General features: G+C 69.1%; 48 protein-coding genes (1 of these 48 running past the window's edge). 17 read left to right on the top strand and 31 right to left on the bottom strand.

Annotated features, from left to right (window positions below):
* Positions 1-89 precede the first annotated feature (89 nt).
* The 9 genes from EV648_RS37530 to EV648_RS37570 form a co-directional block, all read right to left on the bottom strand.
* On the bottom strand, positions 90-2,093 hold the full coding sequence (locus EV648_RS37530) for a hypothetical protein (RefSeq protein ID WP_132300437.1): 2,004 nt from the start codon (positions 2,091-2,093) through the stop codon (positions 90-92).
* Positions 2,090-3,148, bottom strand: a complete 1,059-nt coding sequence (locus EV648_RS37535) for a glycosidase (protein ID WP_241996003.1) — start codon at positions 3,146-3,148, stop codon at positions 2,090-2,092. The genes EV648_RS37530 and EV648_RS37535 overlap by 4 nt, the downstream gene beginning before the upstream one ends.
* A gap of 46 nt (positions 3,149-3,194) precedes the next feature.
* Entirely contained in the window at positions 3,195-4,019 is an 825-nt protein-coding gene (locus EV648_RS37540; protein ID WP_132300439.1) for a carbohydrate ABC transporter permease, read from the bottom strand.
* The gene (locus EV648_RS37545) at positions 4,016-4,966 is read right to left on the bottom strand and encodes a carbohydrate ABC transporter permease (protein WP_132300441.1); all 951 of its coding nucleotides are present in this window, start codon (positions 4,964-4,966) and stop codon (positions 4,016-4,018) included. The genes EV648_RS37540 and EV648_RS37545 overlap by 4 nt, the downstream gene beginning before the upstream one ends.
* Complete coding sequence (locus tag EV648_RS37550) at positions 4,963-6,264, bottom strand: extracellular solute-binding protein (RefSeq protein WP_132300443.1); 1,302 nt, start codon at positions 6,262-6,264, stop codon at positions 4,963-4,965. Before EV648_RS37550 ends, EV648_RS37545 begins: the two co-directional genes overlap by 4 nt.
* Entirely contained in the window at positions 6,261-7,307 is a 1,047-nt protein-coding gene (locus EV648_RS37555; protein ID WP_132300445.1) for a LacI family DNA-binding transcriptional regulator, read from the bottom strand. Before EV648_RS37555 ends, EV648_RS37550 begins: the two co-directional genes overlap by 4 nt.
* A gap of 371 nt (positions 7,308-7,678) precedes the next feature.
* Complete coding sequence (secA, locus tag EV648_RS37560) at positions 7,679-10,597, bottom strand: preprotein translocase subunit SecA (RefSeq protein WP_132300447.1); 2,919 nt, start codon at positions 10,595-10,597, stop codon at positions 7,679-7,681.
* Between the two features lie 194 nt (positions 10,598-10,791).
* Positions 10,792-12,003 (bottom strand): winged helix-turn-helix domain-containing protein, encoded by a 1,212-nt coding sequence (locus tag EV648_RS37565; protein ID WP_132300449.1) that lies wholly within the window; start codon positions 12,001-12,003, stop codon positions 10,792-10,794.
* A 56-nt stretch (positions 12,004-12,059) separates the two neighbouring features.
* Entirely contained in the window at positions 12,060-13,619 is a 1,560-nt protein-coding gene (locus EV648_RS37570; RefSeq protein WP_132300451.1) for a BTAD domain-containing putative transcriptional regulator, read from the bottom strand.
* Between the two features lie 202 nt (positions 13,620-13,821).
* Here EV648_RS37570 and EV648_RS37575 point away from each other — a divergent pair, with 202 nt between their 5' ends.
* The 3 genes from EV648_RS37575 (at position 13,822) to EV648_RS44850 (ending at position 15,561) form a co-directional block, all read left to right on the top strand.
* Positions 13,822-14,604 carry a hypothetical protein gene (locus EV648_RS37575; protein ID WP_132300453.1) on the top strand — a complete coding sequence of 261 codons (783 nt, stop codon included), beginning with the start codon at positions 13,822-13,824 and terminating at the stop codon, positions 14,602-14,604.
* Between the two features lie 151 nt (positions 14,605-14,755).
* Positions 14,756-15,445 (top strand): trypsin-like serine protease, encoded by a 690-nt coding sequence (locus EV648_RS37580; protein ID WP_255512887.1) that lies wholly within the window; start codon positions 14,756-14,758, stop codon positions 15,443-15,445.
* Positions 15,446-15,477: 32 nt separating this feature from the next.
* Entirely contained in the window at positions 15,478-15,561 is an 84-nt protein-coding gene (locus EV648_RS44850) for a hypothetical protein (protein WP_255512891.1), read from the top strand.
* Between the two features lie 78 nt (positions 15,562-15,639).
* Here the strand turns inward: EV648_RS44850 and hpf are convergent, their stop codons facing one another.
* The 5 genes from hpf to mtrA all read right to left on the bottom strand — a co-directional run bounded on the left by hpf (position 15,640) and on the right by mtrA (position 21,411).
* Complete coding sequence (gene hpf / locus EV648_RS37585; RefSeq protein ID WP_199235042.1) at positions 15,640-16,266, bottom strand: ribosome hibernation-promoting factor, HPF/YfiA family; 627 nt, start codon at positions 16,264-16,266, stop codon at positions 15,640-15,642.
* A 215-nt stretch (positions 16,267-16,481) separates the two neighbouring features.
* Positions 16,482-17,171, bottom strand: a complete 690-nt coding sequence (locus EV648_RS37590; RefSeq protein WP_241996004.1) for a ComF family protein — start codon at positions 17,169-17,171, stop codon at positions 16,482-16,484.
* A 72-nt stretch (positions 17,172-17,243) separates the two neighbouring features.
* Positions 17,244-19,013, bottom strand: coding sequence for an LpqB family beta-propeller domain-containing protein (locus EV648_RS37595; RefSeq protein ID WP_132300457.1), 1,770 nt, complete (start codon positions 19,011-19,013; stop codon positions 17,244-17,246).
* Positions 19,010-20,626, bottom strand: coding sequence for an MtrAB system histidine kinase MtrB (gene mtrB, locus EV648_RS37600; RefSeq protein WP_241996005.1), 1,617 nt, complete (start codon positions 20,624-20,626; stop codon positions 19,010-19,012). Before mtrB ends, EV648_RS37595 begins: the two co-directional genes overlap by 4 nt.
* A 107-nt stretch (positions 20,627-20,733) precedes the next feature.
* Entirely contained in the window at positions 20,734-21,411 is a 678-nt protein-coding gene (gene mtrA / locus EV648_RS37605; protein ID WP_026163715.1) for an MtrAB system response regulator MtrA, read from the bottom strand.
* Positions 21,412-21,642: 231 nt separating this feature from the next.
* On the opposite strand from mtrA, the gene EV648_RS37610 reads away from it, so the two are divergent.
* The 5 genes from EV648_RS37610 to EV648_RS37630 are packed head-to-tail and all read left to right on the top strand — an operon-like array spanning position 21,643 to position 26,822.
* Positions 21,643-22,770 (top strand): hypothetical protein, encoded by a 1,128-nt coding sequence (locus tag EV648_RS37610; protein ID WP_241996006.1) that lies wholly within the window; start codon positions 21,643-21,645, stop codon positions 22,768-22,770.
* A gap of 8 nt (positions 22,771-22,778) precedes the next feature.
* A complete protein-coding gene (locus EV648_RS37615) occupies positions 22,779-23,414 on the top strand; it encodes a DUF4129 domain-containing protein (protein WP_132300461.1) in 636 nt (211 codons plus the stop codon).
* A complete protein-coding gene (locus tag EV648_RS37620) occupies positions 23,411-24,559 on the top strand; it encodes a DUF4350 domain-containing protein (protein ID WP_132300463.1) in 1,149 nt (382 codons plus the stop codon). Before EV648_RS37615 ends, EV648_RS37620 begins: the two co-directional genes overlap by 4 nt.
* Positions 24,556-25,530, top strand: coding sequence for a MoxR family ATPase (locus EV648_RS37625; RefSeq protein ID WP_132300465.1), 975 nt, complete (start codon positions 24,556-24,558; stop codon positions 25,528-25,530). The genes EV648_RS37620 and EV648_RS37625 overlap by 4 nt, the downstream gene beginning before the upstream one ends.
* Complete coding sequence (locus EV648_RS37630; RefSeq protein ID WP_132300467.1) at positions 25,530-26,822, top strand: DUF58 domain-containing protein; 1,293 nt, start codon at positions 25,530-25,532, stop codon at positions 26,820-26,822. The genes EV648_RS37625 and EV648_RS37630 overlap by 1 nt, the downstream gene beginning before the upstream one ends.
* A 22-nt stretch (positions 26,823-26,844) precedes the next feature.
* On the opposite strand, the gene EV648_RS37635 is transcribed toward EV648_RS37630, so the two are convergent.
* Genes EV648_RS37635 through EV648_RS37650 form a run of 4 tightly spaced genes read right to left on the bottom strand, consistent with a single transcriptional unit; the run spans position 26,845 to position 32,022 of the window.
* Entirely contained in the window at positions 26,845-27,666 is an 822-nt protein-coding gene (locus EV648_RS37635) for a VOC family protein (protein ID WP_132300469.1), read from the bottom strand.
* Positions 27,663-27,998, bottom strand: a complete 336-nt coding sequence (locus tag EV648_RS37640) for a helix-turn-helix transcriptional regulator (RefSeq protein WP_132300471.1) — start codon at positions 27,996-27,998, stop codon at positions 27,663-27,665. Before EV648_RS37640 ends, EV648_RS37635 begins: the two co-directional genes overlap by 4 nt.
* Positions 27,999-28,048: 50 nt before the next feature.
* Positions 28,049-30,262: a S8 family serine peptidase gene (locus EV648_RS37645; RefSeq protein ID WP_132300473.1), complete on the bottom strand. Its 2,214-nt coding sequence runs from the start codon at positions 30,260-30,262 to the stop codon at positions 28,049-28,051.
* Positions 30,259-32,022, bottom strand: coding sequence for a copper resistance protein CopC (locus tag EV648_RS37650; RefSeq protein ID WP_132300475.1), 1,764 nt, complete (start codon positions 32,020-32,022; stop codon positions 30,259-30,261). The genes EV648_RS37645 and EV648_RS37650 overlap by 4 nt, the downstream gene beginning before the upstream one ends.
* 266 nt (positions 32,023-32,288) lie before the next feature.
* Here EV648_RS37650 and EV648_RS37655 point away from each other — a divergent pair, with 266 nt between their 5' ends.
* The 5 genes from EV648_RS37655 to EV648_RS37675 are packed head-to-tail and all read left to right on the top strand — an operon-like array spanning position 32,289 to position 42,367.
* Positions 32,289-37,538, top strand: a complete 5,250-nt coding sequence (locus EV648_RS37655) for a hypothetical protein (RefSeq protein WP_158294178.1) — start codon at positions 32,289-32,291, stop codon at positions 37,536-37,538.
* Positions 37,539-37,595: 57 nt separating this feature from the next.
* Positions 37,596-38,867 carry a multicopper oxidase domain-containing protein gene (locus tag EV648_RS37660; protein ID WP_132300478.1) on the top strand — a complete coding sequence of 424 codons (1,272 nt, stop codon included), beginning with the start codon at positions 37,596-37,598 and terminating at the stop codon, positions 38,865-38,867.
* A gap of 13 nt (positions 38,868-38,880) precedes the next feature.
* Complete coding sequence (locus tag EV648_RS37665; protein ID WP_158294179.1) at positions 38,881-40,881, top strand: multicopper oxidase domain-containing protein; 2,001 nt, start codon at positions 38,881-38,883, stop codon at positions 40,879-40,881.
* A gap of 29 nt (positions 40,882-40,910) precedes the next feature.
* Positions 40,911-41,885: a multicopper oxidase domain-containing protein gene (locus EV648_RS37670; protein WP_158294180.1), complete on the top strand. Its 975-nt coding sequence runs from the start codon at positions 40,911-40,913 to the stop codon at positions 41,883-41,885.
* A complete protein-coding gene (locus EV648_RS37675) occupies positions 41,882-42,367 on the top strand; it encodes a hypothetical protein (protein WP_132300484.1) in 486 nt (161 codons plus the stop codon). Before EV648_RS37670 ends, EV648_RS37675 begins: the two co-directional genes overlap by 4 nt.
* A gap of 63 nt (positions 42,368-42,430) precedes the next feature.
* On the opposite strand, the gene EV648_RS37680 is transcribed toward EV648_RS37675, so the two are convergent.
* Positions 42,431-43,531, bottom strand: coding sequence for a HAMP domain-containing sensor histidine kinase (locus EV648_RS37680; RefSeq protein WP_132300486.1), 1,101 nt, complete (start codon positions 43,529-43,531; stop codon positions 42,431-42,433).
* Positions 43,503-44,168, bottom strand: a complete 666-nt coding sequence (locus EV648_RS37685) for a response regulator transcription factor (RefSeq protein WP_158294181.1) — start codon at positions 44,166-44,168, stop codon at positions 43,503-43,505. The genes EV648_RS37680 and EV648_RS37685 overlap by 29 nt, the downstream gene beginning before the upstream one ends.
* A gap of 334 nt (positions 44,169-44,502) precedes the next feature.
* Here EV648_RS37685 and EV648_RS43500 point away from each other — a divergent pair, with 334 nt between their 5' ends.
* On the top strand, positions 44,503-45,021 hold the full coding sequence (locus EV648_RS43500; protein WP_206751957.1) for a hypothetical protein: 519 nt from the start codon (positions 44,503-44,505) through the stop codon (positions 45,019-45,021).
* A gap of 78 nt (positions 45,022-45,099) precedes the next feature.
* Here EV648_RS43500 and EV648_RS37695 read toward each other — a convergent pair whose 3' ends face one another.
* A complete protein-coding gene (locus EV648_RS37695; RefSeq protein ID WP_241996007.1) occupies positions 45,100-45,252 on the bottom strand; it encodes a hypothetical protein in 153 nt (50 codons plus the stop codon).
* 217 nt (positions 45,253-45,469) lie between these two features.
* Here EV648_RS37695 and EV648_RS37705 point away from each other — a divergent pair, with 217 nt between their 5' ends.
* A complete protein-coding gene (locus EV648_RS37705; RefSeq protein ID WP_132300490.1) occupies positions 45,470-46,819 on the top strand; it encodes an ABC transporter permease in 1,350 nt (449 codons plus the stop codon).
* Positions 46,820-46,842: 23 nt separating this feature from the next.
* On the opposite strand, the gene EV648_RS37710 is transcribed toward EV648_RS37705, so the two are convergent.
* The gene (locus tag EV648_RS37710) at positions 46,843-47,610 is read right to left on the bottom strand and encodes a DUF1206 domain-containing protein (protein WP_132300492.1); all 768 of its coding nucleotides are present in this window, start codon (positions 47,608-47,610) and stop codon (positions 46,843-46,845) included.
* A gap of 31 nt (positions 47,611-47,641) precedes the next feature.
* On the bottom strand, positions 47,642-48,640 hold the full coding sequence (locus tag EV648_RS37715; RefSeq protein ID WP_132300494.1) for a stage II sporulation protein M: 999 nt from the start codon (positions 48,638-48,640) through the stop codon (positions 47,642-47,644).
* Positions 48,641-48,721: 81 nt separating this feature from the next.
* Between EV648_RS37715 and EV648_RS37720 the strand changes: the two genes are divergently transcribed.
* The gene (locus EV648_RS37720; protein WP_241996008.1) at positions 48,722-49,684 is read left to right on the top strand and encodes an RDD family protein; all 963 of its coding nucleotides are present in this window, start codon (positions 48,722-48,724) and stop codon (positions 49,682-49,684) included.
* An 88-nt stretch (positions 49,685-49,772) separates the two neighbouring features.
* Here EV648_RS37720 and ahcY read toward each other — a convergent pair whose 3' ends face one another.
* Entirely contained in the window at positions 49,773-51,209 is a 1,437-nt protein-coding gene (gene ahcY / locus EV648_RS37725; protein ID WP_132300496.1) for an adenosylhomocysteinase, read from the bottom strand.
* 118 nt (positions 51,210-51,327) lie between these two features.
* On the opposite strand from ahcY, the gene EV648_RS37730 reads away from it, so the two are divergent.
* Positions 51,328-51,696, top strand: a complete 369-nt coding sequence (locus EV648_RS37730) for a MerR family transcriptional regulator (RefSeq protein WP_132300498.1) — start codon at positions 51,328-51,330, stop codon at positions 51,694-51,696.
* Positions 51,697-51,711: 15 nt separating this feature from the next.
* Here the strand turns inward: EV648_RS37730 and EV648_RS37735 are convergent, their stop codons facing one another.
* The 7 genes in view from EV648_RS37735 to EV648_RS37765 are tightly spaced (at most 37 nt apart) and all read right to left on the bottom strand, a layout consistent with a single transcriptional unit that may run on beyond the window.
* Complete coding sequence (locus tag EV648_RS37735) at positions 51,712-52,671, bottom strand: cation diffusion facilitator family transporter (RefSeq protein WP_132300500.1); 960 nt, start codon at positions 52,669-52,671, stop codon at positions 51,712-51,714.
* A 32-nt stretch (positions 52,672-52,703) separates the two neighbouring features.
* Positions 52,704-53,876, bottom strand: coding sequence for a mannose-6-phosphate isomerase, class I (manA, locus tag EV648_RS37740; RefSeq protein ID WP_132300502.1), 1,173 nt, complete (start codon positions 53,874-53,876; stop codon positions 52,704-52,706).
* On the bottom strand, positions 53,870-54,949 hold the full coding sequence (locus EV648_RS37745; RefSeq protein ID WP_132300504.1) for an SIS domain-containing protein: 1,080 nt from the start codon (positions 54,947-54,949) through the stop codon (positions 53,870-53,872). Before EV648_RS37745 ends, manA begins: the two co-directional genes overlap by 7 nt.
* Positions 54,946-55,143, bottom strand: a complete 198-nt coding sequence (locus EV648_RS37750) for a Trm112 family protein (protein WP_132187628.1) — start codon at positions 55,141-55,143, stop codon at positions 54,946-54,948. Before EV648_RS37750 ends, EV648_RS37745 begins: the two co-directional genes overlap by 4 nt.
* Before the next feature lie 25 nt (positions 55,144-55,168).
* Entirely contained in the window at positions 55,169-56,545 is a 1,377-nt protein-coding gene (locus EV648_RS37755; protein ID WP_132300506.1) for a phosphomannomutase/phosphoglucomutase, read from the bottom strand.
* 37 nt (positions 56,546-56,582) lie between these two features.
* The gene (locus EV648_RS37760) at positions 56,583-57,326 is read right to left on the bottom strand and encodes a ThuA domain-containing protein (protein ID WP_132300508.1); all 744 of its coding nucleotides are present in this window, start codon (positions 57,324-57,326) and stop codon (positions 56,583-56,585) included.
* A protein-coding gene (locus EV648_RS37765; protein ID WP_132300510.1) for a Gfo/Idh/MocA family protein crosses the window boundary here: on the bottom strand, positions 57,319-57,671 show its final stretch. The gene runs 736 nt beyond the window's last position; the window shows 353 of its 1,089 coding nt (coding positions 737-1,089); its start codon lies beyond the right edge, outside the window; its stop codon occupies positions 57,319-57,321. Before EV648_RS37765 ends, EV648_RS37760 begins: the two co-directional genes overlap by 8 nt.

A 57,671-nucleotide genomic window follows, 5' to 3' on the forward strand; every position in this document is an offset into this window, starting at 1 on the left:
CCAACGCCGCATCCTCGACCTACTCGCCATCGAACTCCCCTGGCCAGAACACGACGAGCAGTAGACACATCAAACTGCGGAAAATGCGTCTAGATGATGACGGTGAAGCCGCCGGGCAAGACAGGAGCCTTGACGGTTGAAGCATGCGTCGTGGTGCGGGAGCGGAGCTTGCCATTGCGGTCGTAGGTGGAAACGACGTGCCGGTTGGCGGTGCCCACCTCGACCTGGTGGGTTCGAGGATGGGAATCGACGCTGGCCAGCAGAGTTGCCGTGGCCAGACGCAGCGTGGAGATCAGCGGCAGCAGAAGCACTGCATCGACACGGTTAGGCCCACCGCTCGACACAGCGTTGAGCTGAGTGGCACCGCTGGGGAGCGACCCCGACAGCGTGACGGGCAGCAGAGCACCCGGAGCAGCCGAGATCCCTTGAGGACCACCGGCGCCGTGGTCGATCGAGCCCAAGGACCGGGCCGAGGACCACTGCGTGCGGCCAGCCTGACGATCAGCGACCAGATCGACGATCGGAGCGACCAACCGAGCCTGGTCGGACGCCGCAACCGTCAACGAGAGGCGACCGCCGGCCGGCAGAGCGACGTAAGACCCGTTGCTCCATTGGGATTCCCCAGTCCAGGCGGACGGCGGCGTGACCACCGCGGCTCCACCGGAGAGGGTGGCGGACTCGGCTTCGACCACCTGGAGGCCAGACGTCGCCCGCGGGCCCGCGCCAAGAGCCCGGGCCAGTCGAGCCAGCTCCGGCGAACGGTCGAGGGCCAGCATCGAGAGAAGCCCGTGGATGGTGGACTCGGCGCCGGAGTTGCGGTTGATGACGCCGTCGCCGGAGATGCCGTCGAAAGTACGACCAGTCGCCGGATCGTAGGTGGCCTCCCCTGCGCGGTTGGCGCCGAAGTACCAGGCTGCGACGAAGGCAGCCACCTGCCGCAGACCGGGACGTTCACCTGCAGCTGCGACGGCCAGGAGACCCTGCAGCCGGGCGTCCACGCCGTACGCGATCTGGGTGCGGTCGATCGGTGCCGGGAGCCAGCCGTTGTCGGGACCACCTGCAGTCATGAGCAGTGGGGTGAACCCGGCGGTGTCCCCGATGGCAGGCTCCAGCAGCCGCGACGAGCGCAGTACGGAGGAAGCAGCGGCGAGGGCCGACGGCATCTGGGCGCCCCACGCGTGCCAGACCGAGATCGACTCGCCCCAAGGAAGCAGCGCACGGAACGGCCACGTATTGCTGTCCCCTGCGCCCATGGCAGCCACGCCCTCGGCGAACTGCGTCAAGGCCCGTCGAGCGCGGGCAGACCCACCTGCTCGCACGTAGGCCGCCAATCCCAGCACAGCTTCAGACGTGGCGTCTGCACCGTTCACGATGAGCCAAGCCGGCACGCGGCGACCGTCGACGATGTTCCAGTCGCCGTAGCGCACCAGAACCTGCCGCTCCAACGCAGCGATCGCCAACTCGAGCCGAGCACGCAGGAAGGCAGCAAACCCCGGATCAACCGTCCGGAAGACCGCATAGCCCTCCCCGAGCGCCCAGACAGTCCGAGCCAGCCAGTACGCCGGTCCGGAGTCCGACGGGTCCGGGAGTTCGACCGGCTCGGCGCTGGGGTTCAACGTGCCGTCCGGCTGCATCCAGAGCACTACGTTGCCGGCGAACTGGCCTGTAGCCGTCTGCAGATACGTCAACCCACGCAGCAACCCGTACGCCGTGTCCCGGCTGTGCCGGTCGCCACGGAGCTTGTAGTGCCGCAGATAGACCACAGCAGCCCGGGCGATGTCGTCCGCGTTGAACGCACCCTGACCCCAGGTGTTCGTGGCCGGGTCGTACGCACCACCACCGACCCGGGCGTAGGACCCGTCAGCCCGGCGGTCGGCGTACGTCCACAACACACCGATCGGACCCGACCCGTACGTCGAGTGCCCTGCCTGGGCAGGCGGTGAGACCTCGGCACCCAGAAAGTCGATGTGCGCCAGATTCGTCAAAGCCGAAGCAGCACCCGCAGAAGCCGAAGCTGAAGCAGGCAGCGTGACACCAGTCGAGGCGGCGACAGCCAGCGCGCCACCGAGGACCGTCCGGCGAGAGGCGATCATTGCAGCCGGTCCAAGCGAGCGACGCCGATCTTGGCGTCGGCCATTCCGTAGAAGACGTAGTGCACGCCGTCGACCTCCTCGATAGCTGTCGGGAACACGACGTTCCCGACGGTCCCGATTCGTTCTTCTTCGGTTTCCGGCACGAGGATCGGCTCAGCGGTCCGGTCCAGCACCTTGGTGACGTCCGTAGGGTCGAGCAGCAGCGCGCCGGCTGAGTAGCTGACCCTCTGGGTGGTGGGGTCGAAGCCCTTGGGCTGGTCCCCCGTCACCCCGTGGTGGATCACCAGCCAGCCCTCGGGCACCCGCAGCGGTGCCGGCCCGGCGCCGATCTTGAGTTCCTCGAACGGGTGCTCCGACATCGCCACCAGCCGGTGGTGGCGCAGGTGCACCAGGTTCTCGATGCCGCGTTCGACCTCGGACACGGGCACGAACGATACCCAGATCCCCGGGCGGTCGTCCTTGATCCCGGCCGGCAGGTGGATGCCTTCGCCCTCGCGGAACCAGCCCAGGTCCCACATCGGCCGGTGCAGCATCGCGTAGGCCGGTTCGCCGTCCGGCCCGGGGACCGGCTCGGGGAAGAACACGGTGTCCTTGTTCGGGAACAGGTTCAGATCGGTGTCCAGGTCCGGCTGGTACTCGAAGTGCAGCGGGCCCAGCCGGGTCCAGGTGCGCAGGTCGTCCGACACGGCGAGCGCGGGCTTCGGCCCGAGCGGCCCGTAGGCGACGTACGTCATCACGTGTTTGCCCAGCGACGGGATCCAGGTCACCCGGGGATCCTCGACGCCGGCGTTGTTCAGGCCGCGCTCCCAGCCCTCGTCGGGGGCGAGCACGATGCCCTCGCGGGTCACGCCGGTCGGTACGCCGTCGGTGAGCTCGACGGCGGCCAGGCCGACGCGGGATACGTTGCCAGGAGCAACGAGTCGCGGCAGCAGGTACAGGGCGCCGTCGGGGGTGTGGCCGGAGGCCGGGTTCAGCACGCCCTCGGACTCGAGGTCGTTGCCCGGCTCCGGCGTCATCACGACACCGAGGCGCGTCAGGGTATAGGGAACAGTCACAGCGAAAGACCTTTCACAACAGAAAACGAAGGGGTTCTAGGCGGAATCAGCCCTTGACCCCGGACTCGAGGCTGGAGGAGATGAATTGGCGCTGGAAGGCGATGAACAGAGCGACCGCGGGAGCGGCCAGCACACAGGCACCGGCCAGTACCGCACCGAACGGGTTCGCGGCTCGCGCCGACACGGTGGTGAGGTAGTTGGACAGGGACACAGCCAACGGCTGAAGGTCTTGTTGTTTGGTGATCAGGAACGGCCAGAGGAACTCGTTCCAGGGCCCGATGAAGGTCACCAGTACGCCGGTCAGCAGTGCGGGTCGCACCAACGGGATGGCGATCCGCCAGAGGGTGTTCAGCTCGCTGGCGCCGTCGATCCGGGCGGCGTCGAACAGTTCCTGCGGCAGTTGGAGGAAGTATTGGCGGAAGATGAACACCGCCACCGAGTTGATCGCGAACGGCGCGATCATGCCGAGGTAGGAGTCGGCCAGGCCGTAGCTACGCACGATCATCACGTACAGCGGGATGGTCAGCAACTGGAACGGCACCACCTGGACCAGCAGCATCAGGCTGAACACCACACCCCGGCCGCGGAACTGCAACCGGGCCAGCGCGTAGCCGGCCAGCACCCCGAAGACCATCGTGCCGAGGATGACGCCGCCGGTGAAGATCCCGGAGTTCAGCAACGACTGCCCGAGGCTGATCGCCTTGTCGATCTCCACATAGTTTTCGCCGGTCAGGTTCCCCGGCTCGGGGAAGGCACCCCTGACCGTGGGGTCGGGTTCGGCCTGCAGGCTGCCGATCAGCATGTAGTAGAAGGGGAACAGGAAGACGAACGCCCCGAGCAGCAGGGTGATGAAGCGCCACGGAATCTTCATCGGTCCTCCTTCGAGACGAAGCGACGTTCGATCAGGGCGAGCAGCAGCACACCGATCACCAGCAGGACTCCGATCGCCGACCCGATGTCGGGGTTGCCCTGCTCGATGCCCTTCTGGTACATCACCAGCACCGGCGAGGCCGAGGCCCCGTTGGGGCCACCGCCACCGGTGAGCAGGTAGGGCTCGGTGAACAGGTTGGCGCCGGTCACCGTGGCCAGCAGGACAACGAGCGTGGTGGCCGGCCGCACACCGGGCACGGTCACGTTCCAGAAGGACTTGATCCGGCCGGCGCCGTCCATCGACGCGGCCTCGTAGAGGTCCTTGGACACGTTCTGCAGCGCGGCCAGGTAGAGCAGGATGAAGAAGCCGAGCTGCTTCCAGGTCACGTAGATCGCGATCGTCGGCATCGCCAGTTTCGAGTTCACCAGCCACGACGGGCTCGGCGCGAGTGGGCCGAGCACCGTGTTGACCAGCCCGTTCTCGTTGAACAGGAACAGCCAGACCCCGACCACCGCGACGCTCGCCGCGACGTAGGGCACGTAGTAGCTGACCCGGAAGAACGTCCGCCACCGGATCGCGCTGTTCAGCCCATAGGCCAGCACCAGGGACAGGATCACCGTCAGCGGCACGTTGATCACCAAGAAGATGCCGACGTTCAAGAACGACCGGCGCACCGCGGGGTCGGACAGCACCGTCACGTAGTTGTCGAACCCCACGAACGGCCGGTCCACGATCGCGCCGGGCGCGGTGAAGAAGTAGTCGTGGAAGGACATGTAGACCGCGAACGCCAGCGGGTAGGCGAAGATCGCGGCCAGGAACACCAGGTACGGGGCGACGAACGCCGAACCGATCGGCTGCTTACCCAACACCGTGCCCAGCAGCCCACGCCGCCCCGCCGGCCGGGCACTGCCGGTCGGCGAGGGGGCCGTGGCGAGCCGACTGCTCATGACTGCGCAGCGAGCTGGTCGACCTTCTGGGCAGCGCCGTCGAGGGCCGCGCCCGGGTCCTGCTGACCGAAGATCACGGACTTGGAGTACGCGTCGCGGAAGGTCTGCCAGATCTCGATCGAGTTCGCCACGTTCGGCACCTCGACGGTCCGCGCGGCCTGGTCGGCGAACGACTTGTAGTCCGGGTTCTTCGCGAAGTACTCCGGGTAGGTGCCGGCCACGTCGTTGCGCAGCGGCATCTGACCGGTGCCCTCGAGCAGCATGCCGTCCTGCTCCTTGCTGGTCGCGAACTTCAGCACATCCCAGGCGGTGCCGCGGTTCTTGCAGGCCGAGTACATCGCCACGTTCTTGGCGTCACTGAAGGTGAAGGTCTCGGACGCGGGCTTGCCGGCCGAGGTCGGCACCGGCACGGCGCCCCACTCCACCTTGCCCTTGTACGTCGCGATCGCCCACGGACCGACCACGGCCATCGCGGCGGTGCCGTCGACGAACGCGTCACCGGTGTACTTCTCCTGCGGGGCCAGCTTCTCCGCATACATGGTGCGCCAGAAGTTCGCGACCTTCGTGCCCTCGTCGGAGGCGAACTGCGACTTACCGTCCTCGACCAACTGCTTGCCGCCGGTCTCGGCCGCGAACAACGGGTAGAAGTCGAACCAGGACTGGTAGAACTCGTTGCTCGGCGCCGGGTAGATGGCCGCCTTGGCGGCCTTGGCGGCAACCAGCTTGCGCGAGGTGGCCAGGAACTCGTCGTAGGTCGCCAACGGCGGCTTGGCCGTGTCGATCCCCGCCTTGGCGAACGCCTTCTTGTTGTAGAAGATCATCACCGGGTTGTCCTTCCACGGCAGCTGATAGTACTTCCCGTCGGTCGACTTGTACTGCTCAGCGGTCTTGCCGGTACGGTCCTCGACGTACTGCTTGCCATCGCTGAAGCTGTCGAGCGCCACCAGGCCACCCTGCTTCTGGAACTGCGAAACCGACGCCGGAGACGTGTTGAAGATCAGACAAGGCGCGTTACCCGCGGTGATCGCCGCACCGATCACCTCCTCAGAGCTCTTACCGGTCGGGATCTCCTGGGCAGTCACCTTCTGGTCCGGGTGCGCGCTGTTCCACGCCGCGACCATCTGCTTGCCCCAGGCCACTTCTTCCTTGTTGTTCGAGAGCCAGACGGTGATCGCACCCCTGGCTTGCGTGGCAGCGTCCGCGTCACCCCCGCTGTCGCTGCCGCCGCAGGCGGCCGCGGTACCGGCCAGGCCGACGGCCAGCAGTGCCGCGATCAGGTTTCTCGAGCGAAACTTCATGACTCCTCCAACATTCCGTGCGAAGCAGGGGCGGCGGTGGACCGCCGGATGACAAGGCGAGCGGGCGGCAGCTCGACGTCGGGGACGTCGCCGTCGCCGTCGACCAGCTGGTTGAGGGTGCGCGCGGCGGCCTCGCCGAAGCCGAAGGGATCCGCACGCACGGTGGTCAGGCCGGGATGGACGAACTCGGCGAGCTCGCTGTCGTCGAAGCCCGCGATGCTCAGGTCGTCGGGCACCCTGAGCCCGGCCCGTTGCGCGGCCCCGAGACCGGCGATCGCCATCCGGTCGTTGGCGTAGACGATCGCGGTCGGCGGCTCCGGCAGCGCGAGGAGGCGTCTGGTCGCCTCGATCCCGCCGGCGGCGGTGAAGTCGCTGCCCTCGATCCCGACCGGCTCCAGGCCGGCCTCGGCGAGCGCCGAGGTGAACGCCTCCGACCGCGCGGTCGCGTGGACGAAGGCGGGTGGGCCGGCCACGTGGGCGATCCGCCGGTGGCCGAGCTCGAGCAGGTGCTGCACTACCTCGACCGTGCCGGGGCGGTCGTCGAGCAGTACTGCGGGGAACGGCGAGGAACCCTCCGGCCGGTTCAGGGTGACGGCCGGCATGCCGAGCGAGGCGAGCAGCTCGATCCTGGGATCGTCGTGACGCAGGTCGGAGAGGAAGACCCCGTCCACCCGGCCGGCCTGGGCGAGCCGCTGGTACCCGGCCGCCTCGTCCTCGCCGGCCGTGACGACCTGCAGAACGAGCGCCTGACCGTTCGGTCCGAGAACGCTCTCGACCCCCGCGATGAACGCCGGGAAGAACGGGTCCGATGACAGCACACCCGGATCCCGGGTGATCACGAGCCCGAGCGCGAAGGCTTTGGACACCGACAGCGAGCGGGCCCGGTTGCTGGGCCGCCAGCGGAGCTCGTCCGCGGCCGCGATGATCCGCTCGACGGTCGCCTGCGCCAGGCCGGGACGACCGTTCAGCGCGAGCGAGACGGCACCCTTCGACACCCCGGCCCGGGTGGCCACATCGGCGATCGTCGGCCGCGCTTTGCTCATCGCCATCCTTGGTCTGAGTGTTTAAACCGGTTTAGATGGTCACTAAACCGGTCTAAACACTCCCCGTCAAGGCTTCACCGCGAAATGAGCAGTAACGCGCCCAGCCGGGATTTGTGCGCACTTGTTTGCAGTAGTCAATGACGACGGCGACGGCGGCTCGCTTTCCTGATCGCCAGTGCCGAGCCTCTCCGAGCTGGTGGGCGTCCCGTAAGACGAGGTGTCGTATCCGGCGGCCGGGCTGAACCACCAGGCGTGGGTCCTCCGTTCGTAGCCCATAGCAACTATTTGGCCCGCCCTCCGGTCCGAGCTGTAGGCCCGGACACGGCGAAGGCCGCCCCGGGATCACCCGGGGCGGCCTCTGTTCGCGGTACTCAGTGCTTGTAGACGTCCGACTGGGGGTCGCCGTGGCAGCGCTTGTACTTCTTGCCGGAGCCGCACGGGCAGGCCGCGTTGCGCGGGGTGCCGGCGTACTCCAGGGCACCGGCCTCGGCGCCCTCGCTGTGCACCGCGATCTCCTCGTCACCGTCGATCGTCGGCGCCGAGTACGACAGCCGCTGCGGACGGCTCTCGGTGCTCAGGCCCTTCGCCCGCAGCTTCGGGCTGTCCTGCGGCCGCGGGGCGTCCTGCGGACGCTCGTCCTCGACCGCCTGCCGGCCCGGGAACTCCGCCACCGGGGCGCCCGGCACCAGGATGTCCTCGGCCTCGGTCTCCTCCAGCTCGGCGAGCTCGGCCTTTGCGGCCAGGTCGGCCTGCATCGCCTCGACGTCGACCTCGACGTTGAAGATGAAGGCGACCGACTCCTCCTTGATGGACTCCATCATGGTGGCGAACATGTCGTAGCCCTCGCGCTGGTACTCGACCAGCGGGTCGCGCTGCGCCATCGCGCGCAGGCCGATGCCCTCGCGCAGGTAGTCCATCTCGTACAGGTGCTCGCGCCACTTGCGGTCCAGCACGCTGAGCAGCACCCGCCGCTCCAGCTCGCGCATCGCGTCGCTGCCGAGCAGTTCCTCGCGACGCGCGTACGCCTCGCGGGCGTCGGTGATCAGCCGCTCGACCAGGAAGTCCTGGGTGAGCCCGGAGCGGTCGCCGCCGGCCTCCTCGATCAGCTCGTCCTCGGTCAGCTCGGTCTGGTACAGCGTCCGCAGCGCGGTGAACAGCTGGTCCAGATCCCAGTCCTCGGCGAACCCGTCGGCGGTCGCGCCCTGGACGTACCCGGTGATGGTCTCGTCGAGCATGTCCTGCACCTGGTCGTGCAGGTCCGCGCCCTCGAGCACCCGGCGGCGCTCGTCGTACACGACGTGCCGCTGGCGGTTCATCACGTCGTCGTACTTGAGGATGTTCTTCCGGGTCTCGAAGTTCTGCGCCTCGACCTGGGACTGTGCCGACGCGATCGCCTTGGTGACGACCTTGTTCTCCAGCGGCACGGTGTCGTCGTCGTTGCGCGACATCGCCCAGTCGACCATCTCGCGCTTGAACAGCCGCATCAGGTCGTCCTCGAGGGACAGGTAGAAGCGGGACTCGCCCGGGTCACCCTGACGGCCGGAACGACCGCGCAGCTGGTTGTCGATCCGGCGGGACTCGTGCCGCTCGGTGCCGAGCACGTACAGCCCACCCGCCTCGGTGACCTCGCGCTGCTCGTCCTTCACCTGCTGCTCGAACTGCTCGAGCACCTTCGGGTACTCCGCCTCGTACTGCTCGGCGGACTCCACCGGGTCGATGCCGCGGGCCCGCAGGTCCTTGTCGGCCAGGTGCTCGGGGTTGCCGCCGAGGATGATGTCGGTACCACGGCCGGCCATGTTGGTGGCCACCGTGACCGCGCCCTTGCGGCCGGCCTCGGCGACGATCGCCGCCTCCCGGGCGTGCTGCTTCGCGTTCAGCACCTCGTGCGCGATGTTGCGCTTGCGGAGCTGGGCGGACAGCCGCTCGGACTTCTCCACGCTGGTGGTGCCGACCAGGATCGGCTGCCCGGTCTCGTGCCGGGTGGCGATGTCTTCCACCACGGCGTCGAACTTGGCTTCCTCGGTGCGGTAGATCAGGTCGCGCTGGTCCGCGCGCACCATCGGCTTGTTGGTCGGGATCGGGACGACGCCGAGGCCGTAGATCTTGGAGAACTCGGCCGCCTCCGTCATCGCCGTACCGGTCATGCCGGCCAGCTTGTCGTAGAGCCGGAAGTAGTTCTGCAGGGTGATCGTCGCGAGGGTCTGGTACTCCTCCTTGATCTCGACCTTCTCCTTGGCCTCGATCGCCTGGTGCAGGCCCTCGTTGTAGCGGCGGCCGTGCAGCGTCCGGCCGGTGTGCTCGTCGACGATCAGCACCTCGCCCTCGACGACCACGTAGTCCTTGTCGCGGCGGAACAGGTCCTTCGCCTTCAGCGCGTTGTTCAGGTAGCTGATCAGCGGGGTGTTCGCCGACTCGTACAGGTTGTCGATCCCGAGCCGGTCCTCGACCTTCTCGATCCCGCGCTCCAGGATCGCGACGGTGCGCTTCTTCTCGTCCACCTCGTAGTCGGCGATCGGGCGCTGGTCCTCGGCGATCTTGTCGTCGGCCATCCGCGGCTTCAGCTGGGCGGCCAGGTTCGCCATCTCGACGTACCAGCGCTGTGAGTCCTCGGCCGGGCCGGAGATGATCAGCGGGGTCCGGGCCTCGTCGACCAGGATCGAGTCCACCTCGTCCACGATCGCGTAGTTGTGCTCGCGCTGGACCAGGTCCTCGATCGAGTTGGCCATGTTGTCGCGCAGGTAGTCGAAGCCGAACTCGTTGTTGGTGCCGTAGGTGATGTCCTTGGCGTAGGCCACCCGGCGCTCGGCCGGCGACATCTCCGGCAGGATCACGCCGTAGTCGAGGCCGAGGAAGTGGTACACCCGGCCCATCCACTCGGCCTGGAACCTGGCCAGGTAGTCGTTCACGGTGACCACGTGCACGCCCTTGCCGGACAGCGCGTTCAGGTAGGTCGGCAGGGTGCCGACCAGGGTCTTGCCCTCACCGGTCTTCATCTCGGCGATGTTGCCCAGGTGCAGCGCCGCGCCACCCATGATCTGCACGTCGTAGTGACGCTGGTGCAGGGTGCGCTTGGCGGCCTCCCGGACCACCGCGAAGGCCTCCGGCAGCAGCGCGTCCAGGGACTCCCCGTTCTCGACCCGCTGCTTGAACTCGGCCGTCTGGCCGCGCAGCTCCTCGTCGGTCATCGTCACGAAGTCGTCCTCGATCGAGTTGACCAGCTTCGCGATGCCTTCGAGCCGGCGGACGATCTTGCCCTCGCCGATCCGCAGTAATTTGTCGAACGCCTTCATCGTGGGGGGTCCACTCCTTGACTGTGCAGCCTTCAATGCGGCGGGTGCCTGACCGTGCATACCCGGTGACGGACGCAGCACGGCCTGCCCGCCTGGCGGGCGCCACCCATGGTACTGGGCCGAGCGCGTCAACCCACCGCCCGGAGCAAGTCGCACCCTTGCTCGCACCACGAGTGAGCGGCCCGGAAAGTTCCTCAGAATCCGCGCAGGGCGTCACTCAAAGCAGGCGAGAGGTCACCGCCGCCGGCCACCCGGACCTGATCCAGGCCCAGCCAGCCAGCCAGTTGGACCAGCTCGGCCGCCAATTCCTCCACCGTCTCCGGCGGCGCACCAGGCTCGGAGTGCGCGGCCTGGACCAGCAGGACACCCCCCGTCCGGTCCGCCTTGAGGTCCACCCGTCCCACCAGGCGGTCCCCGAGCAGGAACGGGAGCACGTAGTACCCGTGGATGCGCTTCTCGGCGGGAACGTAGATCTCGATCCGGTAGTGGAAGTCGAACAGCACCTCGGTCCGGGTCCGCTCGAACACCAGCGAGTCGAACGGGCTGACCAGGGCGCGGGCATTCACCCGGCGCGGCAGCCTGGCGTCCCGGTGCAGGTAGGCCTGCCGCTTCCAGCCCTTGATCGTGACCGGGAGCAGCTCCCCCTCCTCGACCAGTTCGCGGATCGCCTGCGCCGTCGGAGCGGGCGCGGTACGGAAGTAGTCCTTCAGGCACTGCGCGGTGGCGACCCCGTGCGCCCTGGCCGCGATCGAGACGAGGCCGCGGTGCGCCTCTTCGAGAGTCGGCGTCGGCGTCGCCAGTACTGCGCTGGGCAGCACTCGCTCCGGGATGTCGTACAAGCGCTCGAACTGCTGGTTGCGCCGGGCGACGGTGATCTCGCCGGCGAAGAACAGGAACTCCAGCGCCTGCTTCACATCGGACCAGTTCCAGCCCCAGTTGTTCCGCTCGCGCTCGACGTCGTCGTCGATCTGCCGGGCGGTCAGCGGACCGTGGTCGCGGACGTCGCCGAGCACCTGCTTGACCAGGTCGGGGCGCTGGGCCGCGATCGAGCGCGGGCCACCCCAGGCCTCGCTGGTCGCCCGGGCCATCCGCCACCGCATCAGCGGATGCGTCTCCACCGGGATGAGCGAGGCCTCGTGCGCCCAGTACTCCACCAGGCGGCGCGGCGCCTTCCCGGCCGCGCGATCCAGCAGATCGCGCGGATACGGCCCGAGGCGGGAGTAGAGGGGCAGGTACTGCGTGCGGCTCAGCACGTTCACCGAGTCGATCTGGATCAGCCCGATCCGGCCGAGCACCCGGCTGAGCGCGCGCATGTCCGGCACACCCTTCGGCCGCGGATCGCTGAACCCCTGAGCGGCCAGTCCGATCCGCCGGGCCTGGGCCACCGACAACACCTGAGAATCCACGAAGCCGATTCTGCCGTCGGCCACCGACAGAAAATCGCGGCCTCGATTCCCTCCGCTCAGCGGCGGTCGTCGTCGACGGTGTCCTGGACCCGGATGATCAGCAGCACGTCGGCCACCTCGGGCGGGATCGGCGACGGGAACAGGCCGCGCGCGGAGAGATCCTCGCAGGAGCGGAACGGGCCCCGGTGAGTCCGGTCGGCGACGATCAGCGCGGCCTGTTCGGCGGAGACGCCAGGCAGTGTCCGCAGTACCGGCTCGGGGGCGTCGTTGATGTCGATCAGCCCGCCGTCCTCGAACTGGTTCGGCAGGTCGGGGCGGCCGATGCCGAGCTTCCGGGCGATCTGCGGGTGCTCCGCGGCCAGCTGACGCGCGTACTGCCGGCGCGGGTCGAGCCCGGGAGTCCGCTTCCGCCGGGGCACGATCACGGCCACATGGACCGCGCAGACCAGCGCCGAGGCGATCACGAGGAACACCCCGAGCCCGTCGGCGTCACTGGTGATCTCGTCGCTGGAGGTATCGATCAGGAGCGCACCGCCGAACGTGACGGCCAGGTAGCCCACCGCCGCAGCGCCCAGCCGGACACTCCGCCGCCGGATCGCGAGGATGCCCACCAGCGGACCCGACAGCATTCCGACGGAGATGATCGGGACCGCGGCCGCAGCGAACTTCACCGCCCAGTCCTGCCACCTCAACGACTCCGGCTCACCAGTCTGTACGAGGGTCTCCGGCGGCCGGTACTGCGGCACCGGCTGGGGTGGCGGCGGCGCGGCCCACCCGAACGCGGCAGGTGCGGCCTCTGCGGCAGAGGCGGGGGCTGAGCTGCTTTGTGGGGTGGTGAGGGTGGGGTCGTTCTGAAGGATCTGCTGGTGGAGGTGTCGGAGGGCATTGCCGGGTTCAACGCCATGGGCGTTCACTAGGAGCGTGCGGGCCTCGCGGTAGGTGGCCAGAGCTTCGGCTTGGCGACCGGCGCGGTACAGGGCGAGCATCTGTACGCCGCGCAGCCGTTCGCGCAGGGGGAACTCCGCGACCAGGCGCGACAACTCGGGCAAGAGGTTCTGCTGGTGGCCTTGCTCGAGTTCCAGCTCTGCCCAGTCCTCCACGGCCGCGGCGCGGTCATCGGTGAGGCGGGCGCGGGTGGCCTCGAAGTACGAGCCGGTCAGGCCGGCCAGCGGCTCGGCACGCCAGAGCGACAGGGCTGTCTGGAGCTCGGCGGCGGCTTCCGCCAGTCGACCCGCACCGCGCAGTTGGCGTGCCTCACGGACGTGGCTGGTGAACAGGTCCAGGTCGGTGTTGCCGGGGGCAACGGAGAGCCGGTACCCAGCTTCGGTCAGGGTCAGCAGGAGGCCGGCGGCTCTGGGGGCTCGCTCCGGCTCCAGCACCCGGCGCAGACCCGCGACGTACTTCTGGACGACGTTGGTGCCGTTCTCAGGCGGTTCGTCGCCCCAGACCGCTTCGATGATCCGGCTGGTCGGGACCGGCCGGTTGGCGGCCAGCAGCAGGATCGCCAGGACCGCACGCTGCTTGGCCGGGCCGAGGTCCAGCTCGCGCTGCCCGCGAAAGGCTCGCAGCGGTCCGAGCAGGTCGAACCGGACAGAGTCGTCAACCGCCCCCTGCACTGGTCAGCACCCTCCCGATCCGCACCAGCCGAGCTTCCCCTCGGCCGACGGCAGTGAGGCGGCAGTCTATCCGCCGAGCAGGGCGCAGTGAGGCGGCAGTGGGACCGCAGCGCGGTGGCAGTGCGGGGCTTCAGGGTCGGTGGGGTCAGGTTCGAGTCGTCGCCGGCCAGAGCGCCGGCGTACCGGAAAGTGAGTCCGAGCAATGTCCTTCCCCTGGATCCGTACCGCCGCGGCCGCCGCCCTGGTGGCACTCATCGCGACCGGCTGCGACAGCAGCGCCGACACCGCGGTCGAGAACACAGCACCCACCACCTCCGCGAAGGTCCCCGCCCGCACTCCCGTCAAACCCGCGGCGGGCCTCGAGAGCCAGCCGGTCCGGACCATCATGAAGAAGACCCGGCTGGCCTCGCTGGCCGCGAGCAATCTGCGGATGCGCGGCACCATCGACGACCCCGGCGGCCCGATGACCTTCGACATCACCTGGGCCAAGGGCGGCGGCCAGGGCGATTTCACCGTCGCCGGAGCGTCGTACTCCGTCCGCGCGATCGGCAGGACCGTGTACTTCCAGCTGTCCGAGGCCGCGATCCGGGCCCAGGCGAAGACCGAGAAGAGCAGCGCGGCCGAGACCGCGCAGATGCTCAGGCTGCTGAAGAACAAGTGGATCAAGCTGTCCAAGGTCGACAAGGACACCCAGGAGATGGTGGACCTGGTCACCCCCGGGCTGTTCTTCAAGACGGTCTTCGGTAAGGACGACACCGACACCGCCGCCGCTCCCCGCAAGGCCGCCCCGCGGATGGTCGACGGCGTCCGCTGCGTCGGCCTGACCGAGGACGGCGCGTCGCTGTGGATCGACGCCACCACCGCCCGGCTGGTCCGGATGACCGACGGCAAGAACCAGTTCCGCTTCAGCGACTACGGCAAGGTTCCCGCCCCGAAGGCGCCCGCCAAGAGCCAGATCCTCGACGGCAGGACGATGGGCCTCTGATGCAGGCCGCCCGGCCGGGCCAGGGGACCGGGCCGGGCGGTCATAACTCCAGTGTTACCGCAAGTGAGAGGTGCGCTACAGAGCGTGGTCGGGAGAGTCTCCGAGGTAGGCCGCGACGCCCCGCGGCCCCTATCACCCTGGAGTGTGAGGCATGACCGGAAGACTTCAGCTCGTCCGCGCGGTGCTCGCGGCCGGCGCACTGACCGTGGCGTCCCTCGGCGCGGTGTCCGCCACCGCGTCGGCCGCTCCGATGCCGGGAGGTCCGCACACCCGGATCGTCGGCGGCGACGTCGCGCACACCGCGGACACCCCCTGGGCCATCCAGCTGTCCAACAGCGGTTCCCCCGACCCGACCGGCGAGTGGTGCGGCGGGACGCTGGTGGCGGCGAACAAGATCGTCACCGCCGCGCACTGCTCCCAGGAGACGGCCGGCACCTACACGGCGATCCAGGGCCGCGACGTGCTGAGCGACACCTCGACCGGCCAGGAGTCGGCGATCAGCAGCATCTGGGTCGACCCGGCGTACGGCTCGCAGCCGGGCCATGACGTCGCGGTGATGACGCTGGCCACCCCGTTCACCGGCGTACCGACGCTGGCCCTGGAGACCAGTACCGCGGCCGACGCGGCCGGGGCCGACTCGGTCGTGTACGGCTGGGGAGCCACCGAGGGCACCGGTCCGGCCAACACCTTCCAGAAGGTGACCGTGCCCGTGCTGGGCGACGCGTACTGCGGCGACGTGTACGCGAGCCAGGGGTACGTCGCGAACGGCGAGATCTGCGCCGGGTACCAGGACGGCGGCAAGGACTCCTGCCAGGGTGACTCAGTGGCCCGCTGGTCCTGAACGGCCGGCTCTTCGGCGTCGTCTCGTGGGGCATCGGCTGCGCGGACGCCGGCAACCCGGGCGTCTACGCCGAGGTCGCCACCTATGCCTCGGAACTCCAGGCACAGATCGGCTAGCAGCGACAGGAGGAAGGGGCCCGGGCGGATCGCCCGGGCCCCTTCCTGTGCTCCTCCCGAAACTCGGGTCCGCCGTGCCTAGACGGCCAGCCGGATCACGCCGTAGTCGTAGCCACGCCGGCGGTAGACCACGCTCGGCTGGTTCTCGTCGGCGTCGACGAACAGGTAGAAGTCGTGCCCGACCAGTTCCAGCTCGTAGAGCGCCTGGTCCAGGGACATCGGCTTGGCGGTGTGGGTCTTCTCGCGCATCACCAGCGGACCGTCACCGGTCACCGTCACCGAGCCGAAAGTGCGGGTCGTCACCTCTTCCTCGGCGGTTGTCTCCTCCACCACCGGTGCATTGCCATTGGTCGACTGCTTGGCGGCGACATGCCGCAGGCCTTCCAGTGCCTCGCCACCCTTGTGAACCCGGCGCCTGTCGGCCGCCTTGCGGACCTGGGCCCGCAACCGGTCGAGACTCACGTCGAACGCGGCCTGCTTCGTCTCACCACAGGCTTCGGCCCGGACCACCGGACCCTTGGTGTACATGGTGAGTTCGACGCGCATCGCCCGATCGTGCTGTCGCGGGTTCTTCTCCTGGCTGACTTCTACCTCGCATCGCAGTACCCGGTGATCGACCTTCTCGATCCGCTCGAGTTTTTCCTCGACGTACTGCCGGAAGCGGTCACTGACCTCGCAGTGATGACCCTTGACAACGACGTCCACGGAAACCTCCATCGATCGGCGACTCTGTTACGTCTTCGGACCCCCGTACCACTCGGCCGGATGCCCGAAACGACAACACCCGCTGTCCGGCCCGCCGGACTCCGTGGTGAGGATTCCGGCTGATCCGGTCCTCGCCCACATCCCTGTCCGACAAGCCCAAGCGGGTGTCATAGGCCAACGCTAGTCGGCTTCGGCGAAAACCGGTAGGGAAGTTCTCATGAACCGGATGGCGCCCGCAGCCGGGTCGCGGCGACCACCGCAGACCCCAGCACCGGAATTCCGCGGGCGGACAGCGCACGGCCCGCCTCGGCGAGCGTGGAACCGGTCGTCAGCACGTCGTCGACGACGATGACCGGCTGATTCGTCAGCCTTTCAGCCCAGCGCGAACGCGCCGCGAAAGCCCCGGCCAGGTTGGCCGCACGCCGCTGAGCGGACAGTCCGGACTGGTCCTCGGGCCGCCGTACGACGGCCAGCGCGTCCGCCGGGCGGACGTCGAATCCCTGCCGTCGCAGGTGCTTCGCGGCCGCCGTGGTGACCCGGCGGAGCGGATCGTGGCCGCGCTCCCGGACGGTGGACGGCGAGGACGGCACCGGGCAGAGCCACGCGGCCCGGCGGGGGCCGAGAGTCGCCCGCACGGCCAGGGCCAGCGCCTCCCCGAGCGGCCCGGCCAGGGAGTACCGGGCGTGCTCCTTGTGAGCCAGGATCAGCCCGCGCACCGCCCCGCCGTACTCCGCTGTCGCCATCGGTGGCGGGAGTCCGGCCGGGACCGGGTCGGGCCACGCGCGGTACGGAGTCGCGGTGGTCAACAGGTTCCGGCAGGTGGCGCAAAGGGACAGGCCGGGATGCTCGCACCCCGCACAGGTGCCACCGAGCACGAGATCCACGAACGCGCCCCGGAGTGACACCGGAACCACGATGCGCGATACCGGCCGGCCGGGGCAACCAGGTCCGCGCCGCCTGTGGAAAACCTCGAGGGGTCAGCCGGGGTAGACGGGGTCGATCGGGGTGCCCTTGTCGCCGTCGTTCATGTTGATCCAGTTGAGGTCCTTGCCCTGCCAGTGCAGTTCGCCCGTGCTGTCCTGGACCACCGGGAGGGTGTCGACACTCGGGTTGGAGGCGAGCTTGACCGCGTCGAACTGGGTGCTGACGCCGGGGATCAGCCGGGGCTGGGAACCGTCGACATTGACCTGCCAGGGCCGCCCGGGCTGACCCTTGGCGGACTTGCCGGCCACCAGGATGCCCAGCTGGTTCCAGGACGCGTCGGTGATGTCGGTGAGCGGGAGCTCGAGCGACCGGAACTGACCCAGCACGAGCTGCTTCGCCTCGTTCGTCCCGACCGTCGCCGTCTGCACGAAGGTGGCGCCGGCCTTGGTCCGCATCACCAGCAGCGCTCGCACCCCGTCCGGCGCCATCCGCAGCGTGAGCGGGCGGGCACCACCGAAGTTCGCTCGTACGTCGGTCACCTTGTTGTCCGGGGTGCGCATCCGCAGCCTCGGCGCGGCGCCGTCCGCGCGATCGATGTACCAGAGGTTGTTCTCGTTGTCGTAGCTCGGCCGGAGCACCTTGCCCTCGGTCCGGGTGCTCTGCACGTCGGCAGGCTTCTTCTCCGAGTCCAGGGAGCCGGACGAGACCACGGACCTGCCGTCCTTGGCGGTGGTCACGATCGCACCGGTGTCACCCCGCAGGTTCACCGCGAAGGACTGCGCGTAGGAGCCGTACAGCACGCTGTTGTCCAGCGGAGTGGTCCCGACGTCCTCCGCGCCGTCCTGCCCCCGGATCCGCTGGATCTTGCCCTTCTGGACGCCGTACAGGTCCTTCAGCCGGCCGCCCTGGCCGGACGGGTCGTACGAGCCGAAGTCGGAGAACGACAACACGTCCGAGTCGGGCAGCAGCGACGCGCCGGAGACGGTGATCCGGACCCGGTTCGTGATCAGCCGCAGGGTCCAGACGATCTGTGCCGCCAGCAACCGGCGGTCCGACTCGCTGAGGACGGCGGCCGCGTCGCTGAGGGCGACCGTCGCCACGCCCGAGTCCACCGGCACCGAGACGGCCAGGGTCGTCCCGTCCGGCGCGATGGGGATCGCGCCGTTGCGGAGCCGGCTGGTCGGGCCCTTCAGCAGTTCCTGGATGAGCTGGGTGGCCGACTGACCGGCCGGCAGGCTGTTCGGCACGTAGATCGGGTCCGGCACGAGCATCGTCTTGGCCGGATTGAAGAAGTACAGGGCACGGGGTGCGAGCCGTGGCTCCAGCTGGTTGCTGCCGAGGAAGACGCCCGCGGGGACGTTCGCGACCCGGAACTGACCAGAGGTCTTGGCCAGCACGAAAGTGAAGTTCACCTGCTGGCCCGGCTTGGCCGGCGTCCACGAACCCCGCTCGTCGATGGTGCCGATCAGCGGCGCGCTCAGCTGGACCTTGCCGTCGGTGCGCTGCGACACCGCCTGGGACGAGGACTGGTCGTACACCGAGATCTTCGACTCGGGCTTCCAGGCGGCCGCCGCGTCGGGCGTCATGTACTCGCGGGCGACGTCGAAGGCCCGCGAGTCCGACATCGCCTCGAGGAAGCCGTTCACCAGTGGCAGCGGCTTGGCATCGACCTTCGGGTGCTGGGCCTCGATCCCGAGGCCGCCCCGGACGGGCGTCAGACCCTCCTGGCTACCACTCCTGATCGGCCCCTGGGTGGGCACCGTCGCACAGCCGGTCAGCAGCACGGCACAGGCCAGCGCGGCCGCGAGCAGCTTGGTCCTCACGACTCACCACCGGTCAGCTTCTGATACGGCGCACCGACGTCGACCAGTGACTCGCTCACTACGCGGGAGGTGTCCGTGGGCCGGGCAGGCAGCGGTGAGCCGGTCAGTGCAACGTCCGGACGGCGGGGCAGGGTCAGGCGGAAGTACGCGCCCTCGCCGGGCGATCCCCAGGCGTCCAGGCGACCGCCGTGCAGCCGGGCGTCCTCGAGCGCGATGGACAGGCCCAGCCCGGTACCACCGGTGGTCCTGGCCCGGGCGGGATCCGCTCGCCAGAACCGGCTGAAGACCATCTCCGCCTCTTCCGCGCGGAACCCCACGCCGTGGTCGCGCACGGCCACCGCCGCGGCGTCCTCGTCGTACGCGGTGCTGATCCTGATCGGCTGGCCTTCGCTGTGCTCGATCGCGTTCCCGATCAGGTTGCGCAGGATCCGCTCGATCCGGCGCGAGTCCACCTGCGCGCGGCACGATTCCGGCATGTCCAGCTGGACCTCGCAGCCCTTGCGCAGCAGCAGGGTCTCGTGGTTCTCCAGCACCCGGGCGACGATGTCGCGCAGGTCGACGTCCTCCAGGTCGAGCGCGGCGGCGCCCGCGTCGAACCGGCTGATCTCCAGCAGGTCTGCGAGCAGTTCCTCGAACCGGTTGAGCTCGTTCTGCAGCAGCTCGACCGAGCGCTTGGTGATCGGATCGAACTCGTCGCGCGTCTCGTGCAGCAGGTCGGCCGCCATCCGGACCGTGGTGAGCGGCGTGCGCAGCTCGTGCGAGACGTCGGAGACGAAGCGGCGCTGCAACCGGGACAGCTCCTCCAGCCGGCGGATCTGCTGCTGCAGGTTGCTGGCCATCTTGTTGAAGGAGACCGCGAGCCGGGCCAGGTCGTCGGTACCGCGGACCTGCATCCGCTCCTCCAGCCGGCCGGCCGCGAGCCGCTCGGCGATCCGCCGGGCCATCCGCACCGGGGTGACCACCTGACGGGTGACCAGCCAGGCGACCGCGCCGAGCAGGACGACGAGCAGCAGGCCGGCCGTCACCAGCGCGCGCTGGACGACGTCGAGGGTCTCCTTCTGCGCGGTCAGCGGGAAGAGGAAGTAGACCTCGTAGCGCTGGCCGGTGGTGTTCACCCGGACCTGCGACCCGATCGCCAGGCCCGGCTCACTCTTGCCGCCGCTGTAGTTGATCTTGGTGTAGGTGTCCCACAGCTTCGTGTCGTCGGTGGAGACCGAGGACTTCAGCTCGTGCGGCACCGAGTCGCTCTCGACCAGCCCGGTGGTCCGGATCAGGGTCGAGTCGGCGTCGTCGGTGGGGATCAGCACCGTCTCGTACAGGCCGGACCGGTTCGAGCCCAGCACCAGCTGGGACAGGTTCTGGTTCAGCATCGTCGGGTCGGCCGCGTTGATCGAGCTCGACAGCGACTTCAGCTGCGCGACCGCCTCCTGCTGCGCGCTGGTCCGGCGCGACTCCAGCACCCCGTCGGTGACCTGGCTCATCATCACCCAGCCGACCAGGATCAGCACGACGGTCGACATCAGCAGCGTGCCGGTGACGATCCGGGCCTGGATCGAGCGACGCCAGACGTCGGGCCAGTACCGCGGGTGGGTCCGCCACAGGGGCTCCGGCATGGCATGCCAGTCCACCCCGGCGGCGGTGAGCTCGATCTCTGTTCCGCGGGGTTCCGGCTCGGCGTCCGGCTTGTCCGCCTGCGACTCGCGGTCGCGTCCGTACTCGATCAGTCCGCACCAGCCTTGTAGCCGACACCGCGGACCGTCACGACGATCTCGGGGTGCTCGGGGTCCTTCTCGATCTTGGACCGCAGCCGCTGCACGTGCACGTTGACCAGCCGGGTGTCGGCCGCGTGCCGGTAGCCCCAGACCTGCTCCAGCAGCACCTCACGGGTGAACACCTGCCAGGGCTTGGAGGCCAGGCAGACGAGCAGGTCGAACTCCAGCGGGGTGAGCTGGATGGTCTCGCCGCTGCGCTTCACCGAGTGACCGGCCACGTCGATGGTCAGGTCGCCGATGGTCAGCGACTCCGGTCCGGGCTCGTCCATCCGGCGCAGCCGGGCCCTGATCCGGGCCACCAGCTCCTTGGGCTTGAACGGCTTCACCACGTAGTCGTCGGCGCCGGACTCCAGGCCCAGCACCACGTCCACGGTGTCGCTCTTCGCGGTCAGCATCACGATCGGCACGCCGGACTCGGCCCGGATCGCCCGGCAGACGTCGATGCCGTCCATCCCGGGCAGCATCAGGTCGAGCAGCAGCAGGTCGGGTTTGAACTCGCGGAAGGCCGGCACCGCCTTGTCGCCGGTCGCGACCAGATACGTGTCGTAGCCCTCGTTGCGCAGCACAATGCTGAGCATCTCGGACAACGCAGTGTCGTCATCGACGATGAGGACTCGACCCCGCATCGTCCGGTTACCTTCTGCCACGCCTGCTCCTCGCCGGTCCGGTCTCAGCGCGCCCAGCGGCCGCTGGTCGTACGCACTACGGATAGTGTCCCATTCCCCAGGTAGCGCACACGCCGGATCGCCGTGCGGGGGTCTGGTAATGACGGTATGGACCGTCCGGGCTGTGATCATGGTGCACGGCCCGGGCCGGGGACAAGCCCGGTGGGGTGGTCACAGAGGGGAGGCAAGGGGATGCGGGACGACATCGGCGTTCGGGAGAGCGCGGCGTACTCCGAGCCGCTACGCCCCTGGCTGCCCGCCGACCTGCTGGACAACGCCGCCCGGACCATCTCCGAGAACAAGACGATCATGCTGGGCCTGCCCGTGCTCGCCGGGATCGCCCTGGCCGCCATCCAGGCAGGGCTGACCCAGCTGACCGTGCCCGGCGGGATCAGCGGCTTCTTCGGCGCGGACGACCCGTTCGAGCAGGCGGGCGCCGCGGTCCTGCTGATGTACGGCGTGCAGCTGATCCTGTTCACGGTGGTGTCGAGCCTGCTCGCCGGGATCATCGCGCTGGCCGCGGTGCGGAGCCAGCTCGCCCACCGGGTGGGGCCGCGGGAGTTGCTCCGGCTGGTCCGCCCGTCCCTGCCCGCGCTGGCGGCCGTCGGCATCGTCCAGTCGCTGTCCTTCGTGCTGGTGATCGTCGGGTGGGCGCTGGCCGTGTTCGGCGCCGGGGCCGGTTCGGACGCGGCGATCTCCCCGGAGGTGGCCGGCGCGGTCGCCCTGGTGATGATCCTGGGCGGCGGCGTCCTCGTACTGATCTTCGGGATCCGCCTCGTCCTGGCCGGGACCGTTGTCCTGATGGAGGGGAAGCACGCGCCCGACATCGGGCTGTACATCCCCGCCAGGGTCGGGATCTGGGGCTCGCTGAAGAGGTCGTGGCAGCTGGTCCGGGGCAAGTTCTGGCGGGTGTTCGGGATCCTGCTGTTCGCCGGGGTCGTGGTGAACATCGTCAGCTACGCACTCCAGTTCGGGATCAGCACGCTGGTGATCACCCTCGGCGCGTGGGCCAGTGACAGCGACAGCAGCGGAGCCACCATGGTCGCGATCGCGGTGGGTGTTTCGGCCGGGATCGCCACTGTGCTGACGCTGATCGCCAGTCTGGCGTTCATGTCCGCCGTCCAGGCCCTGCTGTACCTCGATCTCCGGGTCCGGCGAGAGGGACTCGATCTCTGGTTGCGTCCGGTGCTCCGGCCGGCCGTCGCGCAGCCGCCGCACCTTGCCCAGCAACCGCCGCTCCAGCAAGCGCAGCAACCTCACCAGCCGCAGCAGTCCCAGCAACCTCAGCAACCTCAGTACCCGACGGGACCGGCCTGGTGAGGCCCCTCATGCAACTGGAACCGCCGGTCGACATCAGCCGTGACGACGCCGCGAGGGAAGCCGCCAAGGAGTTGTCCAAGCCGGTCTACGGCCAGGCAGGGGACTCCGTGGTGACCCGGGCGATCAACAAGGTGCTGGACTGGATCGGCGAGCTGCTGGGCGACCTGACCGGCCAGTCCCCCGACGGCCACCTCGGGCTGATCATGCTGGTCGGCCTGCTCGCCCTGGTCGTGATCGTGGTGCTCTGGCGAGCCGGCGTACTGCGGACCACCCGCGGCACCAAGTCCGCCGCGGTCTTCGACAGCGCCAAATCCCGTACTGCGGCCGAGTACCGCGAGCAGGCGGAAGCCGAGGCCTCCAGTGGCGACTATGCGGCCGCTGTGCGGAGCCGCTTCCGCGCCTGCGTCGCCGAGCTCACCGAACGCACCGTCCTGGACGAACGCGCCGGGCGAACGGCGTACGAGGCGGTGGCGGACGCGGGACGCGTGGTACCGGCTCTGCGGGATCCGTTGCAGCCGGCGGCGCTCGTCTTCACGGAGGTTGTCTACGGCAACCGTCCCGGTACTGCGGAGCGTTACAACGTCGTGGTGGCTGCCGACCAGGCGGCTCGCCACGTGTCGACCCGGGCGCTGGTGCAGGGATGAGCACGACTACTGCCGTCGGGCGGACCGGCGCCGAGAGCTGGCGCGCGCTGCGAACTCCCTTGCTGGTCACGGGTCTCGTCGTCCTCGGCGCCATCGTCATCCTCATCGCCGGCACCGCCCGGACGTCCGGACCGTTCAGCCCGGACTCCGCCAAGCCGACCGGGGCGATGGCGCTCGCGCGGCTGCTGGAGGACCACGGCGTCGATGTCACCGGCACGGACTTCCTGGGTGATGCCACCGAGTCAGGAGCCGGCAAGACTCTGCTGGTCGCGCCCACCGGCTCGCTGAGCAGGAGTGACTGGCAGCGGATCTCGGAAGCCCAGTGGAGCCACGTAGTACTGATCCGACCGAGCCTCCGCGCGCTGGAGACGCTGGCACCCGGCGTACTGGACGCCACCGAGACCCTGCCCGAGGACAGCCGCGACCCCGGCTGCGAGCTGCCCGCCGCGGTGAAGGCCGGTACTGCGACCGTCGGCGGCACGTCGTACTCCGCACCCGACGCGGCGCACGCCTGTTACGGCGACGGCATCAACAACACGCTCGTCCGGACCGAGGTGGACGGCCGGATAGTCGACGTGGTGGGGACCAGCCGCTCCTTCACCAACGCCGAACTCGCCCTGGACGGCAACGCGGCGCTCGCGCTCAACCTGCTCGGCACGCACTCCGAGCTGGTCTGGTACCTGCCGCAGTACGAGTCGTCCGGCTACGACGACGATGAGAACGACGGCCCACCGCTGGTTCCCCCGGAGGTCCGGTACATCGCCTGGGCGCTGGCCTTCGCCGCCTTCGTCGTGGCGCTGTGGCGTGGCCGCCGCCTCGGCCCGGTGGTCCCCGAGCCGCTGCCGGTCATCGTGCACGCGGCCGAGACCACGGAAGGCCGTGCGCGGCTCTACCGTCGCTCCCGCGCTCGGGACCGCGCCGCGGCCGCACTGCGGGAGTCCGCGCTCGGCAAGCTCCACAAGGCCCACGGGATCCCCCGCCGGGCCGAGCCGGCCGCCGTGGTGTCGACGGTGGCGGCCCGCACCGGCCGGGATCCGGCCATGCTGTACGAACTGCTCTACGGTCAACCACCGGTCGACGACGCAGCCCTGATGTTCCTGTCCCATGAGCTAGACGTACTGACGCTGGAGGTACGACACCCGTGACGACCGCTATCGAGGTCACTCCCGAGCGCGCCCGGCAGGCCCTGGTCGAGCTGCGGAACGAGATCGGCAAGGCGGTGGTCGGCCAGGAGACCGCTGTCACCGCGCTGGTCCTCGCTCTGCTCTGCCGCGGCCACGTGCTGCTGGAGGGCGTCCCCGGTACGGCGAAGACGCTGATGGTGCGGGCGCTGTCGATGGCGATGCGGCTGGAGACCAAGCGGGTCCAGTTCACCCCGGACCTGATGCCCGGCGACGTCACCGGGTCGCTGGTGTACGACGCGAAGACCAGCGAGTTCGAGTTCCGCCCGGGTCCGGTGTTCACCAACATCCTGCTCGCGGACGAGATCAACCGGACGCCCCCGAAGACCCAGGCCGCGCTGCTCGAGGCGATGGAGGAACGCCAGGTCACCGTCGACGGCCAGCCCCGCAAGCTGCCGGTGCCGTTCGTGGTGGCCGCGACGCAGAACCCGATCGAGTACGAGGGCACCTACCCGCTGCCCGAGGCACAGCTGGACCGGTTCCTGCTCAAGGTGACCTTGGACATGCCGCCGCGCGACGCGGAGATCGCCGTACTCACCAGGCATGCGCAGGGGTTCGACCCACGCGACCTGGAGGCGGCCGGCCTGCGCCCGGTGGCCGGCCCGGAAGACCTGCTGGCCGGACAGGCCGCCGTACGCCGGGTCGCAGTACGGGAAGACGTTCTGGCGTATGTGGTGGACCTGTGCAGGGCGACTCGGCAGTCTCCGTCGCTGCAGCTCGGGGTGTCGCCGCGTGGCGCGACCGCCTTGCTCGCGGTAGCACGTGCGTGGGCCTGGTTGTCCGGGCGGGACTACGTGATCCCCGACGACGTGAAGGCGATGGCACGTCCTTGCCTTCGGCACCGGGTCCAGATCCGCCCGGAGGCCGAGCTGGAAGGCGTCACCGCGGACGCCGTGCTGGAGAGCGTGCTGGCCACGGTGCCGGTACCGCGCTGATGGTCGTCACCGGCCGGGCGGCCCTCCTTGCCGCGCTCGGCGTCGTCTTCGTCGCGATGCTGACGCCGAGCTGGGGTGGCGTCGGCCTGGTCGTCGCCGCTGTGCTGCTCGTCTGTGTGGTCGACCTGTTGCTGGCGGGCTCGCCGCGACGGTTGCAGCTCAGCCGGGAGGGCGACACCGCCGTACGGCTTGGTGAACGGGCTGTGGTGACGATGCTAGTGGCCAACCCGAGCCGGAGGGTCAAGGGGTTGCTCCGGGACGCCTGGCCGCCTTCTGCCGGAGTACAGGACCCGCCGCACAAGATCGACCTGCCCAACGGCGACCGGCGGCGATTCGTGACTCACCTGATCCCCACTCGCCGTGGAGATCGGCATGCCTATCGGGTCACCATCCGGTCGATCGGACCGCTCGGCTTCGCCGGCCGGCAGGGATCGCACCGGGTGCCGTGGACCGTGCGAGCGCTGCCGCCCTTCAACAGCCGCAAGCACCTGCCCTCGCGGCTGGCGCGACTCCGCGAGCTCGATGGCCGGACCGCCCTGCTGGTAAGGGGCCAGGGCACCGAGTTCGACTCGCTGCGGGACTACGTGCCGGGCGACGACGTCCGCAGCATCGACTGGCGAGCCACCGCCCGCCGCGGGAACGTCGTACTGCGGACCTGGCGACCGGAGCGGGACCGGCAGGTCGCCATCGTGATCGACTCGGGCCGGATGTCCGCGGGCCGGGTCGGCGACGCGCCACGGCTGGACCACGCGATGGATGCCGCCCTCCTGCTTGCCGCCCTGGCCACTCGTGCCGGAGACCGGGTTTCCTTGCTGGCTTGCGATTCCGAGGTCCGCGCAGACGTCCGGCGACCGGCGCCCGAGGACGTGCTGCCGTCGTTCGTGAACGCGCTGGCGAACGTGGATGCCGAGCTGGTCCAGACGGACTTCCGGGTCGTGGTGTCCCAGGTGCTCGAACGCCTCGGCCAGCGGTCGCTCGTAGTACTGCTGACCGGGTTGGACCCTGCAGTGATCGAGGAATCCCTGCTGCCGGTGATCGGCCCGCTCCTACGGCGCCACGTCGTCGTACTGGCGTCCGTGGCCGACCCGAGACTCGCCGAGATGGAACTGGAGCGCTCGGACCTGATCGAGGTCTACGGCGCCGCCTCAGCCGCCCGTACCCGGCTGGACCGGGAGCGAGTGACAGCAGTGCTCACGCGAGCCGGCGTGACGGTAGTTGACGAAGCCCCAGACCAGATCGCGCCAGCACTGGCCGACACCTACCTGGCACTCAAGAAGGCCGGCCGGCTCTAGTGCACCGGCCGGTCCAGGTGCGTCAGGTCATCGTCGGCCGGGCCTGGGCGAAGGTCCAGCGGTGGCCTTCGAGGTCCTCGGCCTCATACAGGCGATACCCGTGCTGACGGATCTCGGAGACGATCTTGGCGCCGTTCTGCGAACTGCGGGCGAAGTGCGCGTCGAGATCGTCGACGTACACCCAGACGGCGTGGTCGACCGGCTTCACACCGGAGACTCGCTCCTTCAGCTCGAAGAGCAGGATCGCCGAAGCGCCGACATGGAGCTCGAGCCAGGTGGGCCGCTCGCCGTCTGCCGGAATCCGATCCCGCGACTCCAGGCCGAACACCGTGTGCAGCCAACGGGCCGCCGCGGCCGGATCCTCGTAGTACAAGGCGATATTCAGTCGGTCGAGCTCCGGGGAGGACACCACGGAGTCTCGCCGGGAAGCCCAGGAAGCGAGCCACGGGATCACGTTCGGCCAGAAGTAGAACGCCTTCTCGCCGCCCGGCACCAAGGCCTGCTCGACGCTGACCCGGGTTCCACCGTCGATGGAGTCGAAGCGGACCTCTGTCGTGGTGTCGTCCACCGAACTGCGGTAGGCCAGCCGTGATCCCGGCTCCCAGGCGGTGATCCGGCCCAGCTCGAGCACATCCTCGCCGGACGTTTCGCTCGCCGGCCGGTAGACCTCCAGGATCCGGCCGCCCACTCCTGGCTCGATCTGCATCCCCACCGCCCGAGCGGCGTCGAAGAAGTTGATCGGTCCCCGCACCCACCACAGGTCGATCTCGTCGGTGAAGATCCGGAACGCGGTCGCGGGGTCTGCGGCGACCTCGACGGTCGCCGACGCGGACTGCTCGGTCACGATGACTCCCTCTGCTCGACGTGCTCCTTGAACGCGCCCAACTGTTCCTGCCAGTGCGCCTGGACCTGGTCGAGCCAGGCCTGGACGGCGACAACGGGCTCCGGGCGCAAGCGGAAGATCCGAACCCTGGCGTCGTCCGGCACTCGCTCGTCGGTGATCAGGCCGGCGCCCAACAGGATCCGCAGGTGGCGACTCATGGCCGGCGACGACGAACCCGTCGCCTCGGCGAGGTGGCCGGCCCGGCGCGGCCCCTCGCCCAGCAACTGCACCACCTGCCGACGAGTCGGATCCGCCAGCACCTCGAAGAACCGGTCGACCTGGTCGTTCACCATGTCCGCAATAGTTGCACCATTCGTTAACTATTATCAAGCCCTCGAACGCTCTAGCGGACCACCAAGGTCGCCGTGGCCTGGTGGCCGAGCGATGTGTTGGTACCGGTCACCTTGAGGGTGAAGGTGCCGCGGGCCGTGGCCGAGGTCGTCTTGACCTTCAGCGTCGCCCATCCTGGAGCGACGACGGGATTGCCGGTCCAGGTCGCCGACGAGTTGACCGGCAGGCCCGTGATCTTCAGCGAGACCGAGCCGTTGAAGCCACCGATCGACGACACCGCGACTGTGTACGTCGCAGTTTGCGTCCGCGTGACGCTGATCGAGGCCGGGCTGATCGTGACCGCGAAGTCGCGCGGATTCACGACCAGAGTCACAGTGACCGCATGACCGAGCGCTCCGCTGCTCGCGGTCACGGTGACCGGATAGCTGCCGCTCGCGGCCGCAGCCTGCGTTGTGATGCTGAGCTGCGCCGTCCCCTCACCATGAACGACCGCAGGACTGAAGGTCGCAGTGCCTACGGCCGTTGGCAGGCCGCCGGCCGTCAAGGTGACGTCACCGGTGAACCCGTTGAGAGCAGACACGCCGATGGTGTACGTCGCCACGGCACCGGCGGAGACGGTCCGGCTGGACGGCGTGGCCGCCACGGTGTAGTCCGGCGGTGGCACAACGGTGAGTGAGGCCAGGACCGAGCGAGTGGTGGTGCCGCTGGTTCCGGTGATGGTCAGCGCACTGGAACCTGTCGTGGCCGGGGCCACCACAGTCAGGCTGGAGGTTCCGCTGCCGCCGGTGACGACCGGCGGATCGAAGGTCGCGGTTCCACCGGCCGGCAGCCCGGTCAGCGAGAGCCCGACATCATCCGAGAATCCGCCGCTCCCACTGACTGTCACCGTGTACTGCGCGCTGCCGCCGGGCTGCGTGGTCGCAGACGAAGGTGCAACTGCCACGGCGAAGTCCGGTGTGCTCCGCAGCCAGTTGTACGACGCCAGTACGTCGAGTCGTCCGGAACCGTAACTGTTGTCGGCGCCGGCGGGTCCGAGGTCGACCGCACCCTGCTGCAGGGCAGAGACCTGCCGGTCGGCGGTCAACCCGGGCATTGTCTGCAGCAGCAGGGCAAGCGCTCCCGCGACGTGGGGTGCGGCCAACGAGGTTCCCGACGCGTCGAGGTAGCCGCCGTACAGGTCCGTAGTGCGGATATCGGTGCCAGGGGCCACCAGTTGCGGGTAGCCCGCCTGACCGCAGGCGGACGGTCCACGGCTGCTGAACGGGGCGATCGTGTCGGTGTCGTCGACCGAGCCGACCGCGAGCGCCTCCGGGTTGTTGGCGGGACTGGCCGACGTACCGGCGGTCGGACCATAGTTGCCCGCGGCAAAGACCGGCACGATGCCGGCCGCCCGGAGGTTGCGCAGATCGGGCTGGAAGTCGAGGCTGCAGCTTCCCGCCGCCATGGTCCAGGAGTTGTTCACCACGTTCGGGGCGTCGGCGGTGGCCGGGTTGCCGTCGGGATCCAGCAGCCACTGGTAGCCGAGATGGATCCCCGTCGAGGTCGCCTGGCCGCGGTCGTTGAAGATCTTGACCGCGATCCACCGGGCGTCCGGCGCGACGCCGACCGACGTGCCGCCGCCGTCACCGCCGACCATCACGCCCATCGTCTGGGTTCCGTGACCGAACACGTCGGTCGGCGTTGACGGGTGCTGCCCGTTCGGGTCGTACCAACTGTTCGCACCACCACGCCAGCGAACGGCCAACTCCGGATGGCTGAGATCGACACCGGTGTCCATCGAGGCGACCACCATCCCCTGGCCGCGGTAGCCCAGGTCCCACAGCGCCGGCGCGTTCACCTGGGCGACGTTCGGCTCGGCGGCCGAGGCGGTGGTGACCGCCGGCGCCTGGATCGTCGAGTCCGGACGGACCGCACCGACCTCCGGCCGGCGGGCGAGTTCCGCCGCCACGCTCGCGCGGACCCGGGCCCCGATCGCGTTGGTGATCCACAGCGGTACGACGGAGGTCACCCGCCCCTGACCCCGGCGTACGGCGAGCAGGTCCCGCGCGCCACGCTGAGTCCTGGTCGCGTGGTCCCGCAACGTCTTCTCCAGCGACCGGAGTCGCTCGCGGCGATCCGGCGAGACCACCGGGCCAGGCACGACCTGGGACTTCATCACCACGATGACGTCGACGAAGGGGTCGGGCTGGGGAGCGGCCCAAGCGGTTCCCGAGAGGCCGAGAGCGGTGACCATCGCGATCACCAGCGGCCGGCAGCGCACCATCATCCTGAACCTCCTCTGGACCTGCGAAGGAACCACCAGGTGAAGGCCACCAGCGCCCCTTCGAGCAACAACAGAGCTGCGACATCGACATACGGCGCCAGGGGGCGGCCCGACGCGACTGGCGACTCAACCGGCGCCACCTGCCAGTCGAGTGGTACTGCGTACTCGTGGCCGGCACGGTGCACGACTGCGACCAGTCGCAGAGCTCCGGCAGCCTCGGCCTGATAGGTGGCGAAGTAACGAGTGCCGGTCAGCCGCTCGAGGGCCACGGTCCGACCACTCGGTGCCACGCCGAACAGCAGATCGACCTGGTCGATCGGCGCCGGTGAAGGTCGCCGACTGCTCTCCGCGATGACCGTGAACCAGTTCGCTCCCGGCTGGTTCGGCGTCGCCGAGACCGTCACCACGAGGTCGGCGACGGATCCACTGCGGGTCAGGGCGGTCCGGTCGGCCGGCCCGTCGGCGCTGGAGAAGCCGGGCGAAGCATCGGAGACGCTTGCCGCGGCGCCGAGCGGCGGTGGCTGGTTGACGAGCGCGGCGACGGCGACCAGCAGCACCAGACCTACACCGGTCTCCACCGCGATCGTGCGAGCCGGCCGCGGCCGCTGCCGCAGCCGTCGGGCGTTGATCAGTCCGAGGACACCCATCGCCGCCAGCAGGCCGGTCTTGAGCAACAGCAGACGTCCGTACGACGAGGCGACCAGGCTGCTCGTGGTGGCGACCTGGAGGCCGGCACTGTAGAGACCCGTCACCAGCAGGAGCAGAACGCTGCCCCCGGCCAGAACCGAGAACGGTCCGCGACAGCTCCTGACGAGCAAGGCGAGGTCTGATCGGGATCGGCCTCGTGGCCAGAGAACAACCAGCAGTGCGGGCACTGCGCCGAGCCAGAGCAACCCTGTGAAGGCATGAACCGCGCCGGCGACCAGGGCCGCAAAGCGCCCCGACGGCAGAGCCGCTGCATGACTGCCGAGAGCTTCGACCCACATAAGCAGGCCGAGCAGCGCGACGACGGCGAAAGCGAGCTGCCACCGCCGGCGACCCTGCCGGCCCAGCAGCACCACCAGGACGCACAGCAACGCCAGCGCGACCGTATGAACGATCCAGAGCCGTCCCCAGTCCCCACCGAGTACGTCGGTGAACTCGGACGCTCTGACCAGCAGATCCGCGATGCTGATGAGCAATGCCATCAGACCGGCCGCCAACGCGGTGGTCAGGAGCCGTCGGCGAGCAGTTGCGAAGACGGAGGCCGGATCCTCCCGTCGGCCGAGGACCAGCAGGTAGACCGCCAGCGGGCCGACCAGACCGGCCAACGAGGCCAAGGCGGCCCACCGTCGTAGCAGTTCGGTGGACGATCCGCCGGCGGACTGCAGGAAGGCACTGGCCGCGCCGATGGCGAACAGCACCGTTCCGTTCGTCGCGTGGCCGTCCTCGGCCGACACGGCTTCCCAGACAAGTCCATAAGAACCAGGCGCCAGCCGTGGCAGCACGACTGCGATCACCCGCGGATCACCGGACCCCACGACAAGCCGGGTGCCTGAGACGTTGGCACCCCGCTGGTCGATCAAGCGCGCCGTACTCCGGCTCGGCGCCATCTCGTCGCTGAACCAGAGCCTGGCCAGGCCAGGAGACTCGGCGAGCACAGCTCCGCTGGCCGGATCCGCCCGGACCAGCACGGTGTGCGCCGCGGCCGTGGACGGCGACAGAACGATGATGATGGCAACGGCAACAGCAAGGGCCAGCATCACCAAGCAGCGATGCCGCACGGCTCCCCCCTCCCGCCGGCACCGAAGCAATCACGCCGACAGCCCGACGATAGGAACCACCGTCGTGGTTCGGCCCGTTCATGACCGGACCGTCACCTCATGACGGGTTCGTCATCCACCGCCCGCCTCCCTGACCGCTCGATGACCCGCGGATGACGGAGCGGTCATGCAGCACCCGGGGTAGCACCGCCGGCCGGATGATCGGGGCCAGATGTCAGCACCAGGCGGGTGTCACCCTGACTCCTGCCACCGGGAGGGTGGATCCGATGTCTGCAGCTTCGTGGAAACGAACAACCTCTGCGCGTCCTGGCCGCCGCGACCGGAAGCGGTCGTCGATCGCCCGGCTGGTGATCTTCGCGATGGTGTTCGCCTTCCTGCCCGGAATCGCGTCCCTGCGCTCGTCGGGACCGCTGGCCGCTCCGAAGGCGCAGGCAGCCGCCGCCTGTCCGTCCGGCGGCTGTCAGGTCACCATCGACGCCCGGGACTTCCCCACCGGTACGCCGCTGGCGCACTTCAACTATGTGGTCAACCTCGACAACACGAAGCTGCCGAACGATCCCAAGGCGCTGAGCACCGAGAGCAACAGCCCGATCGTGCGAGAGGGCAACGAGGTCCGCGACACCGTCTCGCTGCCGGCCGGCCGGTACCTGATCTCGGTCCGCGCGGTGGACCACAAGCTGTGGGGCAAGCACATCACCCTGCCCGCGGACGCGGATGTCACCGGCAACCTGACCGCGCGCATCGACCTGACGGTGCAGAGCGAGGCGCATCCCCTGCCACTGGGCAAGATCCGGGTCTTCGTCTTCGAGGACAACGCCTGGGCCAACGGCGCCCCCGACACGGAGGAGGGCGGCCTGACCGGCTTCCAGGTCGGGCTCGAGGAGCAGACCCACAGCGCCGTCACGGTCGACTACAACAACCAGCCGTTGTGTGGTGGCCTGTGTCTGACCAACGGCGACGGCTTCGCCCAGCTGAACGACCTCGGTCCCGCGACCTACTTCATCGACGTGCACCCACCGGACAAGCCCTGCAACAGCAACCCGGACAGCCGCTGGTACCAGACCACCACGATCGACGGTGGACTCCAGTTGCTCGCCCCCGTCGAGGAAGGCAGCGACGGCACCGGCGCACCCGGCGAGCAGCTCTGGGAGCCGCCGACGGCCCGGACCGCCTACTGGTTCGGCTTCGTCTGCTCACCGCAGCCGTTCGCGGACCCCGGCACGGGTGAGATCACCGGTACGGCGCGCAACTGGCAGGGCTGGCCGCCGTTCGACCAGCTCACCCTCGGCGAGCCGGTGGAGCAGCCGTTCGTGGCGCTGAGCGACTCGAGCACGGACCGCACCGTGTTCATCGACCAGGGCGATGCCCAGGGCAACTTCGACATCCAGAACGTGCCGCCGGGCAGTTACAACCTCGCGGTCTGGGACGAACAGTTGTCCTACATCATGCGAATCGTCCCGGTGACAGTGGGAGCCGGTGAGACAGTCACTGTCGGCGATCCCGATCCGGTCCGCCCGGACGAACAAGGACTCGGGGTGTCCCGCTGGTTCGGCTGGCTGGACGGCCATGTCTACAAGGACCTGAACGGCAACGGGGTCCGCGACTCCGGTGAACCCAGTATCGCCAACACCGATATGGACCAGCGGTGGCGGGACGGCTCGATCAAGGAGGCCACTGTCACCAACCCGTCCGGCTATTACCAGTACCCGACGGCGGAGGGCGGACCACTCGGCCGCTGGATCGTCAACGAGCAGGGCTTCGCCCGGTTCGGCGTCAGCGGCGCGGCCGTGCACGACGAGTACGACCCGAGCATCGTGACGCACATCCCGACCGACCTCGGTGGCGCGCTGCTCACCAACCAGTTGCTCACCGAGGGACACCGCGCGACGGTCGACTGGGGCAAGACCGACTATCCCGCCGGTACGCCGGGACAGATCGTCGGCATCACCTACTTCTCGACCACCCGCAACGAGTTCGACGCGCGGATGCAGGCTCACGAGGACTACGAGCCCGCGATCCCCGACGTCACGGTCTACCTCGAGGCGCTCGGCCCGGACGGTGAGCCCAACACCGCCGACGACGTCATCGTGAACAAGTACGTGACCGATCACTGGACCCAGCCGAGCGGCACCCCACCGTCCGACCCCGCCACCTATGCCCCCGGCTGCGCCGTCCGCGACGCCACCGGCGCTGATATCAGCAGCACCCTGAACCCGGCCATCGGGCCGAACTGTCTCGAGGTCCCGATCACCGGTGAGCAGACCAAGGACGGCGCGTTCGACGGCGGTTACGCCTTCGCCGACTTCTGCCCGAGTGGCTACGACCTGGCAGCCGACGACGGCACCTGTACAGGTGGCGGCGACCCAACCCCCCTGGTCGCCGGCACGTACATCACGCACGTGGTGATGCCGAAGGACGGTACCGACACGCGCAGCTGCAACCCGGCCGGCTCCCAGCAGGTCACGCATGCCAAGGGTGCCGTCCCCGGCGACGGCACCGGCTGTCTCTACCGGCCGGTCCGCGAGGAGGACGTGAACGTTGACCTCGGCAACCACTTCACCCCGGCCATCCCGCCACCGCCCTGTACCGGTGACGACCACGTCATCGACCAGTCGACCCTGGTGACCCGCAGCAACTACTTCGGCGTCGCCGGCGCGCACGCACCGCTGTGCGACAAGCGCCTGGTCGTGCTGCAGAACAGCCAGAACGCCAACGCCGACTTCAACCTGATGACCAACTTCCTCACCGACCCGAACGGCGAGAACGCGGACGACACCCGGATCGGCGACGTGGCCGAACCGGGCCGCCTGGTCGGCCAGGTGTTCAACGACATCTACTTCGAGCGCAACCCGCAGTCGCCGTGGTACGGCGAGCCGCGGCCGATCGGCGGCATCCCGGTCGGCATCTACGCCCGGGTCGACACCGCCGGCCCCGGCGGCAACGTCAACCTGCCGTACGACGCCAACAACTGGCGGCTGCTCACCACCGTGACGACCAGCCCGGACGGCTCCTTCGAGGCGCTCGTGCCGTCCACCGAAACGCTCAACTGCCCGATCCCGCAAGGCCCCTGCCCTGGCATGTACCTGGTCAAGGTGGACGATCCCGGCAGCAAGGCCGCCCCGAACGCGGGCTACAACCCGAACCTGCTGACCGCCACGACACCGGCCGAGGCCTGGCCGGGTCTGACCACACAGCTCGACCTGCCGCTCGACCCGATCTCGGGCACCGGCTGCGAGGATCCGGCCGTTCCCGCCCGGCCCGAGCTGCTCCAGGTCTCCACACCGGTCGTTCCGGCCACCGGAAGTCGCCAGATCACCATCCAGGGTGACTTCATCGGGACCACAGGGACGGCCACCGGCGGCGCCGGCGTGCGGGCGACGCTGACCGACGCGCGCAACGGCCAGGTGCAGACCCTGACCAGAGCCAACGGCGGCATCGTCAGCTGGACGCCCGGGACGTCCGGCACCACCGGTACGCCCGACACCATCGTCATCAACGTGCCCGCGCTCGCCTCCAACATAGCGGCAAACCTCTTGCCCAATGCAACCTTCCGGCCGGGGCCGAAGCAGCTGACCCTGACCACTGCCGACGTCAACGGCGGGGTGTCCACCGCGAACGGCATCACCGTGCACGTGATGGGCTCGAACGGCACCGGCACCAACACCGTCACCTACAACCCGAATGTGGTGAACGTCGCGGCGCCGACCCTGACCGGCCACCAGCTGCAGACCGCCATCGACGCGGCGCCGGCGAAGAGCCTGCTGGTGCTGCAGCCCGGCACCTACAACGAGAACGTGCTGGTGTGGAAGCCGCTGAAGATCCAGGGCAAGGGCCCGGGCGGCATCATCGGCGCGCACGAGTTCCAGGCGCGTGACCCGGAGGACCCGCGGTTCCACGTCCTCGGCTCGGTGATCGACGGCCGCTACTTCCAGCAGAACGCGACGGCTTACGACGCCCTGGTCACCGCGCACGGCCCGTATGCCGACCCTTCCCACCCCGTACTGCGAGGCGCCGACGTGACCGTGGTCGCCCAGACCACCGCGGCGTACAACCTGACGCCGGTGACGGCCACGCTGAACCAGCCGGCCTTCAACCAGTCCCGGGTCGACGGTGTCGCCCTGATGACCGGGTCGGGTGAGGGCGCCGGCGGCATCCAGCTGCAGGCCTCGATCAACAACGAGCAGCTCACGAACAACGTGCTCGAGAACAACTCCGGTGTCGTTGCCGGCGGCATCGGGGTCGGTCAGCCCTACGCACACGACGGCCACAACTACGGCGTCCGGATCGCCAACAACCGGGTGCTCGGCAACGGTGGCCTGACCCAGGCCGGCGGCGTGGGCATCTTCTACGGCTCGAACGACTACGAGGTGGCGAGAAACATCGTCTGCTCGAACTTCAGCGTCAACTACGGCGCGGGCGTCTCCCACATCGGGCTCAGCCCGAACGGGAACATCCACGACAACCAGATCTACTACAACGACTCCGTCGACTCCGGCGCGGGCGTGGCGATCGAGTCGGAGCTCCCGGTCGGCGGCGGCACCCTCGGCGACGGCACCGGCGCGGTGTCCCTGGACAAGAACCTGATCCAGAGCAACTACTCCGCCGACGACGGCGGCGGGTTGTTCGTGCTCGACGCGCTGAACGCCGCGATCAACCTCCGCGACAACATGATCGTCGACAACGGCTCGGCCGACATCGGTGGCGCCATGCTGCTCGATGACTCGTCGAACGTGCGGATCATCAACAACACCGTGGCCAACAACGTGTCCACCGCCTCGTCGGAGAACTCGGCGATCGGGATCCCGCACTCGGCCGGACTCGCGTCCGAGGGCAACGACCCGCTCTGGCAGAACGACGCCCGCTACGTCGCGCAGTACCCGAATGCCGCGACCAGGCCGGACTTCTCCAGGCCGACGGCTCAGTTCAACGACATCTTCTGGAACAACAACGCCTTCACCCTGACCGGCTTCGGGCCGGGCGCGACCCTGGTGAACGAAGGTTTCATCGACTTCGAGGTGCACGGCACGACGAACAACGCCGACACCTTCGTACCCCGCTACTCCGACCTGACCAACGGGCAGATCCTCGGTCCGGACGGGATCCAGCACGCGCTGCCGGCCGGCCAGGGCAACATCGTCGGCACCAACCCGCTGTTCGTCACACCGTTCACGCTCGAGCTGACCGTGTCCGGCTCCCGGCTCGACCCCCAGACCGCGGCCGTCACCATCACCGGCGCCGATCCGCCGGTCGGCCTGACCGGGAACTACCACCTGCAGGGAGGCACTCCCCTGGTGGACCGGGGGGTCCGGTGCTCCAACACGGCTGTGCCCGCACCCGCCACCGCTCTCAACGCCTGTACAGGCGGCGGGATCCAGGCACCGAGTTCGCTGCCGGCACTCGGTGGGCTGGGCGACTTCGACAGTCAGTTCCGGCCGCAGCTGCGAACACTCCGGATCCGGACTCCTTGGGACCTCGGTGCGGACGAACTGCCCGGCGTACCCGTTCCGTTGCCGTGAAGCGAGCGTGAAGTTGCCATGAGCAAACAGCGAGCAGGCGCTCCGAGGGAGGACGCGATGGCACCGCAGAAGGCCGGCCTGGGACGCCGGGGTTTCCTGAAGGCCACCGGGCTCGGTGCCCTGGGCACCCTGGCCGCCGGCGGGGTGATCCAGGCCGTCGGGACCGCCTCCGCGGCCACCACCACGCTGGCCCTGGCCGCGACCGACGGGTATGTCGTGGTGCCTGGCCGGGAGAACGACCCGCTGTACATCTTCGGGTTCATCCCGGTCAGTCCGACGGCCACCGTCGACGCGCTGGTCCAGCAGTACAAGGGACATGCGCAGACCAGCGCACCGACGCTGGACTTCCGGCAGAACGACGACATCAAGATCACCCTGACCAACCTCGGCCTGGTGCAACGCCCTGACCTGACCGACTCGCACACGATCCACTGGCACGGCTTCGACACCCCGTCACCGCTGAACGACGGCGTCCCCGAGGTGTCCGTCGCGGTACCGATCAGCCGGCAATTGACGTACTTCTACCGGCCGCACCGCGAGGGCACGTACATGTACCACTGCCACTTCGAGGACGTCGAGCATGTGCAGATGGGCATGACCGGCATCGTGTTCGTGCGCCCGCTCCAGGACGGTACGTCGATCGGGGGTTTCTCCCACTTCGCCTACAACGACGGTGACGGGTCGACCGGCTACGACCGGCACTTCGCGATTCTGCTGAACGAGTACTGGAGCACCTTCCACGATGGCGACCGCGACATCCAAGAGTCGATCGCCACGGACTACGAGCCGCAGTGGTTCACTCTGAACGGCCGCTGCTATCCGCAGACACTGTTGCCGAACGACGACCCCGCGCTGCCCGCGTCGCTGCGGATCGCCACTCCGAACGCGAACTACGATGACGCGCCCGACTACAGCCTGCCGAACTCGGCGCTGGTCCAGGTGAACCCAGGTGACCGGGTCCTGCTCCGGCTGGCGAACCTGGGCTACCAGCAGCATGCGATGCAACTGCCCGGCCTGCCGATGCACGTGATCGGGCAGGACGCCTCGCTGCTGCGCAACGGCACCGTCGACACGTCGTACTGGACCAACACGCTGTACATCGGGCCCGGCGAGGCCAGGGACGTGCTGTTCGACGCTCCTGCCTATGCGGCAACGCGGCCGTCCGGCTCCGACAGCCGGGGCAGCTACAACGTCTACTACTTCAAGAACCGGGACTGGCGCAGGTTGTCCAGCCTCGGCGCGCCCGGCCCCAGCGGGATGATGACCGAGGTTCGGGTGTACCAGAACCCGTTGCCCCCGCAGACCGCCGTGAGCCAGACCTATGTCTGACCAGGAGGCGACGATGACACGCAGGACGATGCCACGCTTCCGCCGGGTGATGGTCGCGCTGGCCCTGGCCGGCGGCGTCGCAGTACCGGCCTCGCTGCACGCGAGCGCGCTGCCGCCGGACGCCCCACCGATCGGCATGATCTGTACGCCGGGCACCGTGGCGGGCTCGACCCACACGTTCAACCTGGTCGCCAAGTCGGGCACCATCGACACCCCGGACGGCAACAGCGTCTTCATGTGGAGCTACGCCAACGCCGACGCCCCGGACAACGGGCACTTCCAGAGCCCGGGTCCGGTGCTGTGCGCGACGCAAGGTCAGACGGTGGTCGTGCACCTCAGCAACACCTTGCCCGAGGCAACCTCCATCGTGTTTCCCGGCCAGGACGCCACCGTCACGGCCACTGGTGGAACCCCGGGACTGCTCACGACCGAGGTCGCTACGAGCGGCACGGTCACCTACACCTTCGTAGCGGGTCAGCCGGGCACCTATCTGTACGAGAGCGGCTCGGACGTCGTCAAGCAGGTCGAGATGGGATTGACCGGCGCACTGGTGATCCGGCCGGCGCTCGGAGCCGACTACGCCTACGACACCGGAACCCGTTTCGACCCGGCGCGGGAGTACCTGCTGCTGCTGAGTGACATCGATCCCGATCTCCACCACGCCGTCGAGGTAGGCGCGACGTACGACGTGAACACATTGCGGAACAGGTACTTCGCCATCAACGGCCGGGAGTTCCCGGACACCATCCAGGACAACGGCTCGGCCCTGCTGCCGAACCAGCCCTATGGTTCGCTCGTCCGGATCCAGCCCAACACGGCGACGAACGCCCGGCCGGCGCTGGTCCGGATGATCAACGTCGGGGCTGTGAATCACCCCTTCCACCCGCACGGTAATCACACCCGCCAGATCGCGCAGGACGGCCGGCTGATCGCATCCACCGAGCACTTCGGCGAGACGATCGGTTCCGGACAGACCGAGGACTACCTGCTCCGCTGGGACGACCAGGACAACTGGGACCCGGCCACGAACCCGCTGCCGGTGGCTCAGCCGAACTACCGCAACCTGTTCTTCAAGGACGGCAACACCTGGTACAGCGGCAGCCCGTATCTGGGCAGCAAGGGCACGCTGCCGGTCGGCACCACCTCGCAGAACCTCTGCGGTGAGTGGTACTTCCCGCTGCACAGCCACGCGTTGAACGAGTTCACCAACTTCGACCAGGGGTTCGGCGGGATGGGCACACTGCTCAGGGTCGACCCGCCTGGCGGCTGCTTCGGTTCGCCGACCTCGACAGGGCTGATCGGCGCCACCCTCAAGTCGGGAGCTGTCACCGCACTCGGACTGGCGGACGGCACCTACTACCAGGTCAACCCGAAGACGACGACACGACCGACAGCGACCACTGCTGCCCAGACCAGCATCACGGTCGCCTCCGCGGCAGGCTTCCCGACCAGCGGACCGTACTTCGTCCGCGTCGACAACGAGATCCTGCAGGTGACCGCCGGGCAGGGAACCACCACCTGGACCGTTGCTCGCGGCCAACTGGGGACGACAGCCGCGGGCCACGTCACCGGCTCCACGCTGACCGCACTGGCCACGGACTGGTACGGCGCGTTCGGCGGTGTCCCGGCCGGTAGCCAGAACCTCAAGGTGCTCTACAAGGGCCGCAACTGCGGTGTCACCACCACCGCCACCTGCCCGGTGCTGCCCTCCAACTTCCCCCAGCAGACAGTCAAGGTCTGCAACTGGACGATCGCAGGCGCCGGGGGCTGCAGTAACGCGACTTCCACGGGCTGGACGACGTTGCCGGCACCGCCTGCGCAGCCGCAAGCAGTCGGGTCGACGGATCTGAGCTCGACCTGGACGCTGCCCGGACCGGCCGACGCCTACATCGGCACCGGTTCGTACAAGGGGCAGATCCGGGTGCTGGTCCACACCCAGCGCTTCACCCCCACCGCACCGGTCGCGTTCTCCACCTGGGGCGACCTGATGAAGATCGTGTACGACGCGCCATGACCAGGCACGAGCGGCAAAGGAGATGGGCGATGCGTACATCCGTCCACCGCAGGACCCGGGTCCTGGTGGTGCTCTTGCTGGCTACCTTCGGCCTGAGCTGCGTGGGCAGTTCGGCCTCGGCCGCGACGATCTCGATCGAGCTGTGCGCCGTCACGGGAACGGCCCCGCTACCCGGTGGCGGAACGGTCCCGATCTGGGGGTTCGGCATCCCGGCTGCCACGGGTGACTGCAGCTCCGCGACCGCGAGCCTGCCCGGACCGCAACTCGCGGTCGACCAGGGCGACCTGGTCACGATCACGGTCCGGAACGCGCTGCCGCCCGGACACGCGGTGTCCTTCGAGATCCCCGGCGTGACCTTCGATCCCGGGCCGGCCGACGCGGCCCCAGGCGCGGCTGTCAGCCGCTCCTTCACGGCCGGCCGGCCCGGCACCTACCTCTACCAGAGCGGCGGCAACGCGGGCCGGCAGGAGGCCATGGGCTTGTCCGGCGCGCTCCTGGTCCGCTCGTCGGTTCCCGGTCAGGCCTACGGCACCCCCGGCACGGCGTACGACGTCGAGGCGGTCCTCGTGCTGATGGCGATCGATCCGGCCTTCAACGCGGCGCCGGACACGTTCGACCTGCAGAACTACCGGGCGACGTACTGGCTGATCAACGGGAAGGGCTACCCGAACACCACGCCGATCAGCGCGGCCGCTGGGCAGCGGGTGCTGCTGCGGTACCTCAACGCCGGCTACGACAACACGTCGATGACACTGCTCGGTACGCATCAGCAGGTCGTCGCCCGTGATGCCCGATTGCTGACGAACGCCTTCCCTGCCGGCACGGAGACGATCCCGGCCGGTGCCACTGAGGACACCGTGGTGACCGTGCCCGCCGGCAGTCCGCCGAGTAGTCATGGATTCCCGCTGTACAACCGGCAACTGCACCTGACCAACGGACCTCAGACCGGTACTTCGCCGACGCCGGCGACCGGTGGCGGCATGCTGACCTTCATCCAGCCATGACTCGCGCGCCGCGGCTGGTTCTGGGGGCCGTGGTCGGCAGCATGCTGGCTGCGGGTGCATTGGCCGTCTGGCTGACGTACGGGCCAGGGAAGGCCTCCTCCACACCACCGGCCGCAACCGCCGTCGAGGTGGCCTGGGGACGGACCGCGGTGGATGCCGACGGGCTGGCTCGGCGCAGCGGAGTACGGATCACCCAAGTCGCTGTGACGGGCGGCGGTGGATTGCTGGATCTCCGGTTCCAGGTGCTCGACCCGAACCTGGCGAACAGTGTGCACGACGCCGCGACGCCGCCGGCCGTCGTGGAGGAGCGAACCGGCCTGGTCGTCCGCGACCTGCTGATGAACCACGCCCACACCGGCAAATACACGGCGGGCGAGACCTACTACCTGGTCTTCGAGAATCCCGGGAACTGGGTCCGCCGGGGTTCGAGTGTCACCGTGCTGCTCGGCGGTGCCCAGGTCGAGCACGTCACCGTCCGCTGACGAGTGCGGCGGCCGGTTGCCCCGACGGCCGCCGTACGCGATCGCCCTGTTTAGTGGGCCGCGTCACCGTCCGGTCGGCACGGTCAGCTCGAACCTGGCGCCACCGTCCAGACTGGTCATCGCCCGGAGTACTCCCCCGTGGGCCTCCGCCACCGCCTTCGCCATCGGCAGGCCCAGACCGCTACCCATCGGGCCGTCGGGCGGCCGGCGATGCCAGAAACGCTCGAACACGTGCGGGAGCTGCTCGGCCGGGATGCCCGGCCCTGAGTCGTCGACCGTGATCATGTACCGGTCCGGCATCGCAATACAGCCGAGTCTGATGGTGTCGCTCGGTCCGGTGTAGTGCACCGCGTTCTCGATCAACGCGTCCAACGCGAGCTCCATCCACTCCGGATCGCAGTCCACTACGCGCGTCGGCAGGCAGCTCACCACCCAGTGCCGATCGGTACCGGCACTCCAGTTCCGGCCGATCTGACTGACCAGCGCACCGATGTCCGTACGCCTCATCTCGAGTTCTTCGCCGGCGTCCAGCCGGGCGAGTGCCAGTAACCGGTCGGACAACGCGGACATCCGCTCGAGCTGGTGGACGGCGATTCCGATGCGCTGGCTCTCGACCGCCGGGACCGGACCGGTGGCGGCGAGTTCGAGCTGACCGCGAGCGATCGTCAGCGGCGTACGGAGGGCGTGCGAGGTGTCCCGGAAGAAGCCGCGCTCGCGCTCCAGACTGGCCCGGCGCTGGTCGGCCATCAGCTCGACCTGCCGCAGGGCGGCGACCCGGCGGCGAGCGTGCCAGACCATCGCCACGAAGAGCGCCGGCATCAGGGGCACCTCCGCCAGCTCCGCCCGGTCGATGATCCCGCTGAAGGCGTGCGAGCCGAGGATCCAGCCGGTCGCTCCCGTCACCGCGAGCGTCACCAGGACGGTCGGCCACAGCGGCCAGACCCTGAAGCCGTAAACGATGGTGAGCGACAGGAAGAGGATGTGGTAAGGAATCGTCTCCTGACCGGGCATCCTCACCATCAGCACCAGCATCGCGATGATGATGGCCGCCAGCGCGCCGTCCACCAACTGCTCCCCGCGCGTGGTCAGACGCCAAGGGTTGGTCTGCTGCGCCGCCGGGGTTCCGGCGCTCTGGTCACGCTGTTTGTAGCTGATAACCGACATTGCGCACCGTCCGGATGACGTCGTCGCGCAGCTTGGCCCGGAGCCGGCCGACGCAGACGTCGACGAGGTTCGTCGACGGGTCGAAGTCGTAGCCCCAGACCTCCGAGAGCAACTCCTGGCGCGAACACACGATGTCCGGGTTTCGCATCAGGTGCTGCAACAGCAGGAACTCGCGCTGCGACAGCTCAGCCGTCCGCCCGCCGACCTGCAACAGACGGGTGCGCGTGTTGAGGACGATGGCCCCGACCCGCAGCACGTCGGACGGCCGGGCCACCGGCTCGGCAAGCAGCCGCGACCGTACCCGCGCGATCAGCTCGCGGAGCAGGAACGGCTTGGCCAGGAAGTCGACCGCGCCCTCCTCGAGGCAGGCGACCCGGGCCTGCTTGTCCTCCGTCGCGGACAGGACCAGGATCCGCGTGGTCGGGTCGTGCGCCATCAAGGCCGTGAGCACCGCCTGACCGTCGAGCCCCGGCATCAGCAGATCGAGGACCACCAGGTCGACCTTGGTCGTCAGCGCCACCCGGAGCCCTTCGGTGCTGTCGATCGCGGTCAGCACGTGATAGCCCTCGGCCTCCAGCGCGTGGCCGACAAAACCCAGCAGATCCGGCTCGTCGTCAATGACGAGAATCCTGGTCATCGAACCCCCTCGGCCGTGATGCATGACCGGGCACACAGCATGCCAGGCACCGTCGTCCGAACAGCGCCAGGCCGGGGCCCCCACCGATCTGCCTACCCAGAGTCATTCTGTTCTGCCTGAGCGTCCAGCGGAAGAGTCTGACCGGTCCTAGACGAGCCCGAGCGGCTCGTGGAGCTCTGGCCGCAGTACGACGGTCAGCGGATCCCCGGGACGGACCACGCCGGCTGTGGAGACGACGGCCATGATTCCCACGCCCGGAAACTGCCTTCTTGCCGAGATCACGCACCACCGACAGGCTGGCCAGGTCATTCCAAGTTCTACCAAACCCGTTGAAATGCGAGAGTCCGCGATGAGCTTCCCCTGGTCCGATCTGCCGCACGACGACCCCGCCTGGTTCAAGCGCGGCGCGCTGTACGTGCCGTCCGGCGAAGGGCCGACGGTGTGGGCGGCCGGTGACGTCTACACGATCAAGGCCCGCGCCTCCCAGACGAACGGCGCCTTCGGCTTCATCGAGGCGACCGTACCGGCCGGTGGCGGACCGCCGCCGCACGCGCATCCCGACGAGGAGTCCCAGATCTTCTGCTGCACCTCCGGGAAATGGCAGGCGACCTGCGGCTCGGCGCCGGCGGGAGGATCTCAAGCCCGACCAGGGAAGGAACGCAGCTATCCCGGAGCCGCTCAGAGGTGCGGCGACAGGCCCGGGAAGCTCCTCTGCCCAAGGGTGCCGGTGGCCCCCATGCCGACACTTTGTGCACCAGCTGAGCACGCCCGGGCGGCTCGAACGCTCAGCTGGTGCATACACAAGGGTCGCCGAAGCCGCTCGATCCGCCTCCCGGATCGCGGTACGGCCTGAAGCGCGCCCCATCGGCTCCCGGCCCGCGACCGGCCTCCCCGATGACGGCTTGTTCGCCCGCTGCCGCCTTACAAGCCGTCAGCCGCCGTGGAACCCGCCAGCCGCGACCTCCGGGCGAGTGGTCTTGCCGCAGCCGGATTCTCCTTCCAGTGCGACGATCTCGCCCGAGCCGACGGACAGGGTCACTCCGTCCGCGGCCCGGGCGCGCCGGCCGCGAGAGGCGAACTCCACCGAGAGATCATTTGCTTCCAGCAACTGTCAGCTCTCCCCTACCAGCACACAGGCAGCCGTACGTCGGTCGCCCGCCGGCCGCAGGTCGATCTCCACGGTCGAGCAGATGTCGAGCGCTACCGGGGAGCCCGGGTGGAACACACAGCCTGAAGGGACTTGCTGCGATCAGGCGGATCGCCCCCGAGTCCCTCAGAGCACTTTCGACTGAAGGGGGTTCGTGCCGGTGATGGTCGGGCTGATCAGCCTGCTCACAGTCATCCGCCATACCCGGGTCGAGGAGGAGACTGGTCGTCGCGAACTGCTCGGGTCGACCGTGGTCGGGCGGCATGCCCCTCTGGCCGCCGCCCTGGCCACGGTGTTCGCCGCCAATCTGCTCCTGGCCGTCCTGCTGGTCCTGGGGATGTCCAGCCAGGACCTGCCCCTCGCCGGATCAGTTGCCCTCGGCATCCAGTTCGCCATCAGCGGTTGGTTCTTCGCGGCCGTGGGAGCCGTCGCCGCCCAGCTCACGGCTGCCGCCAGTACTGCGCGCGGCATCGCGATCGCAGTACTCGGTGCCGCGTTCGCGTTCCGCGCGACGGGTGACACCAGTGCGCACGCCGACGGCGGTCTGGCCTGGCTGTCCTGGTTGTCGCCGATCGGCTGGCTGCAACGGATCCGCCCGTACGGCGGCGACCACTGGGGAGTCGCCGTTCTCGTCATCGCCGTCACCGGAGTACTCGTGGCGGTCGCGGTCTCCTTGTCCGCAAGGCGTGACGTCGGCTCGGGGCTACTGCCGGCGCGACTCGGTCCGGCGGCCGGAGCGCCGTCCTTGCGTACTCCGCTCGCGTTGGCATGGCGGTTGCACCGAGGGCTGCTGGCTGCCTGGGTCTCCGCCTTCGCCTTGCTGGGCGTGTTGTTCGGCGGTGTCGCCGAGGGGGTCGGCGACCTGATGCGCGACGACCAGGCGGCCAGGGACTTCTTCGCCCGGATCGGCGGGAAGGCCGGACTGATCGACTCGTACTTCGTCGGCGTGATGTCGATCGTCGGGTTGATCTCGGCCGCCTACGCGGTCCAGGCCACGCTGCGATTGCGGGCCGAGGAGACCAGCGGACGGGCCGAGCCGGTGCTCGCCACCGCGATCGGAAGGTTGCGCTGGGCAACGAGCCATCTGGTGTTCGCCCTGCTCGGACCGGCCGCTGCGCTGCTGGCGGCAGGACTCACCGCGGGTCTTGCCTACGGGGCCGCGGCGGGCGATGTCGGTCACCAGGTGCCCCGGCTGATCGAGGCCGCGCTGGTCCAACTGCCTGCGGTCTGGGTTCTGGCGGCGGTGGCGATCGCTCTGGTCGGACTGGCTCCCCGGCTGTCGCCCGCGGCCTGGGTGGCGCCGGCGATCTGCCTGCTGCTCGGCATCGCCGGTGCGGCGGTCCAGCTCGACGACTGGGTGATGGACATCTCGCCGTTCGCCCATCTCCCCGCCCTGCCGGGCGGCGGCATGGCCGCGACGCCGGTGATCGCCTTGCTGGCCATCGCCGCAGCGCTGGCGGAGGCCGGCCTGGCCGGCCTCCGCCACCGCGACCTACCGGCCTGAACCCCGCGCCGGCGCAGTACGGACTAGCGCTTGTGGTTGCGGGACCAGACGAAGCAGTAGACGCCGAAGCACGCGAGGCCGAGAGCCACCAGGGTGAGCAGCACCGTGCCGAAGGGCTGGTCCTTCAACGTACGCAGGGCCGTGTCGAGGCCGCCCGCCTTCTTCGGGTCGTAGCTGATCGCGGCCCAGGCGAAGAGTACGCCCATCGTGATGAACGCGACCCCCTTGGCGGCATAGCCGGCCCGGCCGAGCATCACGGTCGACCGCGAGACGCCACCGGTCAGGTCCTCGAGGAACTTCTTCGTCACCGACTTGTAGATCTGCCGGACGCCGACGCCGAGGAGGACCAGGCCGCCGATCACCACGAGCACCCGGCCGGCGTCGTTCTCCATCAGCTTGGCGGTCATACCGCTCGACTGGCTGGTGCCGGACTGGCTCGAGCCCATCGCGACCTTGACCGCGCTGACGCCCAGCGCGAGGTAGACGACGCCGCGCCCTATCGAGGACACCTTCTTCTCGGTGTCCAGGTGGCCGTAGGCGAGTTCGAGCACCTTCCAGATCACCAGGACGAACAGGCCGATGGCGACGATCCAGAGCAGCACTTCACCGAACGGCTTGCTGGCCAGCTCCTTGAGAGCCCCCTGTTGCGAGGCTTCCTCCGACGAGTTGCCCCAGGCGACCTGCAGGGCGATCCAGGCGATCAGCAGGTACACCACACCGTAGGCGATCAGGCCGACGGTGATGGCGTAGTCGTACACGCGGCTTTGCCGGGCTTGCTGGGCGGTTCTCATTGCTTTCTCGTACCCACCGGCAAACGGTAGGTCAGGCTGAGACGGGAGCACTCGCCTCGCGGTCGCCTGCCTCGACATCGCCATAGTCACCCGCAAGAACCGCGCGACGACCGAGAGTCCACACGTAGACGAAGAACGCCGCCTCCGCGAGCACCCCGATTCCCACCCGTACTGCGGTCGGCAGCGGCGCGGGAGTCACGAACGCCTCGATCAGTCCGGTGATCAGCAGCACCACGGCCAGGCCGATCGCCATTCCGACGGTGGCCCGCCCGGTCTGGGCGAGCGCCTGCATCCGGGTCCGCGGACCGGGTGCGATCCAGGCCCAGCCGAGCCGGAGCCCGGCCGCGGAGGCGACGAACACGGCGGTCAACTCGAGCAGCCCGTGCGGTGTGATCAGGCCGAAGAACACGTTCGCCCGGTCGTTCCCGATCATCAGGCCCGCGGTGACGCCCAGGTTCTCCGCGTTGCTCCAGAGCACGAAGAAGGTCGGGATCAGCAGCACCCCGATCGCCAGGACCGCTGCGCTGATGGTGGCGTTGTTGATCCAGATCCGGAGGGCGAAGTCCTGGGCCGGGTTCTCCGAGTAGTAGGCGGCGAAGTCCTTGTCGACCAGTTCCTGGATCTGCGCGGGTGTCGCGATCGACTCGATCACCTCCGGGTGGGCGATGATCCGCCAGGCCATCCACGCCGCGACCAGGTAGAACAGCAGGCCGATGGTGAGCCACCAGCGGCGCGACGCGTACAGCGCGGCGGGGAAGCTCACCAGGAAGTACCGCGAGATGTCCCGCCAAACAGGTGCTTGAGCGCCTGTCACCGCTCCGCGGGCGTCCGCGATGAGGCCGGACAACCGGCCGACGGTCACCGGGTCCGCACCGGCGGCTCTGAGCGCCGACAGGTGCGTGCCGACGCGCTGGTAGAGCAGTACGAGCTCATCAGCCTCCGCGCCGTTCAGCCTTCGCTGGCGGCGGGTCAGCAGGGCCAGCCGATCCCACTGGGGTTGATGCACGGACACGAACGCCTCGACGTCCATCACCCCTCCTGTCGCTCGCTCTGGCTCCCTGCGCTGGCAGACTAGCCGGACGAAGTGTCTTCGGCAGAGGGGGGCGGAACGGTGTCTCAGCTGGTCACGGGGGAAGCGGTCGTCCTCCAGGTGCGCATCGCCAGGATGCCGACCCGGGCGCTGGCCTGTGCGATCGACTTCACCATCCAGTGCATCGTGATCGTCGTGCTGCTCACGTCGCTGTTCGGCTTCCTGATCGGCGGCGCCAGCGAGGCGCTCGGGGTCGCGCTCGTCTTCATCGTGCTGCTGCTGGTGCTGATCGGCTACCGGGTGCTGATGGAGACGCTGACCCGCGGCCGGACGCTCGGCAAGATGATGCTCGGTCTGAAGGTGGTCCGCGACGACGGCAGTTCGATCCGGTTCCGGCAAGCGCTGGTGCGGAACCTGCTGTGGTTGTTCGTGGACTTCGCGCCGTGGTTCGCCGCCTGCCCGGGGATCGTGGCGAGCCTGATGAACAAGCAGGGCAAGCGGATCGGCGACATGGTGTCGGGCACGGTGGTGATCCGCGAACGGCACCAGCCGATGGCATCACCGCCGCTGTTCGTGCCGGGACACCTGGTGCAGTGGGCCCAGTCTCTGGAGTTGTCGCGGCTGTCCGATGAGCTGGCGAACACCTCGCGGGAGTATCTGGCCCGCTACACCGAACTGGAACCGGCTGCGCAGGTCGCGCTCGGGGATGCGCTCGCATTCCGCGTCGGCGGAGTCACGGCGCCCTCGCCCCCGGTGGCGATCTCCTCGCCCGCGTTCCTGTCCGCAGTACTGGCCGAGCGCCGCCGCCGCGAGCTCGCCCGCCTGGCCACCCAGCGCCCCACCTACGGCACCAACACCGGCCCCTTCGGCCCAGCCACCCCCTACGCACCCCCCAGCCCGTACGGCGCCCCGCAGCCCTACCCCACACCGCCGCAAGGGCCGTACTCGCCGCCACCGCCAGTTGCGCCTCGGCCGCAGGACACGGTGGTCAACCCCGGCGGCTGGCACGCACCCGGCAGCAACGAGCCCGGCCAGAGCTACTGACCGCCAGGGAACAGCCCTCCGGACAAGGCGAAGGCGCCCCGCTCGGAGAACGGGGCGCCTTGGCGTGCGTACGCGGTACTGCGGGAACTCAGTAGCGGTAGGCGTCCGACTTGTACGGGCCCTCGACCGGGACACCCAGGTACTCCGCCTGCTCCTTCGAGAGCTCGGTCAGCTTCACGCCGAGCGCGTCGAGGTGGAGGCGGGCGACCATCTCGTCCAGGTGCTTGGGCAGCACGTAGACGTCGGTCGGGTACTCGGTGGTCTTGGCGAAGAGCTCGATCTGGGCCAGCACCTGGTTGGTGAACGAGTTCGACATCACGAACGACGGGTGACCGGTCGCGTTGCCGAGGTTCAGCAGCCGGCCCTCGGACAGGATGATCACCGTGTGACCGTCGGCGAAGCGGAACTCGTCGACCTGCGGCTTGATGGTGACCCGCTCGATGCCGGCCGTCTTGTACAGCCCGGCCATGTCGATCTCGTTGTCGAAGTGGCCGATGTTGCCGACGATCGCCTGGTGCTTCATCCGCGACATCTGGTCCGCGGTGATGACGTCCTTGTTGCCGGTGGTGGTGACGAAGATGTCCGCGATGCCGACGACGTCGTCGAGGGTGGTGACCTGGTAGCCGTCCATCGCCGCCTGCAGCGCGCAGATCGGGTCGATCTCGGTGACGATCACCCGGGCGCCCTGACCACGCAGCGACTCCGCACAGCCCTTGCCGACGTCGCCGTACCCGCAGACGACCGCGACCTTGCCGCCGATCAGCACGTCGGTGGCGCGGTTGATGCCGTCGATCAGCGAGTGCCGGCAGCCGTACTTGTTGTCGAACTTCGACTTGGTGACCGAGTCGTTGACGTTGATCGCCGGGAACAGCAGCGCGCCGGCCTTGTGCATCTCGTACAGCCGGTGCACGCCGGTGGTGGTCTCCTCGGTGACGCCCTTGATGCCCTGGCCGATGGTGGTCCAGCGCTGCGGGTCCTCCTGCAGCGTCCGGGTCAGCACCGACAGCACGACGCCGTACTCCTCGGACTCGGCGGTCGACGGATCCGGAACGGCGCCGGCCTTCTCGAACTCGGTGCCCTTGTGCACGAGCATGGTCGCGTCGCCGCCGTCGTCGAGGATCATGTTCGGGCCGTCATTGCCCGGCCAGGTGAGCGCCTGCTCGGTGCACCACCAGTACTCCTCCAGCGTCTCGCCCTTCCAGGCGAAGACCGGGACACCCTGCGGGGCGTCCGCCGTACCGTTCGGACCGACGACGACCGCGGCGGCCGCGTGGTCCTGGGTGGAGAAGATGTTGCAGGAGACCCAGCGGACCTCGGCACCGAGCGCGACCAGCGTCTCGATCAGCACCGCGGTCTGGATGGTCATGTGCAGCGAGCCCATGATCTTGGCGCCGGCCAGCGGCTTGCTCTCGCCGTACTGCGCGCGCATCGCCATCAGGCCCGGCATCTCGTGCTCGGCCAGCCGGATCTCCTTGCGCCCGAACTCAGCGAGTCCGAGGTCTGCCACCTTGTAATCGAACGTCATGCGTTCCGCTCCCCTGAAGACTGTGATTGCTTCCTGCCTGCCAGAGCCTAGAGGGCGCAAGCAGGGTATTTGATCGCCTGGGCGGCGTTTCTGACACTGAAATGTCAAGATGAGTGGCATGCGCATCACTGAAGCGGCCAAACAGCTGGGCACCACCCCCCGCATGCTGCGCTACCGGGAGGCGCTCGGCCTGCTGCCGCGCTCCCGGGCAGGCCGCAACTCCCAGCGCCAGTACGACGACCGCGACCTCGCCGCGGTCAAGCTCGCCCTCGAGCTGGAACACCGCTACGAGGTGACGCCCGCCGCCCTGGCCTTCGCTCTGAAAGCCCTGGCAGAACCCTCGGTAGCCGCCGACATCCGCAACCTCGGCTACCGCACCGGCCGCCTCTCCGCACCCCCCAGCCCTGCCGAGATCGACCGGGAACGAGCCCTCCGCTGGCTGGGCCGCTCCGGCGTCCTCCCACCCCCACCTCACCGACCCCGCTGACCCTCGCACGACGAGTCAGTGGCCGGGAGCTTCGGGGACCGCGGGGCGCGGGGCCGGCTGGTGGCCCTCCACGTAGATGTCGGGCTCGATGTAGATGTGGACCGACATCGGCTCGGCTTCGCGGACGGCGACCTCGGCGGTGTTGATGGTCTCGGCGATGGAGGCGGCGTCGGCGTCCGGCTCGACGGCGACCTTGGCGGCGACCAGGACCTCCTCGGGGCCGAGGTGCAGGGTCTTGATGTGGATCAGGCGCTGGACGCCCGGCACGCTCTCGATCGCGGTGACGATCTTCTGCTGCGCCTCGCGGGTCGCGGACTCGCCCAGCAGCAGCGACTTCATCTCGATCGCCAGGAAGATCGCGACGCAGACCAGCAGCGCGCCGATCGCCATCGAGCCCAGGCCGTCGAAGACTCCGTTGCCGGTGACAAGGGTCAGCACGACGCCGATCAGCGCCAGCACCAGACCGGTGAGGGCGGCGAAGTCCTCCAGCAGGATGACCGGCAGCTCAGGTGCCCGGGCGTTGCGGATGAAGCGGGCCCACCGGACCGGGCCGCGGACCTTGTTCGCCTCGACGATCGCGGTCCGGAACGAGAACGACTCCATGATGATCGCGGCCACCAGCACCGCGACCGGGACCCACTTCCAGTCGTCGATCCCGTGCGGGTCGTGCACCTTGTGGTAGCCCTCGTACAGCGCGAAGAGACCACCGACGCTGAACAGCACGATCGCGACGATGAACGAGTAGACGTAGCGCTCGCGCCCGAAGCCGAACTGGTGCAGCTCGTCGGCCTCCCGCTTGGCCCGCTTCGCCCCGATCAGCAGCAGCACCTGGTTCCCGGCGTCGGCCAGCGAGTGGATCGACTCGGCCAGCATCGACGCCGACTGGGTCAGGGCCCAGGCGCCGAACTTCGTGATCGCGATACCGGTGTTCGCCAGCAGTGCCGCGACGACGGCTTTGTTACCGCCACCAGCCATTTTGCCCGTTCCTCCGTGCTTTTCAGGGGGTTTCAGCGAGCGGACACGACGAACGCCGTGCCGGAACCACGCAGGGTACAGGGTCCTTCGGGTCCTTCGAGGAACGCCGATTGCCCGGCAGACAAGGCCACGGCGTCTTCGGTGCCCTCGGCACCTACCACGGCGGATCCGTCGACGCAGGCGACGATCCGCGGCCCGGCTGCCGGCACCTCCAGCCCGTCCTCGGTCAGCTCGATCCGGCGGACGGCGAAGTACTCACAGCCCGTCTCGTACGCCGTGATGCCCGGCGCGACGGGGGTTCCCTCCAGCACCGGCGAGGCGAGCGGCTCGAAGTCCACCACGGACCCCAGCTCCGCGACGTCGACGTGCTTGCGGGTCAGGCCACCCCGCAGCACGTTGTCCGAGTTCGCCATCACCTCGAACCCGGTGCCGTGCAGGTACGCGTGCACGTTCCCGGCCGGCAGGTAGACGGCCTGGAACCGCTCGAGCCGGACCCGGTTCAGCAGCAGCGCGGCCAGTACTCCGGGGTCGTCCGGGAACTCCTCGCACAACCTCTCCAGGCTGTCGGCCTCCAGCGCGAAGGTGTCGCCCCGATAGGCGCGGCAGGCCTCCCCGAGAGCGGCGACCAGCGGGCGGATCGCGTCGCGGTCGGTGCCCATGAACTCGGTGAACGCGTCCTGCAGTTTCCCGTTCCGCAGCAGGTCCGTGAGGTCGTCGAGTCCCTTGGCGTCGAGGGCCTCCAGCAGCGCCATGGTCTGCTCGAGCGGCCGGAACCCGACCAGCGCGTCGAACGGGCCGAGCGCGATCAGGATCTCCGGCTTCGGCCAGGCGTCCTTGTAGTTGCGGTCGGCCGCGTCGCGCGGGATCCCCGCCGCCTCGTCCCGCGCGTACCCGTCGATCGCCTGCTCGCGGGACGGGTGCGCCTGGATCGAGAGCGGCTGCTCCGCGGCCAGGATCTTGGCCAGGAACGGGAACCTGCCGTCGAACTGCTCGGCGACCTCGGCGCCGAGCACCTCCGACGGCCGCGAGGAGACCAGGTCGTAGAGCGATTCGCCCGAGGGGAGCACGGAGGGCGCCGACTCGTGCGCGCCCATCCAGAGCTCGGCCTGCGGGGAGCCGTCCGGTTCCACCCCGGTGAGCTCGGGGATCGCGGTCCGCGAGCCCCAGGCGTAGTCCCGGATGGTGTTCTGGAGCCGAGCTACCACGCCGGATCCTCCGCGGGATTCCCCGAGCCGGCAGCTGAGTCCTCGACGGCCGTGCCGTAGCGCCCGAGGCCGAGACCCAGGTAGGCGGCGGCGTACCGGCCGTGCTGCATGAGGGCGGCGTACCTGGCGACGTCCGTGCCGTTCGCCTGCGTCACCACGTGCACCCGGACGTCGTGCCGCTCGGCCTTGTCCTCGAGCTGGCGACGGGTCTCCGTCACGCTCGGGTCGTCGATGCCGTCGTCCAGGATGACCAGACCGGGCCGGAGGTCCTCGGGCTGGTCGAAGGGGTCCGCGAACACGTCCCGCGGCGGCTGGTTCGCGAGGACCGGCAGCAGGTGACCCGCGTCGGCCGCGAGCGCCGGACGGCCACTGGCGAGCCGGATGGCCTCCACGACGCGGCGAGCCGCCCGGGCGGCCAGCACGGAACCGCCCCAGACCAGCGGGAGGGCGTCGGCCAGCATCAGGGCCAGGTCCTTGCCCGGGTTCGACGCGACCTCGTTGTTGGGTGAGCACTCGATTGCGACGTCGTCGAGCATCGCCGCGACCGCCTTGGCGTCCACGGCAGGCCCGAGGTCCAGCTGGTGCAGCCCCTGCAGTACTGCGACCGCAGCCGCCAGCTGGTCGTCGGACTGGGACGGCAGGCGGATCGCGTGGCGCGACCCCGCCGAGGCCTTGTCCACGGGTGAGTCCTCCGGCGAGGCCACCATGAGCCCGCAGCCCCGACGTACCGCTTCGGCGGCGGCGGAGATGGCCGCGGAATCGCCGGTGGTGCCGTCGAGCACGATCACCAGGTCCAGCGGACCGGCCCAGCCGGGCAGCCCCGGACCGGGCCAGGCCACGAACGGGACCGGGCAGACCGGCTCCAGCACCGCACGGACCAGCCGGGCGTCCCGGCCGGCGGCGACGATCGCCCGCGGGCGGAAGCCGTCGGAACCCAGCTGGGACAGCGCGTCCTCGGACGCGTCGATCTCGGCCCGGACCCGCGCCCCGGCCCCTGCCAGGCGGCGCAACAGGTGGTCGGTGGCCTGCAGAGCGGCTGGATCGTCCAGCCGCGAGTCGTCGAAGGAGCTCATGCGTTCTCGGGAGCCTCGTTCTTGGTCTCGCGGGCCTCGTCGATCAGCAGTACCGGGATGTCGTCGCGGACCGGGTAGGCCAGCGCGCAGGTCGCGTTGGTGCAGACCAGCTCGCTCGCCTCGTCGTCGACCCGGAACTCCGACCGGCACTTCGGACAGACCAGGATGCTCAGCAGGTCGGGGTCCAGGTTCATGTTAGGAGGAGTCATCACTTTCCTTTTACTTCGATGCACCGGTGATCAGGGCCAGGACTTCGTCGCGGACACGCTCCATAGTGGCGGCGTCTGCGGCCTCGACGTTGAGCCGCAGCAGCGGCTCGGTGTTGGACGCGCGGACGTTGAACCACCACTGTCCTGCGTCGACGGTCAGACCGTCCAGGTGGTCAACGGTAATGCCGTCGCGGTCGCCGTAGGTGTCTTCGATCGCCGCGACCGTCGCGGCCGCGTCGTCCACCCGGCTGTTGATCTCACCCGAGGCCACGTAGCGCTCGTAGACGGCGAACAGCTCGCTGGCGGGCTTGTCCTGCTCGCCCAGCGCGGCGAGCACGTGCAGCGCCGCGAGCATGCCCGTGTCGGCCCGCCAGAAGTCGCGGAAGTAGTAGTGCGCCGAGTGCTCGCCGCCGAACACCGCGTCGGTCTCGGCCATCTTCTGCTTGATGAAGGAGTGCCCGACCCGGGTGCGGACCGGCGTACCGCCGTGCTCGGTGATGAGCTCGGGGACCGCCTTGGAGGTGATCAGGTTGTGGATCACCACCGAGCCGGGATGCTTGGCAAGCTCGCGGACGGCGACCGCGCCGGTGACTGCGCTCGGCGAGATCGGGGCGCCCTTCTCGTCCACCACGAAGCAGCGGTCGGCGTCCCCGTCGAAGGCCAGGCCCAGGTCGGCGCCGGTCTCGCGGACCTTCGCCTGCAGGTCGACCAGGTTCTTCGGGTTCAGCGGGTTGGCCTCGTGGTTCGGGAAGTTGCCGTCCAGCTCGAAGTACAGCGGCACGATCTGGACCGGGCCGGTGGCGAACACGGCCGGCACGGTGTGGCCGCCCATCCCGTTGCCGGCGTCGACGACCACTTTCAGCGGCCGGATGCCGGACAGGTCGACCAGCTCGTGCATGTAGTCCGCGTACGCCGTCAGCAGGTCCTTGTGGGTGACCTTGCCCGGCGCCGCGACCGTGCCGAGCCCGTCGACCAGGGACTTGGCCACCAGGTCCTCGATGTCGCGCAGGCCGGACTCCGCACCGACCGGCGAGGCCCCCGCGCGGCACATCTTGATCCCGTTGTACCTCGCCGGGTTGTGGCTCGCGGTGAACATCGCGCCGGGCAGCTGGAGCCGGCCGGAGGCGAAGTACAGCAGGTCCGTGGAGGCCAGGCCGATGTCGATCACGTCGGCACCGGCGCTGGTCACTCCTTCGGCAAAGGCAGCCGCCAGCCCGGGGCTGGACGGCCGCATGTCGTAACCGATCACGACCGCGCCGGGACCGCTCAGGACGTCCAGCACCTCGACGAGGGCGGCACCGGTCGCCCGGGCCACCGACTCGTCCAGCTCGTCCGGAACGACCCCACGCACGTCGTACGCCTTGAAGATCGCCGCAACGTTTACCATGCGTGGACCCTATCTGGCCCAGGCAGGGAAGCGGTGGTCAGGACGCCTGGAACCAGCCCGGGTTCTTGCGGTGGTGCACCTGCGGGAGCTGACGGGGGCTGGCCGGAGCGGCCCAGCGGACCGCGTTGCCGATGATCTGCTGGATCTCCGGCTGGTGGTAGGTCGGGAAGTCCTGGTCGCCCGGGCGGAAGTAGAACACCCGGCCCTGGCCGCGGCGGTAGCAGCAGCCGGAGCGGAACACCTCGCCACCGGAGAACGAGCTGATGAAGACCAGTTCGTCCGGCTGCGGGATGTCGAACAGCTCGCCGTACATCTCCTCCTTCTCGATCACCAGCGGGTGCGGGACTCCTTGAGCGATCGGGTGCCCGGCAGCCACCGTCCAGAGCAGCTCCCGGTCGTTCTCGCTGCGCCAGTCCAGCGAACAGGTGGTGCCCATCAGCTTGATGAAGATCTTGGAGAAGTGCGCGGAGTGCAGCGCGATCAGGCCCATCCCGGACAGCACCGCCTGCTGGACTCGGTCGACCACCGCGTCGTCCACGTCGCCGTGCGCGCGGTGCCCCCACCAGGTGAGCACGTCGGTGTCGGCGAGGACCTCCTCGGTCAGCCCGTGCTCGGGCTGCTGCAGCCACGCGGTCCGGACCACCACGTCCTGGCCGAGCTTGGCCCGCAGGCCGGCGGCGATCGTCTCGTGCATCGAGTCGGGGTAGACCTTCTGCACCTGGGCGTCGTCCTGCTCGTGGACGTTCTCGCCCCAGACGGTGACGCGGATCGGGTCAGTCATTCAGCACTACCTCTCGTCCGGCCTGCGCCGAGGCGTAGGCGGCATCGATGACCTGGGTCCGGACGAGTGCCTCGGACCCGTTGTGCGCGGACCAGTCGCCGCTCAGCACGATCGCGACGAACTCGCTCACCACCGCGCGGTGGCCGAGCCCGGCCCCGGTCGCGGGCTTGACCTCGGCCGGCACGCCGCCGACGTCGGTGAAAATCTTCAGGGTGTCGGTGTTGGTGTAGTTCTGTACGTCGATCTTGGCGCCGCCCTCGGTACCGAACAGCTCGATGCCGAAGTTGTCACCCGGTGCCCGGTAGGTCGCCCAGCTGGTCTCCAGCTGCAATGCGCCGCCGCCCT

Source organism: Kribbella sp. VKM Ac-2568, assembly GCF_004345365.1.
Lineage (GTDB): Bacteria > Actinomycetota > Actinomycetes > Propionibacteriales > Kribbellaceae > Kribbella > Kribbella orskensis.

Excerpts from the sequence above, each read along its gene's own strand:
- secA (WP_132300447.1), bottom strand. The coding sequence starts at position 10,597 with ATGAAGGCGTTCGACAAATTACTGCGGATCGGCGAGGGCAAGATCGTC.
- EV648_RS37615 (WP_132300461.1), top strand. The coding sequence starts at position 22,779 with ATGCAACTGGAACCGCCGGTCGACATCAGCCGTGACGACGCCGCGAGG.
- EV648_RS37755 (WP_132300506.1), bottom strand. The coding sequence starts at position 56,545 with ATGGTAAACGTTGCGGCGATCTTCAAGGCGTACGACGTGCGTGGGGTC.
- EV648_RS37550 (WP_132300443.1), bottom strand. The coding sequence starts at position 6,264 with ATGAAGTTTCGCTCGAGAAACCTGATCGCGGCACTGCTGGCCGTCGGC.
- EV648_RS37685 (WP_158294181.1), bottom strand. The coding sequence starts at position 44,168 with ATGACCAGGATTCTCGTCATTGACGACGAGCCGGATCTGCTGGGTTTT.
- EV648_RS37620 (WP_132300463.1), top strand. The coding sequence starts at position 23,411 with ATGAGCACGACTACTGCCGTCGGGCGGACCGGCGCCGAGAGCTGGCGC.
- ahcY (WP_132300496.1), bottom strand. The coding sequence starts at position 51,209 with ATGACGTTCGATTACAAGGTGGCAGACCTCGGACTCGCTGAGTTCGGG.
- mtrA (WP_026163715.1), bottom strand. The coding sequence starts at position 21,411 with ATGCGGGGTCGAGTCCTCATCGTCGATGACGACACTGCGTTGTCCGAG.
- EV648_RS37630 (WP_132300467.1), top strand. The coding sequence starts at position 25,530 with ATGGTCGTCACCGGCCGGGCGGCCCTCCTTGCCGCGCTCGGCGTCGTC.
- EV648_RS37610 (WP_241996006.1), top strand. The coding sequence starts at position 21,643 with ATGCGGGACGACATCGGCGTTCGGGAGAGCGCGGCGTACTCCGAGCCG.
- EV648_RS37750 (WP_132187628.1), bottom strand. The coding sequence starts at position 55,143 with ATGAACCTGGACCCCGACCTGCTGAGCATCCTGGTCTGTCCGAAGTGC.
- EV648_RS37540 (WP_132300439.1), bottom strand. The coding sequence starts at position 4,019 with ATGAAGATTCCGTGGCGCTTCATCACCCTGCTGCTCGGGGCGTTCGTC.
- EV648_RS37760 (WP_132300508.1), bottom strand. The coding sequence starts at position 57,326 with ATGACTGACCCGATCCGCGTCACCGTCTGGGGCGAGAACGTCCACGAG.
- EV648_RS37655 (WP_158294178.1), top strand. The coding sequence starts at position 32,289 with ATGTCTGCAGCTTCGTGGAAACGAACAACCTCTGCGCGTCCTGGCCGC.
- EV648_RS37545 (WP_132300441.1), bottom strand. The coding sequence starts at position 4,966 with ATGAGCAGTCGGCTCGCCACGGCCCCCTCGCCGACCGGCAGTGCCCGG.
- EV648_RS37730 (WP_132300498.1), top strand. The coding sequence starts at position 51,328 with ATGCGCATCACTGAAGCGGCCAAACAGCTGGGCACCACCCCCCGCATG.
- EV648_RS37670 (WP_158294180.1), top strand. The coding sequence starts at position 40,911 with ATGCGTACATCCGTCCACCGCAGGACCCGGGTCCTGGTGGTGCTCTTG.
- EV648_RS37645 (WP_132300473.1), bottom strand. The coding sequence starts at position 30,262 with ATGATGGTGCGCTGCCGGCCGCTGGTGATCGCGATGGTCACCGCTCTC.
- EV648_RS37640 (WP_132300471.1), bottom strand. The coding sequence starts at position 27,998 with ATGGTGAACGACCAGGTCGACCGGTTCTTCGAGGTGCTGGCGGATCCG.
- EV648_RS37660 (WP_132300478.1), top strand. The coding sequence starts at position 37,596 with ATGGCACCGCAGAAGGCCGGCCTGGGACGCCGGGGTTTCCTGAAGGCC.
- EV648_RS37715 (WP_132300494.1), bottom strand. The coding sequence starts at position 48,640 with ATGGACGTCGAGGCGTTCGTGTCCGTGCATCAACCCCAGTGGGATCGG.
- EV648_RS37710 (WP_132300492.1), bottom strand. The coding sequence starts at position 47,610 with ATGAGAACCGCCCAGCAAGCCCGGCAAAGCCGCGTGTACGACTACGCC.
- EV648_RS37575 (WP_132300453.1), top strand. The coding sequence starts at position 13,822 with ATGTCCTTCCCCTGGATCCGTACCGCCGCGGCCGCCGCCCTGGTGGCA.
- EV648_RS37735 (WP_132300500.1), bottom strand. The coding sequence starts at position 52,671 with ATGGCTGGTGGCGGTAACAAAGCCGTCGTCGCGGCACTGCTGGCGAAC.
- EV648_RS37530 (WP_132300437.1), bottom strand. The coding sequence starts at position 2,093 with ATGATCGCCTCTCGCCGGACGGTCCTCGGTGGCGCGCTGGCTGTCGCC.
- EV648_RS37665 (WP_158294179.1), top strand. The coding sequence starts at position 38,881 with ATGACACGCAGGACGATGCCACGCTTCCGCCGGGTGATGGTCGCGCTG.
- EV648_RS37675 (WP_132300484.1), top strand. The coding sequence starts at position 41,882 with ATGACTCGCGCGCCGCGGCTGGTTCTGGGGGCCGTGGTCGGCAGCATG.
- EV648_RS43500 (WP_206751957.1), top strand. The coding sequence starts at position 44,503 with ATGCGAGAGTCCGCGATGAGCTTCCCCTGGTCCGATCTGCCGCACGAC.
- mtrB (WP_241996005.1), bottom strand. The coding sequence starts at position 20,626 with ATGCCGGAGCCCCTGTGGCGGACCCACCCGCGGTACTGGCCCGACGTC.
- EV648_RS37580 (WP_255512887.1), top strand. The coding sequence starts at position 14,756 with ATGACCGGAAGACTTCAGCTCGTCCGCGCGGTGCTCGCGGCCGGCGCA.
- EV648_RS37555 (WP_132300445.1), bottom strand. The coding sequence starts at position 7,307 with ATGAGCAAAGCGCGGCCGACGATCGCCGATGTGGCCACCCGGGCCGGG.
- EV648_RS37680 (WP_132300486.1), bottom strand. The coding sequence starts at position 43,531 with ATGTCGGTTATCAGCTACAAACAGCGTGACCAGAGCGCCGGAACCCCG.
- EV648_RS37745 (WP_132300504.1), bottom strand. The coding sequence starts at position 54,949 with ATGAGCTCCTTCGACGACTCGCGGCTGGACGATCCAGCCGCTCTGCAG.